The organism is Streptomyces sp. WAC05374 (assembly GCF_004353505.1).
In the GTDB taxonomy this organism is placed as follows: Bacteria; Actinomycetota; Actinomycetes; order Streptomycetales; family Streptomycetaceae; genus Streptomyces.
In genome coordinates this window covers 339783-396751 of record NZ_SMNQ01000001.1, presented here as the reverse complement: position 1 = coordinate 396751, position 56969 = coordinate 339783, and the positions used below count along the sequence as shown (strand labels likewise).

The window sequence follows — 56969 nt, the reverse complement described above, 5'->3', positions numbered from 1 at the left end:
AAGATAACAGGCCCGTGGGACAGGGCTGTTCCGATGTCGTCCCGCTGTGGATAACTCGCCGTCGGGGCGCACCATGTCCGCCGCAGGTGCGGGCGGGCGGGGAGGCCCGGGCCGGCACGTGCCGGCGGTGCGTCAGTGCCCCCGCCCCCGCTGTGCGGACACCGGCTCCACCACCGGGCGCCGCGCGGCCGCCTTCACGTTCGCGTCGCCGAAGGCGAGGCCGGAGCCCGTCAGGCCCACGCGGATGCCGGAGCCCTCCACGCCGACGTGGCGGAGCCGTACGTCCCCGGCGGAGTCGGGCAGCGCGAAGGAGAGCGAGAAGCGGTCGGCGAGCTCCGGGGGCCGGAGCTTCAGCAGGGCGCCGATCAGGGCCGGATCGATCCCGGCCTTCTCCAGGAGCCAGGGGTGGTCGGCCACCAGGTCGACCAGATTCACCCCCATCAACCGCTGGAGGAAGAGCGGTGAACCGGTCAGCCGGCTCAGCTCCTTCTCGCCGCGCAGGGCCTGGTCGATCCGGTCCTGGGGGAGCCCCAGGCGCTCGGCGATGGCGGGCACGGCGAGCAGCGCCTTGATGTCGGCCGCCTCGCGGCTGATCCGGCGGGCGGCCTGCGGGTGCAGCCGCAGACCGGAGCGAGCGGGGTCGTGGCCGGGCCGGTAGGTGAACAGTCCGGCGACGTCCAGGCGCATGTTCTGGACGGTCGTGGACACGGACCGGTCACCGTCCCGCCCGACGTGCGCCTCGGCGCGGAGGCTCACCTCGCGGCCGGCGACCGGCAGGGTGCCGAGGATGTGGATGCCGTCACCGCCGGCCTTGGTGAACCTGACGTGGGACGCGCCCAGTTCACGGTTCAGGTCGTCGAAGGAGAGGAGGACGTCCCCGTCCATCCGGTCCACGACGGCGCCCTGGACCGAGGCGGGGAGGTCACCGACCACGCGTATGTCGGTGGCCGTCGCGTGCACTTCCGCCAGTGACACCTTGTCGGCGGCGACATCGGGGACGGTGACGTCCGCCCGGTGGATGCGCTTGCCCAGAACCTGGGTGAGGAAGGGGAAGCCCGCGATGTCGACCTGGGGCCTGGCGGCGACGCCCAGGGACTGCTGGATCCTGTCCTCCGCCTTCTCCTCCGCGTACGCCACGGCCAGCCGGTCCCCGGCCGTGAGCAGCAGGGCTCCGGTGACGGCCGTGACCGCGAGCTTCACCACGACGGGGACGGCCGCGAAGCGGCTCCTGCCACGATGGTCGGGCGGCGACCACGGCTCCTCGTCGTCGTCCGAGGGGATGCCGAGTCTCTTCGAGCCATGACGCGCGCGGGCCGACGGCTCGCCCGACTCGGGCTCCGGATCGGCCAGTTGCGCCAATTCTTCGTAGGGGTTGCGGGGATGCGTCGCTATGCGTGTGGGGGGTCGCATCGACTCATCCCATCACGCCACCCACCGGTGGACGCAAGTCCGTTCGACCCTGGCCGGGCGAGACGTACGACACGTACGGCACGCGTACGGCACGCGTACGTGTCGTACGTACGGCAGCCACGGCGCCGCCGGTTCCCGGCGTCCGTAGCCGTCAGCCGGTGGCCCCCAGCAACGCCAGCAACTCCCGCTCGCGCCGCGCGCTGAGCCCCGCACGCCTCACCCGGTCCAGGCCCTGCTCCCGCTCCCAGCGCAGGGTGTCCGCCAGCAGTTCGGCCGGCGGCCGGTGACGGAGCCCCGCCGCGCGCGCCGCCGTCCCCTGCCGGGCGCCCCAGCCCTCCCACCCCGCCTCGGCCACCCACATCGGCAGCGACTCCGCGCCCATGTACGCGGCCACGCCGTTCGCGACCAGCCACGCCGAGTCGGCCGCGACCACCCGGCCGGTGTGCCCGCCAAGAGACCGGGACAGACCGATCCAGTCCTCCAACGGAACGACCGGTCCCACGGCGTCGTACGTCCCGACGCGTCCCGTCTCGGCGGCGTCGAGCAGCCAGGCGCTCAGATCCCGTGCGTCGACCACTTGCGTCGGCAGCGTGGGCGCGTCAGGAACCAGCAGCGGCCCCCGCGGGTCCCGTGCTGCGCGGGCCACCCAGTACCCGGAGCGTCCGCTGTGGTCGCCCGGCCCGCCGATCAGCCCGGCGCGCGCGATCAGCAGCCGGTCGCCCACGACGGCGTCCGACGCCCGCTCGCAGGCGACCTTCGCCTCCCCGTACACCGCGCGGTCCGCCTCCGCGCTGTCGAAGGGAGGGAGGAGCTCCGCGGACTCGTCCGCGCCGGGCGTGGCATGGGAGGCGTAGGCGCTGACGGAGGACACGTACGTCCAATGCCCGGCCCTCGCGCCCAGCGCGTGGAGCGCCTCGCGGACGAAGCCGGGCTGCCACGACACCTCGACGACCGCGTCCCACTCGCGGTCGAGCAGCGGCCCGTATGCCGAGGGGCCGCGCCGATCGGCGCCCACCAGCCTCGCGCCCTCCGCGACCCGCCCGCTCTCGCCGCGGGCCAGGCACGTCACCCGGTGGCCGCGGCCCACCGCCTGCCGTGACAACTCCCGCCCCAGCCATGCCGTTCCGCCCAGAACCAGGATCTCCATCCCGCCAACCAAGCACGGTGGACAGCGGCCCTCCAAGGGAATCGGCCGACAGCAGATACGGGAACCCGTGCGGCGTCACGGTGCCGGGGTGGACCGGCTCGGGCGGGGTGACGCCCCGGCCCGGGCCCACCTCACCCGCGTCGCCGCGTGGCGAACCAGGAGGCGAGGAGGAACAGCGGCACGCTGATGCCGATCAGCGTCGCGGCACCGGTCACCGCGCTCGCCAGGAAGGCCCCTCCCAGGTGAGCCACTCCCTGGTAATAGCCGACCACGACCAGCATCAGCAGCACGTAACCACCGATCGCGGTGCCCAGGACCTGGCGGACGAACGCCCGCATGCCGTGCTTGGCGGACACCGGGAGGAGCCGCCGGGCAGGCACCCACCGCCGGGCCGCCGGGCGGCGCCCAAGGATGAGCAGGCCCAGCCCGAGGTAGGCCATGACCGCGAGGTACCCGGCCAGCATGAGCGTGATGTCGAGGGATACGGGAAGCATGCGCGGTGCCCGGATGTGTGGTGGGTCAGGAAGCGTCCCGCAGCAGGAAGTGCCAGCCTCGTACGAAGGTGTGCCAGCCGAACCAGAGCCACAGGGCGAACAGCGCCCACCGGCCCGCGGGATGGCTCATGACCGCCCTGGTCGCATCGCTGAGCGTCGGGAAGGCGTCGCCGGCACGGAGCAGGCCGATGCCCTCCCACGCGAAGATCGCGCCGAACAGGACGGCCCAGACGAGGTAGCCGATGACCGGATGCTCTGCCACTGCGTCTCCCGCTCTCGCCGATACCGGGGCTGTCGTTCCGATCATCGGCCACGGCCCGGCCCGCGCCGCGGACGCGTCCCCGCGTGTCAACCGCCGGAAGACGAGCCCCCCAGCCCCGGCCCCCTCGCCCCGGCCCGTCCGCGGAACGGCGCCCGCCCCGCGCGCCCCGGCCCCCTCGCCGCGGCCCGTCCGCGGAATGGCGCCCGCCCCGCGCGCCCCCGCCCCCTCGCCGCGGGCCCCACGCGCCGCGCGACCCACCCGAGCCGGCTGCCGGGGCCCTACCGTCCCGCGTCGCCGTCCGGGCCGTTGAGCCAGCGGCGCAGCAACCGGCTCACGGCGGGCATCGCCGCGTACGTCATCAGGACGTTGTATATCCCGGCGATGACGGCGCTGGAGAGCACCAGCGGCAGCATGGTCAGGTGCGGCACCAGCACGTAGCCGCCGAGCAGGGTGATCGGGTAGATGGCCAGCGTCGCGCTGATCGCCATCTTCCATCGCGGAGGTGCGGGACGTGTCGACCCGGGCTTGGCGAACCAGGTCTCCATGCCGGTCAGCGTGCGGCGGGCGATCTCCGTGTGACGGTGGCCCTCGCAGTGCGCGAACCACGCCGCCCGCTCCGGTGACTCCTGCCACGCGCCGCAGGCCTCCGCGTCGCGGAAGCGGTGCACGAGGAACCAGGGCGCCCCGTCCCTGGAGGGCCGGAACAGCCCGTAACCGAGGTGGCCCGGGAAGTGGGAGGCGCTGTCGAGGATGCCCTTCGCCCACTGCTCGAAGACGTCCTCGTAGCCGGGCTCCACCTGGCGGGCTATCAGCAGGGTCACCTCACCCGCGTCGGCGGGGACAGTGGCGTGCTCAAGAGTCGGCGCAGTCACTCGTTCTCCTCGTCGTAGCGCCGCGCCCGCGCCCACCTTACGGTGCACTGGCGGTGGCTATCGAAATTCGATAGATTTCCATCGTTGCTCGTGAGAGGGAGGGATGATGGGAAGACTTGCCGTGCTCGCGCTGCGGGCCGTGCTCGTGGTGCTGCTCGCCGGCTCGGTGTTCGTCCAGGCGGTGATGGTGCCGCTGCTGGCCAGGGACCTGGACGGGCTGGACGCGGACTACGCGTACCTGCGTACGCCGCTGCTGGTGATCATGGTGCTGGGTGTTCTGACGGGCCAGGTCGTCATGGTCTGTGTGTGGCGGCTGGTGACGATGGTGCGGCGCGGGACGGTGTTCTCGCATGCCGCCTTCCGTTACGTGGACATCGTGATCGGCGCCTTCGTCGCGGCGGCCCTGGTGGTCTTCGCCCTCGGGACCGTACTGGCGCCCGGCGAGGCCGTCGCGCCGGGCGTGGTGCTGCTGGTGGGCGGAGTCGGAGTGGCGGTCCTGGGCGTCGCGCTCATCGTGCTCGTCCTGCGGATGCTGCTCGCCCAGGCCGTCGCGCGCGACCTCCAGGCGACACGCCTCCAGGCCGAGCTCGACGAGGTGATCTGATGCCGATCGTCGTCGACATCGACGTGATGATGGCCAGACGGAAGATGTCCGTCGGCGAACTCGCGGACCGCGTCGGCATCACGCCCGCCAACCTGGCGGTGCTCAAGAACGGCCGGGCCAAGGCGGTGCGCTTCTCGACACTCGCCGCGCTCTGCGACGTGCTCGACTGCCAGCCCGGAGACCTGCTGCGCTGGGAGGCCGACGACCCGGCGGAATCGGAAGAGGCCGCCGTTCTGCCGTAGGGTCACCCGAATGCCGGAGGGAATCGACGACATCGACTGGGCGGCACTCGCGCACGCGTACGGGCCGGCCGACGACGTGCCCGGCCTGCTGCGCGCGGCGGGGTCGCCCGACGCGCAGGTCCGCGACGAGGCCATGGAGGACCTGGTCTCGTCGCTCTGCCACCAGGGGACGATCTACTCCGCGACGGCCGCGGCCGTGCCGTTCCTCGCCCGGCTCGCCCTGGAGGGCACCGGCGACCGGCTCGGTCTGCTGTGGCTGCTGCACGGCGCCGCCACCGGCACGGGCACGGCACACCGGTCGGTGCGCCGTGCGGTGGCCACGGCACTGCCCGGCCTGCTGGGCCTCGCGGCGGACGAGGACCCGTCCGTCCGGCGCACCATGATATGGATCGTCGCCGCCTGCGAGCACGCCTCCCTCCCGCTGCTGCCCCTGCTGCGGGCACGGCTGGACGCCGAGGAGGACGCCGAGGTGCGGGCCGATCTCGTCACCGCACTGGGGCTCCTCGACGTCTCGCCCCACGCCCGCGAAGCACGCAACCGGCGCCTGCTGGCGGCACCGGAGCCACCCGTACGCAGGGCCGCCGCGACGGACCTGCTGCGCACCGCCCCGCTGCCCCTGCCGGCCGACCTGGTGGAACCGGCGCTCGACGCCGAACAGGCGGCGCCCGCCGACGAGACGCACCACCCCTGGCCCGGTTCCTACCGGCCGCTCACCGACCGGCTGATGGACGACCCGGATGCGGCCCTGCGCGCCGTGGCACGCGGCCTGCCGCTGGCCTGGGAACTCACCGAGACGTGGCGCGACCGCGAGCGGGACGTCCTGCCGTGGCTGGCGGAAGCGGCCACCGACCCGGAGGGTCTGTGCCGTGTGGCGCGGGCGGGCGCCGCGCTGGAGGGCGGCGTACCGGCGCCGTGGCTGCAGCGCCACCTGACGTCCGAGGACCCCGCCGTACGGGTCGCGGCGACCCACGCGGCCGTGCGGCTGCGCGTGCCCGGCGCGCTCGGCCTCGTCCTGCGGCTGATGGACGAGCTGCCGGACGAGGCGGCGACCGTCCGCCTCACCCCGCTCACCGCACCCGGCACGGTCGTGCCCGCCGCGGTGGAGACGTTCGGCACGGCCGCCGAGCCGGTGGCCCGGAGGGTCGCGGCCCGGCCGTGCGCCCCGTGGGCGGACGTGCTGCGGCACTTCCCCGCGCTCGCGGCCGGCCGGGTGGGCGCACTGGTACGCCTCCTGCCCGCCTCGGCCGGAGTGCTGGCCGCGCTGGGGCGGGACGCCGGGGACGTCGCGGTGCGTGCCTTGCGGGCGCGGGCGGGCGCCGGTGATCTGACGTCGGCGGTGGCGCTGGCGCGGGTCACCGGTGACGCGGCGCCCGCCCTGGACGTGGTGCGGGCGCTGCCGGACGCGGTGGCGCGGCGCGAGGCCGCCGTACGGGTGGCGGACGCGCTCGGCCCGGCCGCGGCCGCGCTCCTGCCGATCGTCGAGGAACGGCTGTCCGCGCCCGACCGGGAGAGCAGGGCGGACGCGGCCGCCGCGATCTGGCGCGTCACGGGCCGCACACACGACACGGCGCCGGTGATCGGGGACCAGCTCGCCCGCTGCGGCGACCTGTACGGCCCGCACCTGGGCGCCCTGCGCGCGCTTGCCTCAATGGGCCTGCTCCCGGAGGCGGCACGCCCCGCCGTGGAGCGCGTCGCCTTCTCCCCGCGCCGCGCCGTCTCCGGCTTCCCCTGCGACGCGACGCCCCATCCGGACCTTCAGGCCCGGGCGCTGGCACGGCGGCTGCTGGCGGTGACCGGCTGACGGAACGCCCGGGTTGGGCCCGGGGTCCGCTGCGGGAGCCGCCCGGCGGTCAGAGGGTGGTGAGCAGACGGTCGAGGGGAGCGGGTACGCGGTCGGGGGCGAGGGCCTCCACGAGGACCCGGCCGTAGTGGATCTTGCGCCCCTTCTTCGTACCGAAGAAGCGCCGCAACTGCTGGTGTGCGGGCCGGCCCTGTTGTGCTGGCTGGCGCAGGAAGGTCCGCAGCGGGCGCAATTCGCCTTCCTCCCGGACGAGTTCCTGCACCCGGTTCACGCCCAGCGCGCGGATGAGCTCGTCCTCCAGGTCCGCCGCGCAGACGAAGAACCCGGACTGTTCCGCACCGGCGCGCTCCCAGCCGCGGGCGTAATGGTCGCGCTCCGCCTCGTCGCACAGTCCCGCGAGGCGCAGGCCCAGGCCGGACGGCCCGAGGAGGTGGGCGAACCTCCCGACGCTCATCGCGCCGCCCATCGGCAGGACGCAGATGCCCTCGGCCGCCAGGTCCCGGCCGCGTCGACCGGCCAGCGCGTCGACCGCTGCCGCGTCGCTCAGCCCCTCCAGCAGGACGACCGCCCGGACCGGCAGGCGGGCGGCCAGCTCGCGCGCCTCGTCGCCGGGGCCGCCGGCCGCCCACGCGGTGACCGCGTCCCGGAACGCCTCCATGTCAGTCATGCGCCGAGTCTGAGCCCCCGCCGGTCACCGCGCCACGTGTTTTCCGCCGGTACCCCAATGCCGTTGCGGGGCATGCACGTTCATCCGAGGACGAGCGGCAGTACGGCGTCCAGCGCGCCGAGTCGGGCCCGCTCCTCATCGGTGGGCGCGCGCCGACCGGTGCCGACCAGCAGCGCGTCCGTGTCGGAGAACGAGGCGGGGAAGGCCGTGCCGGCGATCTTCTCCAGCATCTCGCGGGACCGTGCGAGCCCCTCCGCGGGAGGCTGCGCCGCGTGCGGGAGGTGGGCGACCAGGTCGAGGTGGTGCAGGGTCCACTCCAGAACGTACGCCGAGAGGTAGTCGCGCACGGTCAGGACCTGGTCGCGCGTGCCCACCCGGCGGGCCGGATCGGCGAGTTCGGCGGCGCGCCCGGCGGCGGAGCCGACGTCGTCCAGGTGGAAGGTGAGCAGCCACGGCTCCTGGTACGCGGCGGCCAGCCGGACGGTCAGCGCGTCGAGCGGATCGTCACCTGTCGGCGGGGTGCCGGTGACCTCCCAATAGGTCACCGCATCGCGGGTCGGCTCCCCGTCGGCGGGGGTCGCGAGGGTGATCAGGACGTCCTGGGCGTCGATGACCAGGTGGCACACGAGATCCCGCACGAGCCAGCCGGTGCAGCCGGACGGCCGCGCGAAGTCCGCGTCCGGGAGTTCGGCGACCGCCGTGCGCAACGCCGTCCACGAGCGTGAGAAGAGAAGCACATCGGCACGGTAGTGCGGTGTCACTTCGGCGAACAAGCGGGCGCGGACGGCATGCACCGGCTCCCCGTCTGCCCGTCCGCCACGGTACGTCGCCATCGGCGGCGTCCATGGGGGCAGGCGTCGACCCGTTGACCGTTCACTGGCCGGCATGGGACCGGGGCTCACCCCGTACGGCGGGTCCGGGTCAGAGCGAGCCACCCCAGCACCGAGCCGGCCAGCCCCGTCATCATGGCGACGACACCACCGCCCAGCCCGTTGCCCGTACCAAGTCCGCCCTCGGCGGTGGCCACCACCAGCCCGCCCAGGGCCGCGCCGGTCAGCCCGGCCACTACGGCCGTCAGCGCCCTGCTCCGCCCGGAACCGATACGCGGGCGACCGGTGGAGCGGGCCAGAGCCAGGCCACCGGCGGCCACGCCGACGAGCCCCACCAACGCGGCCACGAGGGCCGTGAGCCGCCCGGCGCCCATGGCGTACACATCGGCGGCGGCGACCTGGAACGGGGCGGGCGCGGCAGCCGGCGCGGCTGCGAACAGAACTCGTACGGACATGGAGTGCTCCTTCTTCACAAGCGGGACGTCACCTGCGACGGGACGTCAGCCGAGCATGCGCCCCGCACCCGCCCCCGGTCGTCCCCCGGCCGCGGACGATCCGTGCTGCCGCCGATGCCGCACCCACCTGCCGCGCACGGCGCGGGAGTGCGCGGACCTACCGCGCCCGCGGTAGCCGGCCGATCATCCCCTCGCAGGAGTCGCCCGCGCGGAGACCCGGCTAGGGTGCGCGCATGGGCGGGGAACGGATCGGTGCGGGGGACTGGGCGATCGCGGCCGGTGTGGCGGTGATCCTGCTGGTCACCGGGTTGTCGGGGGAGCGTTCCGCCGCGGCTTTCGAGGTGGTCGGCCATGTGCTGCTGGTGGCCGGTGGACTGGCGCTGGCCGTGCGCCGCCGTGCCCCGGTCGCCGTGCTGGCCGTCACCGCGCTGTGCGCGGTGGGGTACCAGGCGGCGGGCTTCGACGTGCCCGTGGTCGCCTTCCTGTTCGCGGTGTACGCGGCCGTACGGGCGGGGCACCGCACCGCCACGGTGGTGGCAGGCGTGGCCATGCTGGCGGCGCTACCGGTCGCGGCCCTCGTATCAGGGCTGCACGACACGGGGGAGGCGTTCGCACGGGCCCGGGGCGCCCTCGAACTGGCCTGGCTCGTCGCGGCCGCCGCCGCGGGCGAGGCGCTGCGGCAGGCCGAGCGGCGGGCCGACGAGGCCGAGCGCACCCGGGAGGAGACCGCGCGGCGCCGTGCGGACGAGGAGCGGCTCCGCATCGCCCGGGAGCTGCACGATTCCCTCACCCACCAGATCTCGATCATCAAGGTGCAGGCCGAGGTCGCCGTTCACGTGGCCCGCAAGCGTGGCGAACAGGTGCCGGAGGCCCTGCTGGCGATCCAGGAGGCCGGCCGTGAGGCCACCCGGGAGCTGCGGGCCACCCTGGAGGCGTTGCGCGACGACGACACGGCACCGCCGCGTGGCCTCGACCACCTCGCGGAACTGGTGGAACGCGCCCGCGGCATCGGCCTCGACACCACCCTGACGATCGAGGGCCGGCGGCCCGACGTCCCGGCCGCCGTGGACCGGACCGTCTACCGGATCGTGCAGGAGTCGCTCACCAACGTCGCCCGCCACGCGGACGCCGCCACGGCGACCGTCCGGATCGACTGCCGTCCGGACGCCCTCGCGATACGCGTCGACGACGACGGCAGAGCCACACCGGACGCCACCCCGTCGCCGGGCCACGGGCTGCTCGGCATGCGCCAACGCGTCACCGCCCTCGGCGGCCGGCTGCACGCCGGGCCGCGCGACGGCGGCGGCTTCACCGTCCGGGCCGAACTCCCCGTGGAGCAGGCGTCATGATCAGGGTCCTGCTGGTCGACGACCAGCCACTCCTCCGCAGCGCCTTCCGCGCGCTCCTCGACCTCGAGGACGACATCGAGGTGGTGGCCGAGGCGGCCGACGGCGAGGAGGGCGTCGCCCTGGCCCGGCAGCACCTCCCCGACATCGCCCTGATCGACATCCAGATGCCGGTCGTCGACGGCATCGAGGCGACCAGGCGCATCGCCGCCGACCCCGCGCTGGCAGGGGTGCACGTCGTCATCCTGACCAACTACGGCCTGGACGCGTACGTCTTCGACGCCCTGCGCGCCGGGGCAGCGGGGTTCCTCGTCAAGGACATCCTGCCGGAGGACTTCCTGCACGCCGTACGCGTCGCCGCACGCGGTGACGCCCTGCTCGCGCCCTCCATCACCCGCAAGCTCATCGACAGGTACGTCACCCGGCCACCCGCCATCGCCAACGGCACCGGCGTGCGGCTGGACGAGCTGACCAACCGCGAGCGCGAAGCCGTCACCCTGGTCGCTCAGGGCATGTCCAACGACCAGATCGCCGACCGCATGGTGATCACACCCATGACCGCGAAGACCCACATCAACCGGGCCATGACCAAGCTCCACGCACGTGACCGCGCCCAGCTCGTCGTCCTCGCCTACGAATCCGGCCTGGTCGCCCCGCGTGGCCTCTGACGGCCCGCGGGGCGAAGGTCCGACGGACGTGGAATCAGCGGCAGGCGGAGTCGGCGGAGGCGAGTGTCCGGTGGAGGCGGTGGAGGCGAGTGTCCGGCGGAGGCGGAGGCGGCGGAGGCGAAGGTCCGGCGGAGGCGGAGTCAGCGGACGACGTGGGGGCGTGCCACGTTGTCCGGGTGGAGAATCTCGCGAAGCCGCTGTTCCGTCAGCAGGCCACGCTCCAGCACCAGTTCCTGCACACTGCGGCCGCTGCGCAGGGCCTCCTGGGCGACGGCGGTGGCCTGCTCATAGCCGATGTGCGGGTTCAGGGCGGTCACCAGGCCGATGGAGTGGGCGACGAGGTGCGCGAGGTGCTCGCGGTTGGCGGTGATGCCGGTGACGCAGCGCTCGGCGAGGGTGAGGCAGCCCGCCCGCAGATGGGTCAGGCTCTTCAGGAGGCTGTGCGCGATCAGCGGTTCGAAGGCGTTGAGCTGGAGCTGGCCCGCCTCGGCCGCCATGGTCACCGCCATGTCGTTGCCGATCACCTCGAACGCGATCTGGTTCACGACCTCGGGAACCACCGGGTTCACCTTGCCGGGCATGATGCTCGAACCGGCCTGCACGGGCGGCAGGTTGATCTCCGCGAAGCCTGCGCGCGGCCCGCAGGACAGCAGGCGCAGGTCGTTGCAGGTCTTGGAGAGCTTGACGGCGATCCGCTTCAGGACGCCCGACAACTGCACGAACGCACCGGCGTCCTGGGTGGCCTCGACCAGGTCGTCGGCGACGGTCAGCGGCAGGCCGGTGATCTCCCGCAGGTGGCGTGAGGCGAGCGCGGCGTACTCGGGGTGGGCGTTCAGACCCGTGCCGATGGCCGTGCCGCCGAGGTTGATCTCGCGGATCAGCGCGCACGCCTCGGCGAGCCGCTTGCGGTCCTCCTCCAGCATGATCGCGTACGTGGCGAACTCCTGGCCGAGCGTCATCGGCACGGCGTCCTGGAGCTGGGTGCGTCCCATCTTCAGCACGTCGGCGAACTCCTCCGCCTTGGCGGCGAACGCGGTCCGCAGCACCTCCATGGCGTCCAGCAGCCGCCGGGCGGTGAAGTCCAGGGCGATCTTGACGGCCGTCGGGTAGACGTCGTTGGTGCTCTGGCCCGCGTTGACGTCCTCCAGCGGGTGCAGCCGGCCGTACTCGCCCCGGGCGTGGCCGAGCAGCTCCAGGGCCCTGTTGGCGACGACCTCGTTGGCGTTCATGTTGGTCGAGGTCCCCGCGCCGCCCTGGATGACGTCCACGACGAACGCGTCGTGCAGCTTGCCCGCGCGGATCTCCTCGCAGGCGGCGACGATCGCGTCCGCCTTGCGGGGCTCGAGGAGCCCGAGGTCGCGGTTGGCGAGCGCGGCGGCCTGCTTGACGCAGGCGAGGGCGGTGACGAGTTCGGGGTACGCGCTGATGGGGGTGCCCGTGATGGGGAAGTTCTCGACGGCGCGCAGGGTGTGGACGCCGTAGTACGCGTCGGCGGGTACGTCGCGGTCGCCGAGCAGATCGTGCTCGACGCGGAACGCGGGGAGGGAAACGGGCGCGGGGTCGGCGGCCGGGGCGGGCGTGCTGGGCATGGCGGCGGTACGGCTTCCTGTCGGCGGGCGGGAGGGGAGCGGGCGGGGGGTGGCGGCGTAAGGGTGGGGCCGATCTGGGGGCGGCGGCGTACCCGGGGTGGGGTTCAGGCTGGCCGGGTCGCCGGCGGCGTGCCCGAGTGGAGGGGTGCGGGTGGGGGAGCGGCGCGTGCTGGGGGGGGGTGGGGCTCAGACCCGGGCCGGCTCGGCGGGTACGGGCTCGCCCAGGGCGTGGCGCAGTGTCCGTACGCGTTCGGCGGCGTCGGTCGTCGCGAGTGCCGCGGCCAGGACGGCGATGCGGGCCTGTCCGGCGCGCAGGGTCCCGGTGGGCACGGCGCCCGCGGCGACGAGGTCGACGCCGCCGCCGTGGGTGTAGATCTGGGCGACGGGCCCGGAGTGGACCCGGGTGGTCAGGGCGACCAGGACGCCCCGGGCGGTGGCGGCCGCGACGGCGGAGGCGACCTCGGGGGTGGCGTTGCCGGCGCCGGTGGCGACCAGGACGACACCTTGCGCGCCGGCCTCGACGGCGGCGTTCAGCAGCAGCGGGTCGCCGTCGGCGTGGTGCATCACCATGTCGACGCGGGGCGGGACGTCCGGCACACCGGGGAGCGGAAGCGCGGCCGGGCGCTCCGGGTGGCGCAGCACGGAGACCTTGCCGAAGCCGATGTTGCCGATGCGCGGGCCGGACGGGTCGGCGAAGGCGTCGGCGTCGACGGTGTGAGCCTTGACCGTGCCACGCGCGGCGTACACCTTGCCGTCGAAGGCCACCAGCACGCCGAGGCCGCGCGTGCGTGCGGCGGTGAGCAGCGCGTCGTGGAGGTTGCGCGGCCCGTCGCCGTCCTCCGCGTCCAGCGGGAGCTGCGCGCCGGTGAAGACGACGGGGCGGGGGTCGTCGTGGTACAGGTCGACGAGGAACGCCGACTCCTCCAGGGTGTCCGTGCCGTGCGTGACGACGATGCCGTCCACATCCGGGTCGGCCAGTACCTCGTGCACCGTGCGGAGCAGGGTGAGCTGGTGCGCGGTGGTCAGGCGCGGGCTGTTCACGCTGAACAGGTCCACCACCTCGATGGTGATCCCGGCGGGGACGGCGGCGGTCGCCATGACCTCCTGTCCGTCCGCGTCGGCGGCGAAGCCGGACCCCTGCCAGCGGCTGGCTATCGTGCCGCCGGTGCTGATGACGACGATCCGTCCCACGGTGCCCTGCCCTCTTCCACTCACCGAACCATATGTTCGAGCGCAATGATAGGAGAGTCGGTGCGCAATGTGATTGCCTCTTTGACCGCACAATACGGTCATGGGTGGTGGATAATTGCGCCATGGACGAGATTGATCGCGCCATCTTGCGCGAGCTCCAGGACGATGGCCGGCTGAGCAACCAGGAACTGGCGGCGCGCGTGGGCCTGACCCCCTCGCCCTGCATGCGGCGTGTGCGGCAACTGGAGCAGGACGGGGTCATCCAGGGCTACCGCGCCGTCATCGACCCCGACGCGGTGGACCGGGGCTTCGAGGTGCTGGTGTCCATCGAGGTCAAGCGCGACCGCGAGGCGATCGAGGCGTTCGAGGAGGCGTTGCAGGACATCCCTGACGTCATCGAGGCGTACCGCCTCTTCGGCAGCCCGGGCTGCCTGCTGCGCATCGCGGTCGCGGACCTGGCCGCCTACGAACGGCTGTGGATCGAGAAGCTGACGGCCCTGACCGGCGTCACGGAGGTGAACTCCCAGATCATCATGAAGCGAGTGAAGGAACCACGAGGCCTGCCCGTCAGCGGCTGATGTCCCTCCGGGCGTCCGTCCGGCTTCCCGGGCGCACGGCCGTCCGGCTTCCGGGGCGTCCGGCTCCCCGGGCGTCCGTCCGGCTTCCCGGGCGCACGGCCGGCTCGGCCGTCCTGCCTCCCCCGTCCGGCGCCGTCCCGCCCCGTGGTGGGGCCGGCGTACCGGGTGGGCCCCCGCGCGACGGCCCATGGCGCCTGGCTACGCTGCCCCCCATGGGATACGCATTCACGTTCGAGCAGCCCGCCTCTGACGGCTCGTTCGGCCTGAACAACTGGCAGATGGGCTTCGTACGCGAAGCCATGCGCGAAGCCGGCGCGGCGGCCGGGCAGGGCCTCGGGCAGGCGTTGCGGGCGCCGGGGCTGGAGCCGACGGACCGGACGGTGGCCATGGACAAGTTCCTCTCGAACTCCAACTGGCACGTCAGCGCGGCGGAGGCCGAGTTCATCGCCGCACGCCTGCGCCTGGCCATCAACGAGCACGTGGTCTCCGACCTGCTGTCCTTCTTCGACGACGCGCCCGAGGAAGCCGCCCAGTGGGTGAGCGACTTCGCCGACTTCAACGAGCGGTCGGTCGCCCACGACGGCTACCGGGTGAGGTAGCCGGAGAGCGCGAGGCGCCGCGGTGTCAGCCGGCCGCGCGCCCTTCCGTGCGCGGCTCTACGGGGGTGAGGGTGCCGAGCCGGTCCTCGACCGCCTGCGCCGCGTCCAGGCACAGGTCCTCGCGGAACGCCCGGCCGATGATCTGCACCCCGCAGGGCAGTCCGTCGGCCAGCCCGGTCGGCACGGCGACGGCCGGGACGCCGACGAAGCTGGTCACCGTGCACAGGCGCATCGCCGACGCCACCCGCTCCCGGCCCGCCCGGTCCCGTGACTCCAGCCCCGGCTCGACCGGCGGCTCGGTGAACACCGGGCCGAGCACCAGCGGGTACGCGTCCAGGAACATCGCCCACGAGCGGCGGATGTTCAGCCACGTACCCATGAGCGTCATGAACGCGTCCGCGCTCACGGGAGGGGTCCGCTCCATCGCCGCCTCGATGTACCGGTCCCCGCCCTCACCGAGGAGGCCGCGCACCACCGGCCAGTTGGGGGCGAACTCGGTCACGACCATCCGGCCGTACGTCTCCAGCGCCTCGTCCAGCCTCGGTACGTCCGCGACCTCCCGTACGTCGTACCCGGCGTCCTCCAGCGCGGCGGCCGCGCTCTCGACGGAGGCGCGCACGGAAGGATGGACGCCGTGGCCGCCGGGGTCGGTCACCACCGCGACCTTCACCGGCCCGGCGACCGGCGGCCCGTGGAGGGGCACCGGAAGTGCCCGGGGGTCGCGCGGATCGGTCCCGGCCAGTGTCTCGTACGCCAGCCTCAGGTCGCCGACGTGCCGGGCCAGCGGGCCGTCGGTGACCAGCATCTGCGTGGCCGGGCCGGGGTCGTCCGCGCCGAGGACGCGGTGGTCGGCGGGGAAGCGGCCGGTGGACGGCTTCAGCGCCGTCACGCCGCAGAACTGCGCGGGGATGCGCACGGAACCACCGGAATCGTTGCCGAGCCCGAGCGGCACCATGCCCGTGGCCACGGCCGCCCCGTCACCCCCGCTGGTGCCGCCCGGGGTCCGGTCGCGGTCCCAGGGGTTGGCCGTGTCGCCGAAGAGTTCGCTGCGCGTGTGCATCCCGGCGAGGACCAGGGTGGGCATGTTGCTGTGACCGATGGGGATGGCTCCGGCGGCGCGCAGCCGGGCCACCGGCGGGGCGTCCTCGGCCGCCACCAGGTCACGGAAGCGCGGTGTGCCGAGCGTGGTCGCCACGCCCTTGACGGCGGTGGTCTCCTTCACCGTGAAGGGCACGCCAGCGAGCGGCCCGAGCTCCTCACCCGCCGCGCGGCCGCGGTCCGTCCGCGCCGCGGCCTCGCGGGCCGCGTCCGCCATCAGTTGCGTGACGGCGTTGACGTGCGGATTGACCTCCGCGATGCGTTCCAGATGGCTGTCGACCAGTTCGGCCGTAGATACGCTCCCGGTCCGCACCGCCCGCGCCTGCGCCGAGGCCGACAGCTTCCACAAGGCGTCCCGCATGACGTACACCCGTCCCCTTCGTTCCCGAACCCTTTTTCCGATGCGCTTGCATCGGAACCGTAACGCACGAATCGATGCGCACGCATCGAATAAAGTGGGGCGACGGAGCGGAGCACCGGTCACGGTGGGAAGGAGGGGGCCGACATGCCCCGGCGGATCGACCACGAAGGCAGGAGCCGTCTCATCGCCGAGGCCGTCTGCCGCCTCGCCGACGAGCACGGGCTCGAGGGCGTGACGCTGCGCGACGTGGCCGCGCGTGCGGGGGTGTCCATGGGGGCGGTGCAGCGCTGCTTCCGCACCAAGGAGGAGATGCTCCTGTTCACCCTCGGGCAGATCGGCGACCGCATCCAGGAGCGCCTGCGGGCCCGGCGGCTGGAGAGCCCCGCGCAGTCCGCCATGACGGTGCTGGGGCACGCGGCCACCGAGATCGCACTCCTCCAGGAGGAGCACCGCGCCGAGGCACGGGTGTGGCTCGCCTTCCTCGCCCAGGCCGCCGTGAGCACACCGCTCGCGAAGACCCTGAAGGCCAACTACGCGGCTCTGGAGGAGACGTTCGTCCGCCTGCTCTCCGAGGCCGTCGGCACCACCGGTCGCGCCACCGCCGCACGCGACCCCCGGCGTGAGGCCCGCACCCTCCTCGCGCTCACGGACGGCCTCACCGCCCACGTCCTCATCGGTCACCTCACGCCCCAGGAGGCCCAGGACGTACTGCACGCCCACCTGGCCGGCCTCTGGGGCGCTCCGGGCGACCCCGCACCCTGAAAACCAGTGGGGAAAGTCCGGTCGCCGCTCTACCCTCGCCCCCCGTGACCGAAAGAGCCTTCTCAGGCGTACGCAGTCCCCGCGGCCTCGCCCCGCGTCCGGACCCGGCCGCTCCCAGAGCCGTCCCACCGGCCGCCGTCGCCGCTCCGACCGGCCGGGCCGGCCGTCGTCCGCGTACCGGCCACGCGCACGGGCGAGCCGTACCCCGCCGCCGTGCCGGAGCCCGGCGCGGCCTCACGGGCCGACGCTCCCGTGGCGCACCGATGACCGCACCGATGACCGCACCGGCCGCCCGTGCCGAGCGCGACCCGCGCGCGACCCGTGCCGAGTGTGACGGTCAGCAGCGCGACCCGCGCGAAAGGGGCACGGGCGAGTGAGGCAGCCACTGGACCCCGGCACCGCGCGGCGCCGCTTCGCCGCCGTCACGTTCCTCTTCTGGCTGCCCGTGGGCCTCTACATACCGTCGCAGGTCCTGCTCCTGACGGAACGGGGCATGACCCTCGCGGTCGTGGCCGGGCTCTTCGCCGTCCACTCCGTGACCGCCTCCGTCATGGAACTGCCGACCGGGGGCCTGGCCGACGTCGTCGGCCGCCGCGCCGTCCTCGCCGCGTCGGGTGTGCTGAACCTGTGCGCCCTCACCGTGATGGCGCTCGGCACCACCGTGTGGGCACTCGCCCTCGCCATGTTCCTGATGGGCACCGGCCGTGCCCTGTCCAGCGGCCCGGCCGAAGCCTGGTACGTCGACACCGTCCAGGCGCACTCCGGCGCCGAGGCCGACCTGCGTACCGGCCTGGCCCGTGGCGGTACCGCCTGTGCCGTCGCGCTCGCCGTGGGGACGCTCGTCGGCGGTGCCCTGCCGCTCCTCCTGGGCCCGGGCCGGGACGCGGGAGCCCTGCTGGCCCGTGCCACCGACGGGCTCGTGCTCCCGCTGTCGGTGCCCGCGCTCCTCGGCGCGGCCGTCGGTGTCGCTTACGTCGCCTACGTGCTCGGTGCCCTGCCGGAACCGCCCCGGCCGCCCGCCACCCTGCGCGGGGTCCTGCGGGGCGTCCCCGCCACCGTCGCGGGCGGTGTGCGCCTGGGCGTACGGGAGGCGTCGGTCCGCCGCGTCGTACTGACCGCCGCCGCGGTCGGCGCGGCGCTCGCCACCATCGAGCTCCTCACGCCCGGGCGGGCCGCCCGGCTCACCGGCGCGCCGGAGTCCGGAGCGGTGCTCTACGCGGCTCTCGCCTGCACGGGTTTCGTGTGCACGGCACTCGGCAGCCACGGCGCACCACTGGCCGCGCGGCTGACGGGCAGCAGCGAGAGGGCGGCTCTGGCGAGCCTCGCCGTGAGCGCGGCCGGACTGCTGCTGCTGGGCGTGACGGCCGCCTGGGGCGGCCCGGCGCCGGCCGCCCTGGCCGCGGGCGGCTACGCCCTCGTCTATGTGGGCCTGGGCGCCGCCGGTCCGAACGAGAACGACGTCCTTCACCGCCGGGTCGACGGCACGGTCCGGGCCACCGCCCTGTCCGTGCAGTCCCTGGCGCTCCAGTCGGCCGGAGCCCTGGCCGGCCTGCTCGCCGGCTCCCTGCCCGCCGGACCACTGCCGTGGCTGCTGGGGGCTGCGCTCCTGCTGGCCGGCGCGCTGCTGTGGGCCCGGCGCGCGACCCCCGCGCCCGAACCACCGGCGGACGGGGCGGAACAACCGCCCGCACCGGGCGGGCCCGTCCACGCCGCCGTCCCTCCGCCCTGACGCAGCCCTGCCGCGCCACAGGCGTTCCCCGAACGCACCGGGCCCGGGACGCGGGGTTCCGGGCGCACACGAGCAGGCGGCCGGTCGACCGCTGTTTCGTGTCGGGCCTCGTCGGGGAACACCACACCCGCCCGCGATCCGGTGCGGACAGCCAGTGCCCGATCAGGCCCGCGCGCCGCCGGCCACCGCCGTGGTGGCGGTGGCCTCGCGGTGTGAACGGCGAGTGTACGAACGCCCGGACCGCGCCGGAAGGCACTCTTCGGTCGCGGTCGGCACCGGGACTACGGTGCCGAGCCGCCCGCCGAGCGCAGCGATTCCAGGGCCTTGTCGAGCCGGGCGCGGCGGCCCTCGGGCGTGACGGCCTGGAGCAGCGGCAGGATCAGCAGGTACCGGCCCGTCCGGTCGAGCAGCTCGAACGCGCGCCCGGCCTCGGGGTCCGCCTCCAGCGCCGCGGCGAGGTCGGGCGGAACGGTGGCCGTGCGCTGCGACTCGTAGGCGGCCGCCCAACGGCCGTCCGCCTGGGCCTTGCGGACCTCCGCCAGACCCGGCTCGCGCATCCGGCCGGCGGCGGTGAGCGCCTCGACCTTCTCCACGTTCACCTGCGACCACAGGCTGCGGGGCCGGCGCGGCACGTACTTCTGGAGGTAGTACTCCGCGTCGAGGGACCGTCGCTGGCCCGAGATCCAGCCGTAGCACAGCCCGATGTCGACCAGCTCGTCGGAGGTGACCGACGGGATGCCGGAGTTCTTCTTGGCCACCTTGATCCACACGCCCTCCTCGCGGGTGTGGTGCTCGGCCAGCCAGCTCTCGAAGGCATCGCCGTCCGCGCAGGCGATGACCTCCACTCCGTCGATGTCGTCCAGGCGGTCATTCATGCGCCTCAAATTAGCGCCACAGCCTCATCTGCCCCGCTGTGTTGCCAGAGTGATTGACCGTCAGTGATGTGGGCGGGTGGGGCGGGAGTGCCGTACCGAGGCGTGGGCGACGCGGCTCAGGCGTCGTCCCCGAGGCCCAGGTCCCGGCGCATGTCCCGCCGCATCACCCACAGGTGGTCCCACAGGGTCGCCATGCCCTGGCGGGCGGTCGCGATGTCGTCGCCCGCTTCAGGTGTGCCGCCGTCGAGGCGCTTCAGCATCCTGTACACCTGCCCCAGCGACTTGCCCACCCGGTCGGCCGCGACCATGACGGAGGCGGAGAGCAGCATCTGGGCGTCCGCGTGCACCGACCGGTGGGCGCGCCGCGCCTGATACAGCTCGGCCCGCAGGTCGTCGGTCACGCGGCCGGCTTCCACCGCGTAGCTGAAGTTGTCCAGCACGGTCACGTAGTCCAGGGCTGCCGCGTTGAGTCCGGCGTAGCACGCGCGACGGGCCTCCAGCCCGGCCTCGTGGGCGGCGCGGTCCAGTTCCCGCGTCCGCTGCTCGTCGGCCTTCTCCACCTCGCGCAGCCGCACGCGGTTGGCGCTGAGCTGGGTGAGCAGCGCGGACGCGAGGGTTCCCCCGATGCCCACCACTGCCACGACGACCTCGGTGATCGACCCACTCATGTGTCCCCCGGCCGATCGGCTTGCTCGCAATGTACGCGGCGACGGGGGCGGCGTACGAGGGCTTCGCCGGACCAAGCGTTCTCAGCCGAAAGCACCGCATCGCGACCCCGGAACGCGTATCCGCCGCCGCGCCGGGCACCCCATGATTTTCAGCCAGGAAGAGGGGATTCCCGAGCGTCCTTCCTGGTTCACGGGAACGATTTCCACTCAGCCGCCGGAATGATCTTTTCCCACTTCCCGACGCCACGCATCGCGTGGTCACCGGTGTCCCACCACTGGGATTCGGCCACGCCGCTCGGGCCCTTGTAGGACGTGTTGGCGCGTGATTAGGATCCCGCTCGTTTCGTTTCCCCCACACTTTCTGCACAGTTTCGCCAAATGGGTGAGGTGCTCCGTGGAACGGCCCGCGTCATCCGCACCACCGTCCCACCCCCGCCCGGGGACACGCGACTTCAGGCTCCTGTGGTGGGCCAGCACCGTCGACGGGCTCGGCTCGCAGGCATCGGGAGCCGTACTGCCGCTGCTCCTCCTCGGCCTCGGGCACTCGCCCCAGGTCGTCGGTGCGATCGCGGGCGTCTCCACCGCCCTGGGGCTGCTCCTCGGGCCGCTCGTCGCCGTGCCCGCCGACCGGGGCGCGCGCAGGCGTGTGATGCTCGGTTCCGCCACCGTCTCCGCCCTCGCCATGGGCGGCGTGACCCTCGCCCTGACGGCCGGCGACCCGCCGCTGGCCCTGATCCTGGCCGCCGTCCTCACCGAACGCACCGCCACCGCCTGCTTCGAGGCGGCCGCACGGGGAACCGTCGCCCTCGTCTGCCCGGGCCCCGCGCAACCGAGGGCGGTCGCACGGCTGACGGCCGGCGACCAGGGGGCGCTCGTCGTCGGGCCCGCGCTCGGCGGCGCCCTCTACCAGGCCGCGCGGGCGCTGCCCTTCCTCGCCGACGCCCTCTCCTACGCCGTCAGCGCGCTGTGTATACGGGCGATGCGGGCGGACCTCACCGCTCCGGCGCCCCACAAGCGGGACGCGGCGCGGGGACGCGAGGGGACGGCCGGGCTGCGGATGGTGCGGTCCTCCCCGCTGCTGCGCCTGGTCCTCGTCTGGAGCGGGACCGTGAACCTCGTCGTCGTGGCGCTCTATTTCACGGCCGTCTTCGCCCTCCAGCGCGCCGGCCACGGCGGCGCCGTGCTCGGGGCCGTCCTCGCCGCCTCGGGAGCCGCCGGTCTGGCCGGCGCGCTGGCCGCGCCCCGGGTGGCGAAACGTTTCGGCGCCCCGCGGGTCGTGACCGGTGTGACGTGGCTGCTCGTCCCCCTCACCGCCGCCCTCGCCACGGCCACCGGAGCGTGGGCGTACGGGGTGCTGTTCAGCGCGGTGTGCCTGCTGATGCCGCTCGCCTCCGTCGTGCTCCAGGCACGGGCCCTCCAGGCCACGGCACCCGCCGTGCAGGCGCGTACCGGCGCGGTGCTGGCCACGGCGACGACCGGCGCGGCCGCCCTCGCCCCCGTACTGGCCGGGGTCCTCGCCGACGGCCTCTCCACCGCCGCGCCCGCCTGGGCGTGCGGTGCGGCGCTGGTCCTGCTCGCGGCGCACACCTCACGGCGGCCGGTGCGCGGTGCCCTCACGGCGGAGGCGGCCGCATGACCGGCGGCTACCAGGTCTACCGGGCCGCCCTTCCGGAGGTGTGCGCCGCCGACCCGGCCCGGATGGTCTTCACCGCCGACGCCGACGGCCGCTGCGAGGTGTTCACCTGGGACGCCGGCGCCCGCCGCGCCCGGCAGGTCACCCGGCGGCCCGGGGGCACCGTGCACGGGGCCATCGACCGTGACGCGCACGTGTGGTGGTTCGACGAGGACCCCAACGGCTACGGGCACTGGCGGTTCCAGCCCTTCACCGGCGGTACCGACCGCCCCGGCCTGACCGGCGTCCCGCTCGGTCTCCCGCGCGGCCTCGCGGTGAGCGACCACGGAACGGTCGCCGTCGCCCTCGGCGACGGCAGCACCACCGCCGTCCACGTCGGCCCCCGCGGCGGCACCGCCCGGCAGGTCGCCCGCGCCGACGGCCACGCCACGCTCACCGGCATCACGCCCGGCGGCCGGCTGCTCGCCCTCGGTGCGGCCGATGCCGTCACCGTCCTCACCGGCGACGGCGGCGTACGGGCCGTCCTGCCCCGCGACGGCGACTTCGGCCGGCTCTGGTCCCTGGGCTTCGCCCCCGCCGGGCACGACGAGGAACTCCTCCTCGTCCGTGAACGCGACGACCACTACGTCCTGATGACCTGGCGGCCCGCCACCGGGCCCGTCACCCACGACTGGTGCGCCTTCGACACCGAGGTCACCGCCCGCTGGGACGCCGACGGCCGCCGCGTACTGGTCCGCCAGGACCGCCACGGCCGCTCCACCCTCCACCGCGCCGACCTCACCGCCCGTACGCTCACGACCGTCCCCACCCCGGCGGGCACCGTCCTGGACGCCGCGACCCGGCCCGGGGGAGACCTGCACTACCTGTGGACGGCCACGGGCCGGCCACCCACGGCGTGTTCCACCCGGGGCACCGCGCTGCCACCGCTGCCCACCCTGGCCCACCCCGTCCCCGGCACCCACCACGACCTGTGGACCCCCGGCCCCGACGGGCCCGTGCACACGCTGCTCAGCCTCCCGGACACACGGCACTTACCCGAGCACACTGCCCCCGGGCCCCACCCCCACCCCGGCCCCCCCCCCCCCCAACCCCCCCCCCCCCCCCCCCGCCCCCCCCGCCCCCCCCCCCCCCCCCCCCCCCCCCCCCCCCCCCCCCCCCCCCCCCCCCCCCCCAGCCCCCCCCAGCCACCGCCACCCGTGGTGTTCCTCGTGCACGGCGGGCCCGCCGACCACGACCGGGACGCCTACGACGGCGTCGTCCACTCCCTCCTCGCCTCCGGATTCGCCGTCGCCCGCGTCAACTACCGTGGCTCCACCGGGTACGGGCCGCGCTGGCGGCGCGCGTACAGCGGGGGCGTCGGGCTCACCCAGGTCGAGGACCTGGCCGCCGTCCGGGCCGACCTGGTCGCCCGCCGGCTGGTGCGCCCCGACGCGGTGGGTCTGTGGGGCACGTCCTGGGGCGGGTACCTCGTCCTGCTCGCCCTCGGCACCCGCCCCGACCTGTGGCAGGCCGGGGTCGCCGTCAAGCCGGTCGCCGACTGCGCCGCCGCCCACCGCACGACCACCCCGGCCCTCCGCGCCCTGGACGAACGGCTCTTCGGCGGCACGCCCGCCCAGGTCCCCGAGCGGTACGCGCGCAGCTCACCGATCCGGTACGCCGCCGCCGTACGGGCCCCGCTGCTGGTGGCCGCCGCCACCCACGACGCCAAGTGCCCGCCCGGTCAGGTCCGGGGCTACCTCGCCGCGCTGCGCGCCGCAGGTGTCCCGCACGAGGCCATGTGGCTCGACTCCGGTCACGACGGCTACGACGGCGGCGACCACGTCGCCGTCCTGCGCCGTGCCGTGGTCTTCCTCGACCGGGAACTGCGCGGCCCCGCGCGCCGCCACCCCAAGACGCCCCGCTCCGCCCGGAGCGGGGAGCACCACACCGCCGAACGCACCACGGAGAGGAGAAGGTCCCATGCAGAAGGACATCATCCACAACGACCCGCTCGCGGGTGACGAGGAGAACCGCAAGCCGGGCATCGGCATCACCGTCACCGTCCCGTTCCGCAACGCCGAGGAAGCGGAAGAGGACTGACCCCCGCCGGCCGGCCCGGCGGTGCACCGCCGGGCCGGCCGGTCCCACCCCCGAGGACCCGAGGAGCCGACATGCGTGTCCTGCTGGTCAACATGCCCTGGTCGCCCATCGACCTTCCCTCCCTGGCACTGGGAATACTCAAACGCAGCGTGGACGAGCGTGTGCCCGGCGCCGAGGCGGAGGTCCTGCACGCCAACCTCGCCTTCACCGACTGGATCACCGAGCGCACCGGATTCACCGGTGACGACTACGAGTACTACGCCCTGTCGTCCTACTTCCTGGGCTGCGGCGACTGGGTGTTCTCCTCCGCCCTCTACGACGACCCGCACTGGCGCGAGGAGGAGTTCACCGCGGTGATGCGCGGCAAGCTCACCAAGTCGCGCATGGCCATGACGCGGGCGCTGCACCAGGCGGTGCCGGAGTTCGTCGACGAGATCGCCCGCCACGTCGTGGAGTACGCCCCCGACGTCGTCGGGTTCACCTCCACCTTCCAGCAGAACACCGCGGCGCTCGCCGCCGCCCGCCGGGTCAAGCAACTCGCCCCGCACATCGTCACCGTCATGGGCGGCGCCAACTGCGACGGTGCCCAGGGCGCGGCCGTGCACCGCAACTTCCGCTTCGTCGACCACGTCGTGCGCGGCGAGGGCGAGGCCGCCTTCCCGCAGTTGCTCACCGCCCTCGCGGACGGCTCCGACCTCGCCGGTGTGCCCGGCCTGTGCCACCGAGGCCCCGACGGGGAGAGCCGTGTGAACCCCATGGCCACCCGGCCCCTGCCGCCTGCCGCGATCCTGCCACCCGACTACAGCGGCTACTTCGAGCGCCTCGCGGCCTCCGCCGCCCGCCACTGGGTCGAGCCCAAACTCGTCGTCGAGGGCGCCCGCGGCTGCTGGTGGGGCGAGAAGCACCACTGCACCTTCTGCGGCCTCAACGGCTCCTTCATGGAGTTCCGGTCCAAGAGCCCGGACACCTTCTACGAGGAGATCATGGAACTGGCCCGCCGCCACCGGGTCCTCGACATGTACGTGGTCGACAACATCCTCGACATGGGCTACCTCACCACCGTGCTGCCCCGGATCATCGACAGCGAGTACGACCTGCGGCTCCACATCGAGATCAAGGCCAACATGCGCCGCGCCCAGCTCCGTACGCTCGCCGAAGCGGGAATGATCTACGTCCAGCCCGGCATCGAATCACTCAACCACCAGGTGCTGGACCTGATGGACAAGGGCGTCAGCGGCTGCCAGAACGTCCGGATGCTCCGCGACGGCGCCGAGACCGGGCTCTCCGTCGCCTGGAACTACCTCCACGGCTTCCCCGGCGAGACCGCCGCCGACTACGACCCGGTGATCGCCCAGATCCCCGCGCTGGAACACCTCGACCCGCCGGTGGACCTCTCCGCCCGCATCGCCATCGAGCGCTTCAGCCCCTACTTCGAGCGTCCCGAGCTCGGCTTCACGGGACTGCGGCCCGAGGAGCACTACCGCTTCACCTACGACCTGCCGGAGGAGGAGCTGTACGACCTCGCCTATGTCTTCGAGGCACCCGACCGGGGCATCGGCGAGCCCACCGTCACCGCGCTCAACGACGTGCTGGCCGCCTGGAAGAAGCACCACACCGACGCCCGGCTCACCCACGCCGACCTGGGGGACCGCATCGTCCTGGTCTCCCGCCGCCGTGCCTTCGACTGGCGGACCCTGGAGCTCACGGACCCCCTCGAACTGGCCGTGTTCCGCCTCCTCGACCAGCCGCACACCCCCGCCGCCCTCGCCCGCAAGGCCACGGCGAAGGCGTCCGCGGCGGACTCCTCGCCCGCCGTCGAGGAGGCCGGTGTCCAGCGGCTCCTCGACTCGTGGCTCGCCCTCGGGCTGGTCTTCACCGACGGCGGACAGTACGTCCACATCGCCCCGGCGGCAGTCAACGAGGACCTGCTGCGCCTGGACTACATGCGCCACGCGTACGCGGAGGCGGCCACGCCCGCCGAGCCCGTCCACGTATGACCGCGTCCCGAGGAGGACCAGCCCCCATGACCACCGGCACAAGCACCAGCACCGGCACCAGCACCGGCACCGCCCCCGGCCCGGCCACCGTCCTCGCCTGGCGCGACTACGACCCCGCCGCCTGCGAGCTGCCCGGCATGTTCCTGGGCGAACTGGCCACGCCCGGCCCCCTGCCGGGCGCGGGCGACCGGCTGTGGCACCTCGGCGCCCGCCGCGTACGGCTGCCCGGAACCGTCGACCTCTCGGCCGGTACGGACCCCGCGCGGGCGGCCGCGACCGTGAACGCACTGAGCCTGGTGCGGGACCTCACCGCCCGTGCCGTCCTCGTCGAGTGGGACCTCCGGCTCGGCCCGGCGGCGGCCGGGGACGACTGGCAGGTCCTCAGCCACCTCCAGCCGCCCCGGCGCATCGAGGGCCCCGCCGGCTCCGACGAGGCGCTCACCGCCTGGCGGCGCGGCCACTACCTGTGCAAGTGCCTGTGGCGCAAGGGCCCCGGCTTCGTCCAGATCCGGGACCGCCGCTGGGGCGAGCTGCGCCGCTTCACCGCCGACGAACCGGAGTACGAGGCGGCCATCGAGCGCCTGGCGTACGGGGCGCCGGCACCGTCCGTGCCGAGCGCCGTGCTCGACGACTTCCGCGGCGAGCGGCTCGTGCTCGACGTGGGACCGCTCGCCTGGTGGGTGCCGTACCGGATCAGCCGCTGGCTCCAGGAGTCCATGGCGATCTGACGCCCCAGCCGCCGGCCCCGGCGGCCTCGGTGTCCGCGGTGTCCCGAGCCTGGTGGTGACAACACCAGGCCCGGGACACACTCCCACGCCACGCCGGACCCTGCCAGGGTCACTGCCATGACCCAGCGCACCACTCTGATCACCGGCGCCACCCAGGGCATGGGCCGCGCCCTGGCACTCGACCTGGCCGCGCGCGGAGGCACCGTCCTCCTGCACGGCCGCGACCGCACACGGCTTGAGGCGGTGGCCGCCGAGGCACGGGCCGCCGGCCCCGCCACCACCGTCCGCACGTACCTCGCCGACCTGTCCGACCTGGACCAGGTGCACGCCATGGCCGACCGCGTCCGCGCGGCGGAGCCGTACCTCGACGGCCTGATCAACAACGCGGTGGCGGGCGGCGGCGAGGAACCACTGAAGCGGGAACTGAGCCGCCAGGGCCACGAACTCCGCTTCGCCGTGAACCACCTCGCCCCCTACGCCCTCACCCGCGACCTGCTGCCCCTGCTCACGGCCTCGGCCCCCGCCCGCGTCGTCAACGTCGCCTCGATCGGCCAGGAGGCCGTCGACTTCGACGACGTCATGCTGGAGCGGGACTACGAGGGTCTGCGCGCGTACTGCCGGAGCAAGCTGGCCATGATCATGGCCACCTTCGAACTGGCCGCCGAGCTGCGGGGCACCGGGGTGACCGTGAACACCCTCCACCCCGCCCACCTGATGGACACGGACGGCGTCCGCGCGTACGGACTCACGCCCCTCACCACCACGGACGAGGGCGTCCGGCCGACCGTCCGTCTGCTTCTCGACCCGGACCTGGCCACCACCACGGGCCGCTACTTCGACCAGTTCACCGACGTACGGGCCCACGACCAGGCCTACGACCCCGAAGCCCGCGCCCGCCTCATGGAACTGACGCACCGTCTGGTCGCCTAGGCGACCCCGCCCGCCACCCCCGCTCCGCCGCCGAAGGACGCATCACCGGCCGGTACCGCACGCATGGCCGGCGTCACCGTCGCCACCCGGCAGGGGGAGGCCCTGCTCATCGCCACCCACGACCCGGCGGCGTTCCTGGACGCCATGCGCCGGGCGACCGCCGTCTCCTCGTCGGCGCCCGGCACGGGGATGTCAGCCGGGCTGCGGACCGCGCGGGTGGAGGGGGACCGGGAGGCGGTCGAGGCTGATGCCGAAGAGGTCGCGGTAGGCGGCCAGGACCTCCGCGTCCGTGCCGAGGGTGTCCTCGGCGCGCTCGCCGTCCCGGGTGGTGATCAGCGTACGGTCGCGGAGGGTGACACGCCCGGTGGCGGTGAGCCGGGAGCAGACCGGCCCCCGCGTGAAGGGCGAGGCGGGGGACGTCCGGTGCCACCAGGCGCCGGTGACGAAGTCGGCGAGGGCGCGGGGGCGCCGCGCGAGCCGGAGCTGCGGCTTGCCGTCCCGCAGGACGTCCAGGTCGCCGAAGGCGTCCTCGCCGCCCCCGCCGCCATCGGCGTCCTGGACGCGGAACACCCCCGCCGGGTCCTTCTGGTCGTCCCGGTCGTCGAGGGAGAGGGGGTGGTGCGCATGGTCGCCGAAGCCGACGTCCGCCAGCCAGCGGCTGCCGTCCTCCGCCTCCACCTGGAGGGCGAGGTGGTCGTACGGGATGCCCGGCACGCCGTCGGAGCCGTACACGCGGCCCTCCAGCAGCCGGACCCGGAAGCCCAGGGTGCGCAGGAGCAGCGCGAAGCCGCCGTTGAGTTCGTAGCAGAAGCCGCCCCGGCGCCGGTCCAGGAGCTTGCCGAGGATCGCCCCCGTGTCCAGCGGGACGTCCTCGCCGAGATGGATCGACAGGTTCTCGAAGGGCACCGTGCGCAGGTGCCCGAGCTGGAGGTCCCGCAGGTCGCCGGCCGTGGCGGCGGCGGGGTGCCGCGCTTCGATCCGGTCCAGGTACGCGGCGAGACGGGCGGGCGGGAGAGGCTCCAGGTCGTCCATGGCTCCAGTCTGACCGACGCCCCGCCGCCGGGGCCACCGGCTCCGGCCCCGCCGCGGACCGTACCCGCGTCACGAAAACCCCGGGCCACCGCCCGCGAACCCCCCGTAGCATCCTCGGATGCCGGACATCGAGACGCTGATCCCCTCGGCCGGGCAGGCCGACACCGACGCCCTTGGCGAGCTCGACCCGCGGGAGCTCGCCCGCTACGTCGCCGAGCCGTCGCACCCGTGGTGGCGGCGGCGGCCCTGCGCCCTGGCGCTCGCCGGGCGCGTACCCGAGGCGTGGGCCGGCGCGCTGCTCGACCGGGTCCGCGACACCGGCGACGTGGGCGAGGTGCGGCGGGCGCTGCTGGACGTCGTCGGTGACCGCCCGGAGCTGCTGCCCTGGCTGCGCCACGAGGACCGCCGCCACGAGAGCGGGTACGGCATGCCGGACGCGGTGCTCAGGACGCGCGGCCTGATCGGCGACCTCACGGCGGCCCGGGAGCTGGCCACGCTCGCGGCCGATCCGTGGCAGCACAGCCGTCAGGCCGGCGAGACGGCACTGGACGCGCTGGTGGAGCGGCACGGAGCCGGGGCCGTCCTGGCGCGACTGGGGGAGGAGCGGCCCGAGGACCGGCTCTTCCGGCTGCGGACGCGGGCCCGTGCCGGGCAGGACGTGACGTACGCGCTCGCCGACCCGGACCGGATGGTGGCCCACCGCGCCCACACGCTGGCCGACGACGCCGGCCGCCTCCGCTCGTACCTCACCGAGGCGCCCACCACCGAGGCCCGGTTGTGGGCCGTCCACGCACTGCACCGGCTCACCGAGGACCTCGACGAGACACGCGCGCTCTACAGGGAACTGGGTCGCCCGCGCGTCGAAGTCCCCGGCCTGGACGAGGAAATGCGCACGGCGATCCTCCACGAGTACGCCCCCTGGAGCCAGCCGCTCACCGACCCGCGCTGGCTCGTCGAGGCCCTGTGTGCCGCACCGCCCGCCCGACAGGACGTGGACGGCCGGCTGCACCGCGCCATGGACGCGCTCACCACCGCGGGCCTCGCCCCGAAGCCGCCCGTCCCGTGCGGTGCCCACCACGGGCAGGGCGACGGGACGTACCACGTCATCGAGTGCGGCGACGGCGAGGTCTGGATCAGCACCCTGGGCCGGTTCGCGTCCGCCCCCGACGGCGGCGAGGCGGCACGCCCGCCTCTTGAGGCCGCGGGCCTCCGCTGGATCGACGGGGAGACGGAGGCCATCCCGGTCACCGGCCTGCACGTCTACTTCTTCGGCCGTCGCGCCCCGCTCTCCGCCGGCGCCCTGCTGTTCCACTGGCAGGACTAGGCGCCGTCCGTCCGCCCACTGGTCTCGGCCGCGCTCTCACCGGGGTCACCGGGAAAGGGCGCGGGCGGGGGCAGGGTGGTGAAGGTCAGGCCGGAGAAGTCCCTGCCCTGGACGACCGGCCCGTTCTGGGTACCGCCGCTGATGGTGTTCGTCACCGCCCCGTCCCCGGTGCGCACCAGTGCGGCCCGCTCCTGCCAGGCCGCGAGACGGGTACGGAAGTCCTCGTCCACCGCGGCCCGCACCGCGAGGGCCGTGCTCAGCGACTGCGCCCGGCCCTGATCACCCGGATCTTCCCCCACCCTCCCTGCCGTGCGCCACCACAGGCTCGCATGCAGCGACGGACCGAGAGGGGTGGACGGTTCCCGCGCGAGCCGCACATCCGCCGCGAGTTAGACTCCTCGCGCTTGACGGCGCGAGTCAGAGGGGGCGGCGTGGCAGGTGACGGGGGCAGCAGAGCGCGGCGCGTCGACTTCGGCACCACCATGGTGTTCGGCGCGGTGTACGCCAGTGCGTTGTTCCTTCTGGTGACGGGCTTCGCCGGGGAGCCGGGCGGATGCGGGGGGCGCTTCCGGGACGCGTGCGCGGGTGGGACGTACGGGCGCCTCGGCGTCGGCTTCGGGCTCATCGTGGTGGTGGCACCGCTGCTGCACAAGGTCGTGCCGAGTGTTCCGTTCGAGCAGGGTGTCGGCCGGGCGGCCGCCGTGGCGGCGCTGCTCATGGGCGCGGTGGTGGGTGTCGCCCTGGCCGTGGTGGCACCGCGCCTGGCGGGGTGAGGCGTCCTTCGGCGCGTACGCCGGCGACGGCACCGAGCGGCACGGCAACGGACGTCACGTACCCGTACGCGACGGACTGCCGTGACCTCGCACCCCGTCGCGCACCCGGGCACGGCGGGCGCGGAGGGGCAGGGGGAGGCGGTCCAGCGACGGGCGCGGCCAGGGCCTCGGCTCCGGCTTCCAGTCGGACAGCGCCTGCCTGCCGCACCGGCGCCACACCGACGGGGAGATCCGCACCCGCTGACCGCCGGTGGTGATCAGCGTGTTCACGGGCGCCAGCGGGTCACCGGCCATCGTCTTGGCCAGCAGTACGGCGGCGGCCAGCGGCAGCAGGGCCGCCGCGAGGGCCGCGCCGGTGGTGGTGACGTGCCGCAGGTGCGGGCGCCGGGGTGCGTCGGAGATCATGGACCTCATTCCAGCAGCGCCCCCGGCGGGCCGCATGGGGCGGCGTACTCAGCCCGCCGCCCCACGTACTCAGGCGAGGACCCCTATTCGACCTGGATGCCGATGAGGCAGGTGTCGTCGTCCGTGTCCGACTTGCTGTGGGTGAGCAGACCGTCGAGCCGCTGCTCCAGGCTGGTGGTGGGGATGCGGGCGTTGGTCAGCAGTTGGGCCAGGGAGTCCTGCACCGACTCGTCACGCCGCTCGACCAGCCCGTCGGTGTACATCAGGAGCGTGTCACCGGGGGACATCTGCAACTCCTCCTCCTCGTAGGAGGCGTCCGACAGGGCACCGAGGAGGATGCCACCGACCGTGCGCAGCGTGGACGCCTTCTCGTCCCGGATCAGTACGGGCGGCAGATGGCCGGCCCGTGCCCAGCGCAAGGTGCCCTTGTGCGGGTCGAAGAGCCCGCAGACGGCTGTCGCGGTGACGTGCTCGGTCAGGTGGTGGGCCACGATGTTCAGCCAGGACAGGAGCTGGCCCGGCCCCGCACCGGTGACGGCCAGGCCCCGCATGGCGTTGCGCAGCACCACCATGCTGGTCGCGGCCTCTATGCCGTGACCGGCCACGTCCCCCACGCACAGCATGACCTGCTTGGAGGGAAGGACCACGGCGTCGTACCAGTCACCGCCCACCATCGACTCCGACTCGGCGGGCCGGTAGCGCACGGCGATCCGCAGTCCGGGGCTGTCCAGCGGCGGTTGGGTCGGCGGCATGATCGCGTGCTGCAACTGGAGCGTCAGACGGTTGCGTTCGGCGGCCTGCTGCTCGGTGTGGGCGAGCTGGTCACGCGTGGCCGCCAGGGCCACCTCGGTCCAGTGCTGGGCGGAGATGTCCTGGTAGGCGCCCCGCACGGCCAGCAGCCTGCCGTCGGCGTCCAGGACGGGCTCGGCGATCACCCGGACGTGCCGGGTGATCCGGTCGGGGCGGAGCAGGCGGAAGGCGGCCGAGGCCGGCCGCCGGTGGTACAGCACGGCGCGCAGGAAACGGCCGATGCCGACGGCGTCGTCCGGGTGCGCGTGGGCGGCCAGCTCCTCGAGGGGCACGGGCGGCATGCCCTGCGGACGCCCGTAGAGGTCGAACAACTGGTCGTTCCACATGATCTGGCCGGTGACGATGTTCTCCTCGAACCCGCCGATCCTGCCCAGGCGCTGGGCGTGCTGGAGCAGGTTCGCCAGACGCGCCGTGTCGTCCTCGACGCGCCAGATGAGCAGTACGCACCGGCCGTGGCGGCTGACGCTGATGTCGGCCACGGCATCGAGGGGAACCTGGTCGACCAGCGCCGTCAGGGTCATCCGCCGGGCACGGTACGGCTCGCCGGTGGCGTAGACGCGCTCGACGCTCTCGAACAGCTCGCTGCTGCCGACGACCATCGGATACGCCTCCAGCAGCAGCGCCCCGCTGACGGCGTTGCGCGGGCGCCCGGCCGGGTCGACGAAACGGCTGTTGACGTGGTGGATACGGAAGTCGGCGAGCTCACCGTCGGGGCCGAGGAACGGGGTGAGGACCAGCGCCGGGTCGTGCAGGCCCTCCGTCAGGTCCACCAGCTCGGACACGTCCGGGGTGGTCGTCCAGGCGTCCCCGGACGTCACCGCCGCGGCGGACGGGTGACCCTCCAGGGTGTGCGCGCACAGCTCGGCCAGCGCGTCGATCTGCCGCTCGATCTGCGGGGGTTGCGGCTCCAGCACGCCCGGCCAGCAGATCTCCAGGATGCCGTGCACGCGGCCACCGGTGCCCGCGGGGACGGCGATCCGCCCGCCGTCCGCGTTGTGCGCGCCGCCGATGGACGGCAGCCCCGACGCGGACAGGGAAGGAACCCGTACGGTCTGCCGCCGGCTCAGTGCCTGGCGCGCCAGCGTGGACACGCCCGGTGGCACGTACCGCCAGCGGCCGGCCTCGTCGGCGGGGAACCCGGCGTGCCCGGCCAGGGTCAGCGAGGCGTCGGAGCCCGCCGTCCACACGGCGAGGGCGCTGGCACCCAACGGCGCCAGGGCGTGCTCCAGCAGCGACTCGGCGACCGCCTGGGTGTCCCCGGCCGCCAGGGCGGCACTCTCGGCGGTGCGCAGCCGCACACCGATGGAGGCCGCGTCGTGCGCGCCGGCCGGCGCCTGACCGCTCGTCCGCCGGACGAAGGTGGTGGCGACGTCGGTGACGTGGTCCTGGGCGGCCTGGTTGACGATGTCCGCCGCCAGTTCCAGCGGGGCGACGCCCGCCTCCTCGGCCAGCTCCGCGAGCTGCCGGGCGGCCATGGCGGGACCGCACTGGAGCCGCTCGATGAGCACGCCCTTCGCCAGTTCGATCAGGGCGCGGCCGTCGGCCGCCGCCTGGGCCGCCCGGATCTCCGCGCGCAGCCGCTCCACCGTCGCGGCCAGCCTGCCCACACTTGAGTCCGTCTGCCCGGACGACACCCGCGCCACCGGGGCGAGCGCCTCGGCGTCGTCCCCCGTGGCCTGTGCGGGCACCACCGCTGCCCACTCCGCCGCCCCGTGGTCCGCCGGGGCGTCCGGCCCGTCCGGGGCGGTGGAGTGGGGCCGCGGTCCGGTCGGTTCGGGCGCCGGCATGTGGCCCTCCTGGTGTCCAAGATGCTCAGAAGTGCTCACTGTGCCGCTGAACTCCTTGGTCGGTACGGTGCGGTGGTCGTCGTGCGGGTGCCGCGGGGCCCGGCCGGGCCCCGCGGGGACTCATGACTGGGCGGGGATCCAGCGACCGATGCAGGCGATCAGGTCGTTGGCGTCCACCGGCTTGGTGACGTAATCGCTCGCTCCCGAGGCGAGGCTCTTCTCCCGGTCGCCGGGCATGGCCTTCGCCGTCACCGCGATGATGGGCAGTTGGGCGTGGGCGGGGTCCTGCCGGATCGCGGAGGTCGCGGCGTAGCCGTCCATCTCGGGCATCATCACGTCCATCAGGATCAGGTCGATCTCGGGGTGCTCACGCAGCGCCTCGATGCCCTTGCGGCCGTTCTCGGCGTGCAGGACCTCGATGCCGTGCATCTCCAGGATGCCGCTGATGGCGAAGAGGTTGCGCGCGTCGTCGTCCACCACCAGAACGGTACGGCCCGCGAGGGTGCTGTCGACGGCGTGCGAGGACGGCTGGCGTGTCTCCTCGGCCCGTACCAGCGGCAGCACGTCCCCCGGCTCCTCCGCCGACAGGTGCAGCGCGATCCGCTCGCGCAGCTCGTCGAGGCTGGAGATCAGCTCCAGCGGCCGGGCGTGCGAGCGGGCCTGGAGCTCCTCCTCCTGGGTCCGCTCCAGACGGCGGCTGTTGTGCGCCAGGACCGGCACCGTCATCGCGGCCGTGTCGCCGTCCATGGCGTCCAGGAACTGCAGGGCCGCGCCCTCGGGCATGTCCAGCTCCAGCACGACGCAGTGGAACGGCCCGGCGGCCAGGCTCTCGGCGGCTTCCTGCGCGCCCACGGCGGTGATGACCTCGACGTCCGCCATGTGCTTGGGCAGGTCCCCGCCGGCCAGGTCGGCCACCGCGCTCTCGGCCACCAGCGACAGCAGGCCCCGGCTGCGTTCCTCGACGACCAGCAGCCGCCGCTTCTGCCGCGGCACGGCCTGCGTACGGGGGGTCGCGCCGCTCTTGGGGCGCTCGGCGGTTCCGCTCGCGGCGGTCCACGCCGCCTCCGTGCCGCCCGAACCGCCCTGCCAGTCGGTCCGCGTCACCGGCAGGTACAGCGTGAACGTGCTGCCCCGTCCCAGCGTGCTCTCGGCGGTCACCGCGCCGCCCAGCAGGTGGGCGATCTCCCGGCTGATGGACAGCCCCAGACCGGTGCCGCCGTACCTGCGGCTGGTGGTGCCGTCGGCCTGCTGGAAGGCCCCGAAGATCGCCTCCAGGTGCTGCTCGGGGATGCCGATGCCGGTGTCCTTCACATGGAAGGCCACCACCGGCACGCCCCGGTGCACCGAGGGCGGCAGCTCGTTCTCCGCGGCCATCTCGATGCGCAGCTCGACGCTGCCCCGCTCGGTGAACTTGACCGCGTTGGACAGCAGGTTGCGCAGCACCTGCCGCAGGCGCGAGTCGTCGGTCAGCAGATCGGTCGCCACCCCGGGGGCGGTGGTGATGGTGAAGTCGAGGTTCTTCTGGGTGGTCATGGGCCGGAAGGTGGCCTCGACGTAGTCGAGGAGCTGCCGCAGCGCGACCACTTCCGGATTGATGTCCATCTTGCCGGCCTCGACCTTGGACAGGTCGAGGATGTCGTTGATGAGCTGGAGCAGGTCCGACCCGGCCGAGTGGATGATGCCCGCGTACTCCACCTGCTTGGGGGTGAGGTTGCGGGTGGGGTTCTGCGCCAGGAGCTGCGCGAGGATCAGCAGGCTGTTCAGCGGGGTGCGCAGCTCGTGGCTCATGTTGGCCAGGAACTCCGACTTGTACTTCGAGGCGAGGGAGAGCTGCTGGGCCCGCGCCTCCAGTTCCTGCCGGGCCTGCTCGATCTCCAGGTTCTTGGTCTCGATGTCGCGGTTCTGCGCCGCCAGCAGCGCGGCCTTGTCCTCCAGCTCGGCGTTGGAGCGCTGCAGCTCGTCCTGCTGCACCTGGAGTTCCTCGGAACGCGCCTGGAGCTCGGCCGTCAGCCGCTGGGACTCCTGGAGGAGCTCATCGGTACGGGCGTTGGCGACGATCGTGTTCACGTTGACGCCCAGCATTTCCATGAGCTGCTCGAGGAAATCGCGGTGGACGGCGGTGAACGGCGTGAACGACGCGAGTTCGATGACGCCGAGGACCTGGTCCTCGACGACGATCGGCAGGACGACCAGGCTGACCGGGGTGGCCTGCCCCAGGCCGGAGGAGATGCTGACGTAGTCGCCGGGCAGGTGGTCGACGGCGATCGTCCGCCGGCTGCGCGCGGCCTGCCCGACCAGGGACTCGCCCAGCTTGAAGCGGGCGTGGCCGGTGAAGTCCGCCGGACGGCCGTAGGAGCCGACCAGGATCAGCTCGGTGCCGTCCGCGGCCTCGTCGGCCAGGTAGAACGCTCCGTACTGGGCCGACACGAGCGGGGTCAGTTCGTCCATCACCAGCTCCGCGACCACGGAGAGGTCCCGGTGGCCCTGCATGAGGCTGGAGATGCGCGCGAGGTTGGACTTGAGCCAGTCCTGCTCCTGGTTGGCCAGGGTCGTCTCGCGCAGCGACTCCACCATGGAGTTGATGTTGTCCTTGAGTTCGGCGACCTCGCCGGAGGCGTCGACGGTGATGGAACGGGTCAGATCGCCCTCGGCCACCGCGCTGGCGACCTCGGCGATGGCCCGCACCTGGCGGGTGAGGTTGCCGGCCAGCTCGTTGACGTTCTCGGTCAGGCGCTTCCAGGTGCCCGACACGCCCTCGACCTCGGCCTGGCCGCCCAGGCGGCCCTCACTGCCCACCTCGCGGGCCACGCGGGTCACCTCGGCGGCGAACGAGGAGAGCTGGTCGACCATCGTGTTGATGGTGGTCTTCAGCTCCAGGATCTCGCCGCGGGCGTCCACGTCGATCTTCTTCGACAGGTCACCGTTGGCGACGGCGGTGGTGACGAGGGCGATGTTGCGCACCTGGTTGGTCAGGTTGTTCGCCATCGAGTTGACGTTGTCGGTCAGGTCCTTCCAGGTGCCCGCCACGTTGGGCACCCGCGCCTGGCCGCCGAGCATGCCCTCCGTACCCACCTCACGGGCCACACGCGTGACCTCGTCGGCGAAGGCGGAGAGCGTGTCGACCATGGTGTTGATCACCCCGGCGAGGGCCGCGACCTCACCCTTCGCCTCCACCGTGATCTTCTGCGAGAGGTCGCCCCTGGCCACCGCGGTCGCCACCTGGGCGATGGAACGCACCTGGCCGGTCAGGTTGGAGGCCATGACGTTGACGTTGTCGGTCAGGTCCTTCCACGTGCCCGACACACCCCGGACGGTCGCCTGACCACCGAGGTTGCCCTCCGTGCCGACCTCGCGGGCGACGCGGGTGACCTCGTCGGCGAAGGCGGAGAGCTGGTCGACCATCGTGTTGATGGTGTTCTTCAGCTCCAGGATCTCCCCGCGAGCCGTGACCGTGATCTTCTGCGAGAGGTCGCCCTGCGCCACCGCCGTCGCGACCTGCGCGATGGAACGCACCTGTGCCGTGAGGTTCCCGGCCATGAAGTTCACGGAGTCGGTCAGGTCCCGCCAGGTCCCGGAGACCCCCTTGACGTCGGCCTGCCCGCCGAGGATGCCCTCGGTGCCCACCTCACGGGCCATGCGGGTCACCTCGTCGGCGAACGACGAGAGCTGGTCCACCATGGTGTTGATGGTGTTCTTCAGCTCCAGAATCTCGCCGCGCGCGTTCACGGTGATCTTCTGCGACAGGTCGCCCTTGGCGACCGCCGTGGTGACCTGCGCGATGTTGCGGACCTGGTCGGTCAGGTTGCCCGCCATGAAGTTCACGGAGTCGGTCAGGTCCCGCCAGACGCCACCGACGCCCGGCACCTCGGCCTGGCCGCCGAGCTGGCCCTCGCTGCCGACCTCCCGTGCGACACGCGTCACCTCGTCGGCGAACGCCGAGAGCTGGTCGACCATCGTGTTGACGGTCTCCTTCAGCTCCAGGATCTCGCCGCGCGCGTCCACGTCGATCTTCTGCGACAGGTCGCCCTTGGCCACCGCGGTCGCCACCTGCGCGATGTCGCGCACCTGGGTCGTCAGGTTGCCCGCCATGGCGTTCACCGAGTCGGTGAGGTCCGCCCACGTGCCGGACACACCGGGCACCACCGCCTGCCCGCCGAGGGTGCCCTCGGTGCCGACCTCCCGTGCCACACGTGTCACCTCGGAGGTGAAAAGGGACAACTGGTCGACCATGCCGTTGAAGACCGTGGCGATCTCACCGATCAGCCCGTCTTCCTCATGGGGCAGCCGGGTGCCGAAATCGCCGTCGCGCACCGCCGTGAGGCCGGCGAGCAACTGCCGAAGCTCCGTCTCACCGACCTCGCCTCCCCCGCTGGAGGGCCGCGAACGCGGCACGGCACGCGGACCTTCGACCGTCGTCTCAGCCATGACCAACCTCTTCCTCAGATGCCACGACGAAAAGACCGGATAAAGGCACGCGCCACCGTCCCGGAGGCACCACGCCTATTTCCACTCTTGGGATTGCCTTATGACAAATACGCCGCAGGCTAACTGACGAGGCATGAGAAGGGCAATCGGGGCGAGATTCAGGGAAGGTTCCGGCCACTCGGCCAGAAATCGGTCAGGAGCGGTCGTGCGCCGGAGCCCGGAAACGGGCACCGGCGCCGCCTCGGCGCACCGGCGGCCCCCTCCCGCGCAGGCGCCGCCCCGGCGCGCCGGGACCGCGGCGGCCCCCCACCCCCAGGGGGCCCCGCCGCCCGGCCGGCGCGGGGACTACGCCCGCGTGTCCACCACACCGCGCAGCTTGCCGCTCGTCGGACTGCGGTCCAGCGACGAGCCGTCCACCGCCTCGACCGACAGGTCGAGCAGCCGCTCCTCCACGGCCGCCCGCAGCTCCGGATAACCGTCCAGGAAGACCTCCCGCAGCCGCTCCGGGTCCGGCGCGCCCGCCCGCTCCACCCGGACGGTGAGCCGCTCACGGGCGTCCTGGCCGGCGAGCACGACCTGGAGCTCGCCGCGGTAGCCGCCCCGCTCCTCCGCGAGGGACACGAAACGGCCGTGATGGAGGGAGTACGTGGCGACCCGCATGACGTCGCCCAGCCTGCCCATCAGCTCGAAACGCGGCGCGTGGCTCCCGCACGGGCAGCGCCCGGGGACCGCGCGGCCGAGGTCACCGATGACGTAACGGCCGAGGTCCTGGCCGCGCCGCTCATGCGTGCTGAAGACCAGGCGGCCCGTCCCGCCGGGCGGCACCGGCCGGTCGGAGTCCAGCGCCAGAATTTCCATCGTGTGCAGGTCGGCGTGGAGGTGGTGCACCCCGCCGGTGCTCTCGGCGCACTGGTAGCCGAGCGGGCCGAGGTCGGTGCTGCCGTACGTCAGGGAGCGGACGACCTCGACGCCGAAGCCCTCCTCTAGCGTGCGCCGCTGCTCGCGGGTGAAGTGCTCGCCACCGTAGAAGATCTTCCGGATGCCGCCGTAGGCGCGCAGCGGACCGGCCTGGTCGTGCAGGAGCTGCCACAGGTACGACGGCATCCCGAAGAGGGTGTCCGCCCCGTGGGTGATGAGCGCCTCGGCCGTCGCCCGGTGGTCGGGGCCGGCCGCCAGCGGCAACTGCACGCCGCCGAGCCGCTCGAGGATGGAGAAGAAGCTGAGGAAACTGCCGTACATGCCGCCGCAGTAGAACAGGTTCGCCGTGCGGTCGCGCACCGGGTCGTAGCCCGCGGCGAGCAGGCCCCGGGCGGCTGCGCGCATCTGCGTGTCGTAGTCGTCGTAGCTGAACAGCGACAGGGCGGGCGCGCCCGTGGTGCCGCCGCTGCGGAAGTACAGCTCGGCGTCGGCCCGCGCGACCGTGCGGTGGCGTTCCTGGACCTCCTCCTTGCCCACCAGGGGGCCGGCGGGCGGCGGCAGGACGACCGGCCGGGCCAGGTCGTCCAGGCAGGCGACGGTGGCGAACCGGTCACCGGCGTGCACCGCCACGCGGCGGCTGTAGCGCTGGAGCGCGTACACGCCGTCGTGCGGCTCGCCGGAGTAGCTGTCGTGCATGGAGCCGACGGGTGTGACGCGCGTGACACCGGCGGCCAGGGCGACGCGTGACAGCTCCGCGACGTCGGTACGGCTGCCCGCGAGGCCGACGGTCTGGAGGTAGCGCCGCATGGGGCGCAGCGTGCCCACCACCCGCTCGCGCGGCAGCGGCTTGACCCACAGGCTGCGGTGCAGCGGGGACGCGGTCAGCGCCGGACGGGTGTCGGCCATGACCCGCCACGAGCCGTCGGGGGCGGCGAACACCCGGGTCAGACCGAGGTGTTCCTCCAGTCGCGCGAGCAGCTCGGTGGTGGTCACCTCCGCCTCCTCGGCGCGGTCCGGCGCCCCGTCGGCGGCGGCGGGCCCGCGCGCCGCCAGGACGTCCGCGAAACGCTCCGCGAACGCGAACACCTCCGCCTCGTCCTCGGTGTCCAGGTACACCACCTGCGGGCTGGCGCACGCCTGCTGCTCGAAGAGGCACACGTCATCCGCCAGGGCGTCGAGCGTCGCCGCCTCGCCCCAGGCGTCGCGCGTCAGGTACGCGAACGAGATGCGGTGCCCCCACTCCACCAGGCGGCACCCCGGCGGCACATGGGTGGCGACGCCCTCCACCGCGCTCTCGCCGCCCCACACGGCGACCGCGTCGGCCTGCGCGCACATCAGGCGCAGCCACTCCTGGCGCGCCGACGGGAAGCGCAGCACGATCACGCGTGCCGCGACGGCACCACTCGGGTCCAGGGCGGCCAGCTCGGCCAGCAGGTGCTGCGCGAGCAGGGTGTCGGAGCCACTGGTCTTGAGGATGTTGACGTTGCCGGCGAGCAGGCCTTCGACGACGCTCAGCGGGGCGACCGTGGCGGCGTTGCCCGGCGCGATGTGCGCGACCAGGCCGACGGGCGCCCACGCCTCGTACACGGTCTCGCGGGCGTCCGGCCGGTTCAGCCGCTGCGGGGCGGTGTCACCCAGCTCGCGGCGCAGCTTGCGCGTGAGCTCACGGCGGCCGAGCAGGGCCCCGAGCTCGGCGAGCAGCGACGGGTCCTCGCCCTCGGGCAGATGGCGCGCGAGCCGGGCGCGCACCGGGTGGGCGGGGTCGAGCAGGGCCGTCGACAGGGCGTCGCAGGCGGCCAGCAGGGTGTGCGTCTCCAGCGGAGTGCCGAGCGCGTCCTGGACCGCTCCCGCGAGCCCGGCCAGGCGCCGCCCGGCCTCCTCGTCCCCGACGAAGGCGCCCTGCCAGTAGTGGTGTTCGCCGGTGCTGTGCGGCTGCACGGTCGTCACGACATTCCCTTCATCAGTTCCGCCGCGGCCACCGCGCAGCTTCGGTTGCGGCTCACCCCGGCACGGCCGTGGACGGTGAACCAGTCGGTGCCCAGCCCGCATCCGCAGGCGTCGCCGGGGTGCACCGAGGCGAGGTCGCCCATGACCACGCTCTGCGCCGGTACGGAGGTGATGTACGGCGACACCAGGTGCAGGAAGCCGGTCTCGCCGTACGGCAGCGGCTCCAGCGTCCGCGTGGAGCGGGCACCGACGCGCGACCAGACCGGGGCGTGCAGCCGGTGGTGGTCGCACTCCACGTACGGGACGCAGTGCTCGACCGAGCCGAACGTGTCACGCACCCGCTCGCCCGGGATGCCGAGCTGCTCGGTGACGCGGGCGTACAGCTCCTCCTTGCCGATGCGCCGGTCGGCGTGGCCCTTCCAGCCGCCGCCCAGCACCACGAGCGAGCCCTCGGGCAGGCGCAGCGGCGGCAGCCCCATGGCCCGCATCCGCTCCAGGGTGAAGAAGAGGAAGGCGGGGAAGCCCAGGATGCGCACGGGCGCGTCGTCCCGCTCGAAGCGCCGCAGCGCCGCGACGCACCCGAAGGGGTCGAACTCGTGACTCCCGCCGCCCGTGTCGCGCAGCGCGTACGCGACGCCGCGCGCCGGCGCGAAGTCGCACAGGTAGTTGTCCGTGAAGGCGGTGCCGAGGTCGAGCGCGGGCGCCGGCTCGTAGCTGTAGAGGAGGTAGTTGACCTCCTGCTCCGGGGTGATCCAGCCGTTGCGTTCGAAGATCCGGGCCACCATGCGCTGCGCCGAGCGGATGGTCCACCGGTCGAAGAACATCTGCGACTTCTGGCCCGTGGTGCCCGAGGACGTCAGGCGCAGCTCGACCTCGTCCCGCGGGATGGACACCACCTCGTGGCGCTTGAAGAAGTTGGCGTGCACCAGTGGCGTGCGGTACGGGTGGGCCGGCGGCGTCGCCTCGTACAGCGAGCGGAAGAACGGGGAGCGTTCGGTGTGCCAGGCGTTGATCTCCGCCATGGCCGCGGCGAACAGCTCGTCCTCGGCGGGCCCGCGGGTGTACGGGTCGGCCAGGTCGCACAGGCGCTGCACGTGCGGCAGCGCGGCGGGGTCGGGGACGCCGACCGGGGCGAGATGGGGATTCATGGGGCAACCTCGAAAGTGGGCAGGTACGTCGACGCCCAGGCCGACAGGTAACAGTCCAGGTAGGGCTGGAGGGGCGGCTCGACCGCGACGCCGCGGAAGTCGATCCGCTCGCTGGACCGGGACAGGACGACGAAGTCGTGGAAGCCGTCCCCGTCCCGCCGCATGGCCGGGTAGAGCGCGCCGGCCACGAACCCCTGGGCCAGGAACGCCGAGAGCGCCTCGTGGTGCGCCAGCGGCACCAGCGCCTCGACGTAGCCCGCGCCCGCCCTGGTGAGCGCCCGGGTGACGGGCTCCAGACAGGCGGCCGCGGCGGCCGGATCGGGGTGGGCGGCGATGAGCGAGCCGTACCCGCCGGCGCGGTTGAGGCAGGCGTACACCTCGAAGCGCCCGTCCTCCGGGGTGAGCAGCACATTGGGCGTGTGCAGCGGGTAGAACCAGCCGCCCGCGTCCGGGAACCGCTCCCGGAAGCGCCTGCGTACGAAGGCGGGGGCCTCGATCATCTCCAGGGGCCCGGTCGCGCCGCACCCGGGCGCGGGGGCCGGTGCCACGGCCCGGGTGCCGTCGTACGTCACGCCCAGGGCGCGCTCGACGGTCCGCAGGAGGGGGAGCAGGGGGGCGGGCACCTCCGGCACGGGGTGGCGCCGCTCCAGTACACCCGGCCGGTGACGCGCGTAGAGCGCGAGGCTCTCGCGGTTGCTCAAGTCCACGGCGTTGGGCAGGACGCCCAACGGGCGGAAGCCGTTGCGTGCGACGACGCGCTGGGGACCGGCGCCGACGGTGCGGACCGTGGCGTACACCGAGTCCAGCCGTCCGGCGTCCAGCGTCCCGGCGCACAGTGCCTCGGTCAGGCGGGCGGCGAGCCCCCCGGACCGGTGGTCGGGGTGCACGGCGAGCCCTTCCAGGCGGCCGATCCGGCTGCCCGGCTCGCTGCGGACGGCCGCCGACCCCGCCAGGGCGCCGGTGCCGGGGCAGCGGGCGACGAGCCACAGCGTGTGCGGATCGTCGACGAACCGGGCCATGGTGGCCGGGTCGGTGCCCAGCGCGACGGGGTAGTGGGGCCCGTAGACGGCGTAGTAGAGCTGGCGCAGCTCGGCGATGTCCGCGGCCCGGGCGGGCGTGATGGGGGCGTTCACCGTGCACCTCCGGCAGTTGCGGGCCGCGGGGCGCTGCGCCCCGTGAGCAGGGCCAGGGCACACGCGGCGGGCACCAGGCCGGCGGCCTGCACCAGGCACAGCGTCTGCGCCGGCAGGTGGTCCCCGGCGAACCCGAACAGCAGCGAGCCCACCGGGAACGTCGCCCCCAGCACGGCCTGCATCACGGCGAAGAAGCCGGGCTTGTCGGCCGTGGGCACCAACCGCTGGAACAGGGCCACGAACCGGACCCCCACGACGCCCACGCACCACCCCGCCACGGCCAGGCAGCCGGCGAACACCGGGCGGGCCGCGAACAGCCCCGGCAGCGCCAGGGCGACGGCCATCAGCCCCAGGCACAGCGCGCCCGTCACGGTGGGCCGCCCCGGGACCCGCGCGCCGGTGAACGAGCCGACCAGCGTGCCGATGCCCAGCGAGGCCTCCAGCAACGCCACCGTCCCCCCGCCCCCGGCCAGCACGGACCGGGTGTACAGCGGGATGACGACGAAGACGGCCGTGGTGAAGAGGTTGGCCGCGGTGAAGCAGAGCAGGATGCGCCGGACGTAGGGCAGTTCGCCCAGGATGCGGCGCAACGTGCGCGGGGCGGCCGGTCCGCCGTCCGCCGTCGTGGTGTGCTCGTTCGGCGTACGGCCGTCTCCCGGCGCGGCGGGGGACGCGGCCCGGAAGCGTACGCCGGTGATGAGCAGCGCGGCCGTGACGTAGGCGGTCGCGCAGCCCGCCGCGAGTCCGGCCACCCCGGCCCGGTCGACGATCAGCGCGCCGAGCAGCGCACCGCCGAGACCGGCCAGGGACTGCGTGGACAGCTCGAAGCCGGTGGCCGCCTCGATGTCCTCGTCGTCGACGAGTTCGGGCACGGAGGTCGTCAGGCAGGGGTCGAAGAAGGCCTGGCAGGCCGCCAGGGCCAGGGCGGCGGCGTAGGCGGCCGGCAGCGGCAGGTCGCCCGACCAGGCCCACGCCGCCAGGGCCGCCGCGGCGGCGCCCGCCACCCCTGCGGCGGCGCGCAGGACGGAACGGTGGGCGATCCGGGCCACGGCACGGGCCACGACCGGCGCGAGGGCGACGGCGGGCAGTGTGCTGACGGCCATGAGGACCCCGGAGGCCAGGCCCTGCCCGCCCTCGACGGCGTAGGCGACGAGCCACCAGGAGACACCCACCTGGAACATGCGCACGGCGGCCTGTGTCAGGACCTGCCCGAGCCACACGGCGCCGAACGCACGGTTCCGCAGCACGAGCGGCAGCCGCCGCTCCCGGGCCGGGGGAGTGGTCCGGCCCCTGGCGCCGTCCGCGCTCGTGGCACGGGGGGCGCTCGGGGCACTGGGGGCGGTCATGCCGTCGGCCTCTCGTCGAGTACGCGGACGAGCTTGCCCGTACGCGGGTTGGCGGCGAGGTCGCGGTGGCGCGCCCACTGCACGGCGAGCGGGTGCACGAAGCCGGCGCGGACACTGTCGGGGTAGAGCGGCCGGGCGTTCTCCAGCGCCGAGACGACGGCCTTCGCGAGCGGCTCCAGACCGGCCGGGTCGTCGTCCCCCGGCGCGGTGGCCAGCCGGAGGATCAGCCCGTCGCGGCCGTCCCAGCGGCGTACGACCAGTTGCATGCCGACGACGCGGCCGGTGGTGTCGGCCCCGGAGACGGCGTCCTGGGCGTCCTGCGCGTAGAGGGACACCGGCCCCACCCGGACGCCCTCCTCGGCGCGCCCGAGGATGCGGAAGTGACCGGCCGCCGGGTCCGTCCACTCGGCGCGGTCGCCCGCCGGGTAGCGGATGATGGGCATGAGGCGGCGGAAGAGGCTGGTGACGACGACCCGCCCGGGGCGCCCCGGCTCGGCGATCGGCTCGTCCGTGGCGTCGTCGAGGATCTCGACCACCGAGTGCGGCGTGAACGCGCGGTGTACGCGCGGATCGGCACCCGGCACGGGACGGCCGAGCAGGCCGGCGTCGACACTGGCGTAACCGACCGAACGCGCCTCGGCGTTCGGGAACGCGGCGGCCAGCAGGCGCCGCTGGTCGGCGAAGAGCGCCTCCCCGCCGAACAGGATCAGCTCCACGGCGTCCGGCCGGGTCCCGGTGGCGACCACGTGGTCGGCCAGCCGGCACAGCGTGGTCGGCGTACCGGCCACGACCTGGGCGGAGAAGTCGCGCAGCGTGGGCACCGTCGACTCCAGCGGTGCGGCGCCGCCGATCGGCAGCCGGACGTTGTCGACGGGGCAGTGGGCGAGCGCATCGAGGATGAACAGGAAGCTCGCGTACAGCTCGCCCGCGTAGAACAGGTCCGCGACACGGTGTCCCGGCCGCAGCCCGGCGTCCACCAGCCCGTGGCCGAAGGCGGTGACGAACGTGCGCCACTCGTCGCGGGTGTAGACGGAGAACTTGGGTGCGCCGGTGGTCCCGCCGGTCTTGTACACCGTCGCCTCACTGAGGGGACCGGTCAGGACACGGTTGTCCCGCACGGTGTTGGCCGACCAGAACGCCTGCTGGTCGACGACCGGCAGGTCGGTGAGGCGGTCGGCGTCCGGCGGCAGGGACGCGTAAAGATCGCGGTAGAAGGGTGAGTTGTGACGGGCGAACCGTATGAGGTCCGGTAGCTGATGGGCGGACATGCGGCCTTTGCCTAGGTGAATGGAACAGGGTGGGAGTCACCGCGGCGTGGCGAGACCACGAACTCGCCGCCTGCGGGATCGAACGGTCTGCGGGGGAGACCCCCGAGCCCCCCGCCCCTGAAGCGCGCCGGAAACTGACGCGCAGTCATGATAATGGATCATTCGTGTGTCCATCGCAAAATTGACCGCATTTATTTCGCTATGCCTGGCCGAAAACGACACTTCTTGCGGTGTGTGGCGGTGTGTGCCGTGCTGCGTCCATCGGCCGCCACAATGGGGGGAGTTGGCCCGGAAGGTCGGCCGGCGTGCGTCGGTGTACGGGCAGGTGACCGAACATCAGAGCGCGGGCGAGGGGCCCGGCGCGGTGTGGTGGGTCATGCGGCGGGGCCCGGCGCGGTGGAACGCCGTGAGGTGTCCCGTCGGGTGATGGCCTCGGCCACCTCGTCGACGGCGGTACGGATCATGGCGCCGTACGGGCCGTCGGGGAGGGCGGGGGCGTGCCGGCGGGCCGCCTCGATGTGCTCGGCGGCGGCGCGGAAGGAGCCGAGCCGGCGGTGGTCGTCGGCGAGGTTGAGGTGGAGGGACGGATGGAACCCCGCGACACGGAGGCCGGCGTGATGTTCCTGGGCGCGCTGCTCGGTGAGTGCGTCGGCCGCGTCCAGGGCCCGCAGGTCCCAGGTCAGGGCCTCGGCCGGGTCTTCGCAGAGGTCGGCCAGGTGGTGCGCGAGCGTGCAGCGGTGCAGGGGGTCGCCGGTGACCCCGATCGTGGCCCAGAGGTCCAGGAGCTCGCGCCGGGCGGAGGCGGAGCGGCCGGCATGGCCCTCGGCGACGGCCTGCCCGATCGCCTCCATGGTCGGGTCGGGTCGGGGTGGGCGGGAGCGGGGTGGGCGGCGGTGGGGTGAGCGGGGCCGGCGTCGGTGGGATTGGGGTCGGTGGGATTGGGGTCGGTGGGAGTGGCGGCCATGGGGGTGGCGGTCATGGGGGGCGGTCATGGGAATCCTTCGCGGTCGGCTCACTCGGAGCGTTGGTCCTGGACGGGCATGGCGAGGGTGGTGAGGTCCCCGCGGTCGGCAGTGCCGGTCGTCCCGTTCGCCCAGCCGCAGCCACATTCCGTGCGGCGTCGCCTCCAGGCGCACCAGCGGGCTGCGGCGGACCTCCGGGACCGCTGCCCGCAGGTCGTCCCCCTCGATGGTGGCGGCCCAGCAGGTGGTCCCGGGCCCACCGGTCGCCAGGGTCCGGGTGGAGAGCCGGTAGCGGTCGGTGGCGGTCAGGGTGACCGCTTCCGGGGTTGCCTCGACGCGCAGGCCGCCGAGCGCCGGCATCCCCGGCTCGCGCGCTGTGGCGGTCAGGACCTGCTCGACCGCGTCGGCCAGTACGGGGCCCTTCAGCGTGGTGACCGGCACGGCGGGCGCTCGGGTGAGCGAGGCCTTGACGGTCATGGCCGGCCGCTGGGCCGCCGCCGCCTCCCCGAGCACCTTGGCGACGTGCTCGTCGATCAGCCGGGACGCGTCGTCGGGGCCGGCGTCGAGCACCGCTTCGACCGTGGTGAGGGGCATGGCCGCCTCGCGGAGCCGGCGCAGTGTGACGGCCCGCGGCACCTGGTGCGCGCCGTAGTAGCGGTAACCCGAGAACGGGTCGACCTCGGCGGGGCGCAGCAGCCCGCAATCGGCGTGGAAACGCAGCGCGCTGGGCGTCAGGCCGCTGCGCCGGGCGAAGTCCCCGATCGGCATCAGTTCGGCGTGTGGCACCCCGGCATCATCGAGCTTCAGCCAGGTCGAAGGTCAACACCGGCCACAGCCCACCGCCCCGCCGGCCTGTGACCCGCCGCCCCACCCGCCAAGGCCACCGCCCCCGTGGTCGCCGGTTCAAATGTCACCCGGTCAATTACCTCAATTTCGTTGAACATCCCTGAACTGACGTCAGGTGCGTGCCCCAGGTATCGCGATGGGTCGTTCGAGCGCAATTGCAGCCATGCATATGCCGGAGAATGCGCCTAGCATAAAAGCATGGAAACTGAAGGTAAATACTACACAGTCAAGACGGGTGACACTCTGTACGCGATCGCGCGGACCTTCGGCACCACGGTCGAGCAGCTACAGGCGTGGAACAACATCCCGAACCCGAACATCATCAAGATCGGCCAACGGCTGATCGTCAGCCAGGAAGCACCGCAGCCCGGCGCGCAGTTCGTCCCCTTCCCGGGAGCTGCCTGGTTCAAGACTCAACCGAACAGCCCCATCATCGCCATGATGGGAGCCCGTCTGATCGAGGAGAGGTGCTCGGCATACGGCCCGGGCGGCCCCTCGGCCCAGTGGAACCAGCAGCACCGCGACTCCTATGCCATGTGGCAGCGCAAGCTCGGATTCAGGGGCGCGGACGCCGACGGCTGGCCGGGGGAGAAGTCCTGGACCAAGCTCCGGGTTCCCTACCAGGTATTCGCCTAGGGCGGTCACCGCCCGGTGCGGAGAGGAGACCACACACACGCCCGGAGGGGCCGCCGCACGGAGCCGCCGGGTGAAGCGGACATCGAAGCAACACACAGTGCCTCCCGTGGGGTTGTGTCCGGGTGGGGCCGCTCCGCGGGAGGTCCATCAGCACCCCGCCCCGGCAGGCGGATGGCACCGCCGTCCCCGGGGAGGCGGTGACCGGCCCCGTCGTGCGACCGGCCCGCCGTCACCTGCCGAGCAGCGGGCACAGCCCGGGAACAGACCGGAGGCCGGACATGGCAGTGACGGTTAGCGAGGGCGCGGAACGGCTCATGCAGGCCGAGGCCGCGGCCGAGCGGTATCAACGGACGAGCGCCGAGCGTCAGGACGTCGAGCGGCAGTTGGACGCGGGGGTGAAGTTCCCCGACTCACCGGAGGCCATCGCGGTACGCGCCGCACGGCTGCTCGATCGCCAGGCGGTGCCCGCCGCTGCGGCGGTGGAGAGCATCCGCGACGAGCACCTGACCGCGCCCGCCGCCTACGAACGCATCCTCGGCCTGTCGAAGGAGTTGCAGGCATGGAGCTTCCTCCCGCGCGGGGCACGGGCGGCGCGCACGGTCGCCCGGATCTCCGCCCGGGAGAACGGCCGCGAGCTGCCCATCGGCACCGGCTTCCTGGTTTCGCCGCGCCTGCTGATGACCAACCACCACGTCCTGCCCGACGCGGCGTCCACGCAGCAGTGCCTCGTCGAGTTCGACGCCCAGGTCACCGTCGACAACACCCCCGGGGCCTCGATCCGGCTGGAGCTCGACCCCGGCACGTTCTTCGTCGCGAACGAGCGGCTGGACTTCGCCCTGGTGCTGGTCCGCTCCGCCGACGGTGTGCCGCCGGGGGAGGTGTTCGGGTGGAACAGGCTCAGCGTCCAGCTCGGCAAGCTGGTCATCGGTGAGCCGGTGAACGTCATCGGCCATCCCATGGGCCGCCTCAAGGAGGTCGCGGTCCGCGACAACGCCCTCCAGGTCCGCATGGACGACTTCCTGCACTACAAGACCGACACGGAGCCCGGAAACTCCGGCTCGCCGGTCTTCAACGACCAGTGGGAAGTGGTCGCCCTGCACCACAGCGGGGTGCCGGACAAGGACGAGCGGGGCCGCACCCTGCGCAAGGACGGCAAGGTGTGGCAGCCCGGCGACGGCGACGACGCCATCGCCTGGGTCGCGAACGAAGGCGTACGCATCAGCTCCATCCTCACTCACCTCGCCGGGCTGCCGCTCGACCCGGCCGGACGCGCCCTGCTGGCCGAGATGGGGCCGGACTCTGGCCTCCAGGAAGCCGGCGCCCCACCGCGGACGGCCCCCCTGCCACCCGCCGACGCCACCGGAACCCCGCCCGCGGCCACCACCGGAACCCCGCCCGTGGCCACCACCGGAACCCCGCCCGTGGCCCCCGGTCCCACGCGGGAGTCCACCGGCACCCGTGTCGGCCTCCGCGCCGGCCCGACCGCGTTCGGCGGCACCCGCCACCTCGTGTTCGTCCACGGCAGGAGCCAGCAGGGCAAGGACGTCGAGATGCTCCGCCGGGACTGGTCCGCAGGACTCAACCACGGGCTCACCCGCGCCGGAATGGCACCGATCGACCCGGGGGACACCTGGTTCCCGTACTACGGCGACACGCTCATCGGCGCGGTCGAGCGGAACGAGTCGGTTCCCCGCCCGGCCACCGCGACACGGACGGCCACGGCCGGCATGGCGGCGGAGGCGTGCGCACCGGCGGGCCCGGCCAGAGGCACCTATGAGCGGCTCATCGCCGAGGCGGCGGCGAACGCCCACATGCCGCCGGACGGCGCCACGGCGAACGAGGCGTTCGGGGGCTCGCTCGTCGGGGCGCTGCAACGGCAACTGAGCTGGCTGGCCGCGAAGACCGACCTGGACGAGTGGGTCATCGCCACGATCCTCCGTGACGTCGCCGCCTACCTCGACGACCAGGAGGTCCGTGAAGCGGTGCTGAACGAAGTGCTCCGCTCGGTGCCCACGTCCGGCGAGCTCGTCCTCGTGACGCACAGCCTCGGCACCGTCGTCGGCATGGATCTCCTGACGCGCCTCGGCCCGGACGTGAACATGGCCCTGCTGGTCACCGCCGGCAGCCCCCTCGGGCTGGACACCGTCCAGAGCCGGCTCCTCGTCGGCGGCCCCAAACTCCCGGACGGCCAGTTCCCGTGGGTCAACGTCTGGTGCCCGAACGACGCCGTGGCGATCGGATGCCCCCTCGGTGACACGTGGCAGAGTGAGCTGACCGACATGGCCGTCACCAACGCCCGGGACCGGGCGCACGACATCGAGGAGTACCTGCTCCACCCGGAGGTCGCCGCAAGGATCGGGACGGTCCTCGGGGCGGCGTGACACCGGTGCCGGCGCCCGGCCCGGACATCCGGGCCGGGCGCCGGCACGCGCACCGGCTCAGGGCCTCTCGGCCGGGACACGGGTGGGGATGGTCGGGAGCACCACGTGCCGGCTCACCGACGGCAGGACGCGGCCGGAGGCCGCGATCTCGAACAGATCCGGAAGTACGTAGTCCTCGGCGGCGTCGAGATCGACCGCGTACCCGAGGTCACCCAGGCTCGCCGCCGTCAGCCGGCTCAGCGGGTTGTCGCGGCCCTCGATGTTCGGCGACATCAGCTCGTTGACGAAGACGCTCTCCCGCCAGTGACCGCCCGCACTGCCGGAGCCGCCCTCGTTGGCCACCGGCACCGGGGTGGGCCCCCTGTCCTTGAGCCTGCCGAACTCCTCCATGGCACCCGGCCCGACGAAGGTCGGGTCGGTTCCCGGGAAGTCCTTGAGGAGCCCGAAGTCCGTCCAGACGGTGCCGATTCCCAGCACGTGCCCCATCTCGTGCGTGATGACGTCGAGCAGTGTCCCCTCACCTTCCATCGCGGCCAGGTCGGCACTGTCGAACCTCATGATGCCCGTCACGGGAAGCCCGGCTCCGCTGGACGCCTCACTGCTGCGCAGCCGGGTGGGTCCGGCCTCCCCGAGGGTGTTGGGATTGTTGTTGACGCCGTCGATCGGGACGCCCTCGGCGTCTATCAGGAGGTCGTCGACCACCACCTCACCGGAGAAGTCGCGAATGATCGCGGTTTCCAGGTCTCCCACCATGACGCGCGCCCAACGGTCGGCGGCCTCCGCGAAGACGCTCTTCTGGCTGTTCGTCAGTCCTCGGACGAACCGCACCTCTATCTGGAACGGGGATGTGGTCTCGGCGAGCTCAGCGGCACGGCCACTGTCCGCCACAGCCCGGTACGTTTCGAATGCGTAAGGGGTCAGCCTGCCCATGGTCACCACTTCCGTCGCGTGCAGCCCAATTGGCCCCCTCTTCAACGGTATGCCTATTCAGGTCGGCAGGCCATGCCCTCAAGTGCTGTTGAGAATTCTCCCGTTGAACTTTCTCTTATTCAATTCGGTGGCCGGGTGCCGTACGCTGGAAGGACACGAGCAAGTCGACATGGAAAGCGCACAATCGCCCGACACCTTCGGGGCCATGGACCAACAGCACAGGTGGCACCCAGGGAAGCGGCTGTTCCCCTCCGCAGACAGGACCGGCAGTCAGGACCAACAGCCCGGCCGGCAGGCACCTGCCCACACCCGCGAGGGCGCCACCGGGGGAGAAGCGCGGTCGTCGCCCCGAACTCTCTGAAGGACCATGTGAGACAGGAGTTCGCCATGGCCGTCGACATCTGCAACCACACCAATGCCCGCCCCACGATCAAAATCGGCTCCTCGGGAGTCGGTGTGCAACAGGCACAGTGTTACCTCAACAATTCCCTGACGGGTGAGGGACTCGTCGTCGACGGAATCTTCGGCCCCCTCACGGACGCCGCGGTGCGCAGGTTCCAGGGGTGCGCGGACATCACGGTCGACGGCCTCTGCGGAGCGCAGACCTGGTCCCATCTGACGTTCTGGGCCAACAGCCCGGACTTCGTCTGCTGAAACATCCGTCCGGCACTGGTGGACCCATGGCTGACAGACCCGGACTCCGCGACCGCCGGAGGCGCAGCGCGCACGAGAAGGGCCTGTGGGAGCTCCGGGAGAGCCTCACCTCGCGCATCAGCGAACTCGAAGCGCTGCTCCGCGCCAAGACCGGGCGCGGCGAGCTGCCGGTGGAGGCCCAAGCGCTGGCGGACCAGGCGTTCAAGGAACTCGAGGAAGCCAGGAGCACCCTCCGCCACGACCACCGCCGGCGCATCCCGGCCGCACATCTGGCCGTGGCCCAGACGCGCTTCGACGTGGCGCACAACCTCATGCTCAGGATCGCCTCCCTGGACGAGGTCACCGCCATGATGCCCGGGCTGGTGGCCTACATCCGGGAGCACCTCCCCGTGAGCGACGAACGGAGGGTGCAGGTCGAGGAGATCGCCCTGGCCATCCGCAGCGGCTCCGCCCTCCATGAGGTACAGCGGGAGGTGGTCGTCGACGCGGTGGCCGTCGCCCGCCATTCCCATCTCCGCGAGAACCTCCGGGTCCGCAGCTTCACGTACGTCGTCTACGGCATGTCCGTCGCGCTCTCCGTCATCGTCGTCGTCCTGGGCGTCCTGGGTGCCATGGCCCCCGAAACCGTGCCCCTCTGTTTCCGGCCGGAGAAGATCGGAGTCGTCTGCCCCACGGAGAGCGACATGTCCGAGGGCAGCCGGGACCCCGACGGCGACATCGACGACCTCTACGCCACGGTCGCCTCCAGTTGGGACTACCCGGTCGTCCTCTTCATCGGAATCGTGGCGGCCGCCGTCGCCGCCGCCACATCCCTGCGGCGGATCAAAGGCACGTCCACCCCCTACAACGTCCCCGTGGCGCTCGCCCTGCTGAAACTGCCCACCGGTGCGCTCACCGCCGTACTGGGACTGCTGCTCATGCGCGGCGAGTTCGTCCCCGGGCTGCAAGCCCTCGACTCCTCGGCCCAGATCGTCGCCTGGGCCGTCATCTTCGGATACTCCCAGCAGTTGTTCACCAAACTCGTCGACAACCAGGCCCAGTCCGTCCTGAACTCCGTGGGAGGGCCGCACAGCACCCCCGGCAAGCCCACGCGCGACCCCCAGACGCCCGCCGCCTGAAACTCCCTGGCCGTCACGCCCGCACTGCCGGTACCGTCGGGGCCCCAGGCCGGCCGTACCAGCGGTCGCCGCGTACGGAGAGCGACACCCGTGACCAGCCGACGATCGACGACGACCCTGTGGCGGCCCACCGGCCCCGAGGAACTGCGGCTGGTCCAGGAGCTGGACTGGCGCGCCTGGCCGCCCCGGCTGCCGGAGCAGCCCATCTTCTATCCGGTCCTCAACGAGGACTACGCCGTCAGGATCGCCCGGGACTGGAACGTCAAGCACTCCGGCGCCGGTTACGTCACCCGGTTCGAGGTCGAGTCCGACTTCCTGCGCCGTTACCCGGTCCAGCAGGCAGGGGGACGGACGATCCTCGAGCTGTGGGTGCCCGCTGAGGAGCTCGACGACTTCAACGCGCACATCGTCGGCCGCATCCAGGTGGTCCACGAGTTCCACTGAGAGGGCGTACGGCGGTGACGTCACCCCCGGCTGCGGCGCGCAGCGGCGGGCGGCCGGGCCTCAGGCGGGCTCGTCCGGCAGGGCGCGCCGGACCAGGTGGCGGACCCGCTCGTCCAGCAGCCGTGCCCCGTCCCCGTTGATCGTGGCGAGCGCGACCATGCTCGTCACGATCACGTCGCACAACTCCTGCTCCACGTCCTGCCACGTGTGGGAGGCGCCCTTGCGCGGGTTGGCCCCGAGCGCCCCGTGCAGGGCCTCGGCGACCTCCCCGTACTCCTCGCCGATCTTGAGGACGCGCAGCAGCCGTACGTCTCCGGCCGTCGCCGGGGCGGCCTTCGCGTCCAGCCATTGCCGCAGCCGCTCCACGCCGTCCCACACGCTCCGGTCCATCCCGCCGTCCTCCCTGCCGTGCCCGACCCGCCCTGCCCGCCCTGCCGTGCCCGCCCTGCCCGCCGGGCCGGGGCGCCCTCCCGGACGCTGTCCACGAACCGGGCCGCGTACACCGGGGCGACGCCACCAGGTGCCCCGCCCCCCGGAAGGGCGCCACCGGGTGGCCACGCCCCGGGAGGGCGGCGCCACCCGCCCGGGCGCACGCCGCAGGTGAGCGCGGCCTCGCTGTGGTGGGCTGGGACCGGCGAGCCCGACCCGGTCACGGCCCGCCCTCATACGCGGCCGTCCCCGACACGCGGAGCCGGAGCAGAAGGAGTACACACCCCATGTCGATGATCACCGACCCGACGTCCCTGGACGGCCAGGCCCCCTCATCGATGGAGGTCGAACTCGAGGACATCGCCGCGCGGCAGGAGCTGGCCCAGCTCCAGGAGATGACCGCGGCCGCGGAGCTCGAGGGCGGCGAGCAGGCCGTACAGCTCCAGGCGCGAGTGGCCCAGCTCGAGGCGCACGCCGCGCTCAGGGCCACGGCCCATCCGGTCAAGCGCCTGGTGCGCGGCCGCTACCGCAGCGCCGGTACCGGAACCCAGCTCGAACTGCGCGTCGACGTGGACGGTGTCCGGCCCACCATGCGGCTGAGCGGCGACTTCTTCCAGAACAGCGGAGCCACCTCCACCTACGCCGGCTCCTTCGTCGTCGAGGCCCCGGTCATCACCCAGTCACCCGGCACGGTCACCCTTGAGGGGAAGGGCAGGTTCAGCTTCCCCATCGGCTCCCGGCACGTACGGGTGACCATTCCCCGCGGCACGGCGCTCCAGCCCCGGCCGGGCATCGCCACCGTGCAGTTCTCCACCGCGCAGGGCGCACCGCCCAGCGCCACCCACCTCTGCTCCTTCGTGTCACCGCACCTGCGCAGCGTGCAGCTCGAACAGGACTCCGTCGCGGGGACCGTGCCCTTCGTCTCGTACGACACCGGTTCGCTGCCCCGGCCGCCCTCCAGCCCGCCGCGCACCCTCACTGTGCCCAAGGCGTTCGAGGAGGCCGGCATCGAGGTCCAGGTGGCGGGGACGCCGAACGTCATCGACTTCGACGCGGCCGGCGCGGACGCGAGATGGGACCCCTCCGAACTGCACAACGCGATGGTGAACCACTTCAGCCTCTGGGAGGACGCCCCGCTCTGGCGGGTCTGGATGCTCGTGGCCACCGCCTTCGTACGGAGGGACACGCGCGGCATCATGTTCGACGGCGGCGGAACGTTCCAGCGGCAGGGCGCCGCGGTCTTCCACGACGTGATCAAGGGAACCGACCCCGCCAGCCGGCGGGCCCAGCTCCGCACCTACGTCCACGAGCTGGGCCACGCCTTCAACCTGCTGCACTCCTGGGACAAGAACATCGCCACCCCGCCGCAGCCCCTCGGACCCAACGGCGGCCTGGGCGACCTGTCCTGGATGAACTACGTGGGCCGGTACCAGCCCCCGCCCCCGGCACCCGGCGGCGAGGCCGCCTACTGGGCGGCGTTCCCGTTCCAGTTCACCGACAACGAGCTGATCCACCTCAGACACGGCTTCTACCGCGACGTGGCCATGGGCGGGAACCCCTTCACGACCGGCGCCGCCGAGATCGACGCCGACCTGTTCGGCGACCCGGTGGTCAACCACTCGGGCCTCGCCCTGGACATCCGGTCGCCCGGCGCCTTCCGGTACGGGCAGCCGGTCGTCGTGGAGCTCAAGCTGTCCACCACCGACATCAACGGGCGCTCCACACACGGCCACCTCGACCCCGAGGAGGGCTTCGTCACCATCGCCATCCGCACCCCCGCCGGCGACACCCGGATCTACCGGCCGCCGATGACGCGCTGCGTGGACCACTCGGAGGCACTCCGCCTCGACGGCGAGCGGCCCGCGCTCTACAGGAGCACGTACATCGGCTACGGCCAGGAGGGCCTGTACTTCCAGCAGCCGGGCCGCTACCGACTGCGCGCGCAGTACGTCGCCGCCGACGGCTCCCGCGTGCTCTCCCCGGTGCACCACATCACCGTCCGCTCGCCGCACAGCGACGAGGACGAGCACGTGGCCGAGCTGATGATGGGCGACGAGCAGGGCATGCTCTTCTACCTCCTCGGCTCCCACAGCGACGCGCTGCGACCGGGCCGCGACGCGCTGGAGGAGGTGCTCGAGCGCTATCCCGACCACCCCCTCGCCGTCTACCCGAGGCTGGTCAAGGGCGCGAACGCCTCCCGGGACTTCAAGTACCTGCCGGCGGACCGCAAGCCCTACGTCAAGGAAGCCGCCCCCGAGGAGAGCATCGACCAGCTCGGCAAGGTCGTCGACGCCACCGTGGAGAACCGGGGCGTGGACAACCTCACCCTGGGCTGGGTGATGAAGCGCCGGGCGCTGATGGAGGCCAGGACGGGCCGCGTCGAGCAGGCCCGGCGGACGGTGGACGACATGGTGAGCATCCTCAGCGGGAGGACGCGCAAACCCGCTGTCCGCCGCGACATCGAGGCGCGGGCCCAACGCCTGCGGGACACCCTGTCCGGCGACCACCGGTACGGGCCCTGAGCCCGGCGGCACGCACCCCCCACGTCGCGCCGTGGCGGCCGGCCCTCACCGCCAGCCGAAGCGGCGGTCCACCACGGCCGCGAACTCCTCCAGGGTCAGTACCGTGTCGCCGTTCT

49 protein-coding genes (1 of these 49 only partly in view) are annotated in these 56969 nt (G+C 73.3%); 22 read left to right on the top strand and 27 right to left on the bottom strand.

The genetic code is table 11. The features are described from left to right. Positions 1 to 132 precede the first annotated feature (132 nt). The 5 genes from E2B92_RS01865 to E2B92_RS01845 form a co-directional block, all read right to left on the bottom strand. On the bottom strand, positions 133 to 1410 hold the full coding sequence (locus tag E2B92_RS01865) for an LmeA family phospholipid-binding protein (RefSeq protein WP_126885477.1): 1278 nt from the start codon (positions 1408 to 1410) through the stop codon (positions 133 to 135). Positions 1411 to 1561: 151 nt separating this feature from the next. Beyond that, complete coding sequence (locus E2B92_RS01860; RefSeq protein WP_133087361.1) at positions 1562 to 2557, bottom strand: oxidoreductase; 996 nt, start codon at positions 2555 to 2557, stop codon at positions 1562 to 1564. A gap of 131 nt (positions 2558 to 2688) precedes the next feature. Further along, positions 2689 to 3051 (bottom strand): DUF6256 family protein, encoded by a 363-nt coding sequence (locus E2B92_RS01855; RefSeq protein WP_126889613.1) that lies wholly within the window; start codon positions 3049 to 3051, stop codon positions 2689 to 2691. 25 nt (positions 3052 to 3076) lie between these two features. Beyond that, positions 3077 to 3313: a DUF6186 family protein gene (locus tag E2B92_RS01850; RefSeq protein WP_126889614.1), complete on the bottom strand. Its 237-nt coding sequence runs from the start codon at positions 3311 to 3313 to the stop codon at positions 3077 to 3079. Positions 3314 to 3591: 278 nt separating this feature from the next. Next, on the bottom strand, positions 3592 to 4185 hold the full coding sequence (locus E2B92_RS01845; protein WP_126887329.1) for an antibiotic biosynthesis monooxygenase: 594 nt from the start codon (positions 4183 to 4185) through the stop codon (positions 3592 to 3594). A 106-nt stretch (positions 4186 to 4291) separates the two neighbouring features. On the opposite strand from E2B92_RS01845, the gene E2B92_RS01840 reads away from it, so the two are divergent. The 3 genes from E2B92_RS01840 to E2B92_RS01830 are packed head-to-tail and all read left to right on the top strand — an operon-like array spanning position 4292 to position 6832. Next, on the top strand, positions 4292 to 4789 hold the full coding sequence (locus tag E2B92_RS01840; RefSeq protein ID WP_126887345.1) for a DUF2975 domain-containing protein: 498 nt from the start codon (positions 4292 to 4294) through the stop codon (positions 4787 to 4789). Then, positions 4789 to 5031 carry a helix-turn-helix domain-containing protein gene (locus E2B92_RS01835; RefSeq protein ID WP_126887330.1) on the top strand — a complete coding sequence of 81 codons (243 nt, stop codon included), beginning with the start codon at positions 4789 to 4791 and terminating at the stop codon, positions 5029 to 5031. The genes E2B92_RS01840 and E2B92_RS01835 overlap by 1 nt, the downstream gene beginning before the upstream one ends. 10 nt (positions 5032 to 5041) lie before the next feature. Next, positions 5042 to 6832: a hypothetical protein gene (locus tag E2B92_RS01830; protein WP_126887331.1), complete on the top strand. Its 1791-nt coding sequence runs from the start codon at positions 5042 to 5044 to the stop codon at positions 6830 to 6832. A 49-nt stretch (positions 6833 to 6881) separates the two neighbouring features. Here E2B92_RS01830 and E2B92_RS01825 read toward each other — a convergent pair whose 3' ends face one another. From E2B92_RS01825 to E2B92_RS01815, 3 genes are all read right to left on the bottom strand, one after another. Continuing rightward, positions 6882 to 7499: a TOPRIM nucleotidyl transferase/hydrolase domain-containing protein gene (locus E2B92_RS01825; RefSeq protein WP_126887332.1), complete on the bottom strand. Its 618-nt coding sequence runs from the start codon at positions 7497 to 7499 to the stop codon at positions 6882 to 6884. 80 nt (positions 7500 to 7579) lie between these two features. Further along, positions 7580 to 8236 (bottom strand): maleylpyruvate isomerase N-terminal domain-containing protein, encoded by a 657-nt coding sequence (locus E2B92_RS01820; protein WP_126887333.1) that lies wholly within the window; start codon positions 8234 to 8236, stop codon positions 7580 to 7582. 161 nt (positions 8237 to 8397) lie between these two features. Further along, a complete protein-coding gene (locus E2B92_RS01815; RefSeq protein ID WP_126887334.1) occupies positions 8398 to 8784 on the bottom strand; it encodes a DUF6223 family protein in 387 nt (128 codons plus the stop codon). A gap of 233 nt (positions 8785 to 9017) precedes the next feature. On the opposite strand from E2B92_RS01815, the gene E2B92_RS01810 reads away from it, so the two are divergent. Next, on the top strand, positions 9018 to 10133 hold the full coding sequence (locus E2B92_RS01810) for a sensor histidine kinase (protein ID WP_126887335.1): 1116 nt from the start codon (positions 9018 to 9020) through the stop codon (positions 10131 to 10133). Then, positions 10130 to 10798, top strand: a complete 669-nt coding sequence (locus E2B92_RS01805; RefSeq protein ID WP_126887336.1) for a response regulator — start codon at positions 10130 to 10132, stop codon at positions 10796 to 10798. Before E2B92_RS01810 ends, E2B92_RS01805 begins: the two co-directional genes overlap by 4 nt. A gap of 140 nt (positions 10799 to 10938) precedes the next feature. On the opposite strand, the gene aspA is transcribed toward E2B92_RS01805, so the two are convergent. Further along, the gene (gene aspA, locus E2B92_RS01800; protein WP_133087360.1) at positions 10939 to 12387 is read right to left on the bottom strand and encodes an aspartate ammonia-lyase; all 1449 of its coding nucleotides are present in this window, start codon (positions 12385 to 12387) and stop codon (positions 10939 to 10941) included. A 186-nt stretch (positions 12388 to 12573) separates the two neighbouring features. Further along, positions 12574 to 13578, bottom strand: a complete 1005-nt coding sequence (locus E2B92_RS01795) for an asparaginase (protein WP_133087359.1) — start codon at positions 13576 to 13578, stop codon at positions 12574 to 12576. A 122-nt stretch (positions 13579 to 13700) separates the two neighbouring features. On the opposite strand from E2B92_RS01795, the gene E2B92_RS01790 reads away from it, so the two are divergent. Then, the gene (locus E2B92_RS01790; RefSeq protein WP_126887338.1) at positions 13701 to 14156 is read left to right on the top strand and encodes an Lrp/AsnC family transcriptional regulator; all 456 of its coding nucleotides are present in this window, start codon (positions 13701 to 13703) and stop codon (positions 14154 to 14156) included. Positions 14157 to 14368: 212 nt separating this feature from the next. Then, positions 14369 to 14755: a hypothetical protein gene (locus E2B92_RS01785; RefSeq protein WP_126887339.1), complete on the top strand. Its 387-nt coding sequence runs from the start codon at positions 14369 to 14371 to the stop codon at positions 14753 to 14755. Positions 14756 to 14780: 25 nt separating this feature from the next. Here E2B92_RS01785 and E2B92_RS01780 read toward each other — a convergent pair whose 3' ends face one another. Further along, on the bottom strand, positions 14781 to 16214 hold the full coding sequence (locus E2B92_RS01780) for an amidase (protein ID WP_126887340.1): 1434 nt from the start codon (positions 16212 to 16214) through the stop codon (positions 14781 to 14783). 144 nt (positions 16215 to 16358) lie between these two features. Here E2B92_RS01780 and E2B92_RS01775 point away from each other — a divergent pair, with 144 nt between their 5' ends. Beyond that, on the top strand, positions 16359 to 16976 hold the full coding sequence (locus E2B92_RS01775) for a TetR/AcrR family transcriptional regulator (RefSeq protein ID WP_126887341.1): 618 nt from the start codon (positions 16359 to 16361) through the stop codon (positions 16974 to 16976). Positions 16977 to 17349: 373 nt separating this feature from the next. Continuing rightward, positions 17350 to 18705 carry an MFS transporter gene (locus E2B92_RS01770; protein WP_235023640.1) on the top strand — a complete coding sequence of 452 codons (1356 nt, stop codon included), beginning with the start codon at positions 17350 to 17352 and terminating at the stop codon, positions 18703 to 18705. Positions 18706 to 18986: 281 nt separating this feature from the next. On the opposite strand, the gene E2B92_RS01765 is transcribed toward E2B92_RS01770, so the two are convergent. Together E2B92_RS01765 and E2B92_RS01760 are read right to left on the bottom strand one after the other, a co-directional pair. Continuing rightward, positions 18987 to 19580, bottom strand: a complete 594-nt coding sequence (locus E2B92_RS01765) for a YdeI/OmpD-associated family protein (protein ID WP_126887342.1) — start codon at positions 19578 to 19580, stop codon at positions 18987 to 18989. Positions 19581 to 19696: 116 nt separating this feature from the next. Beyond that, positions 19697 to 20248, bottom strand: a complete 552-nt coding sequence (locus E2B92_RS01760; RefSeq protein ID WP_126887343.1) for a hypothetical protein — start codon at positions 20246 to 20248, stop codon at positions 19697 to 19699. A 394-nt stretch (positions 20249 to 20642) separates the two neighbouring features. Between E2B92_RS01760 and E2B92_RS01755 the strand changes: the two genes are divergently transcribed. The 5 genes from E2B92_RS01755 to E2B92_RS01735 all read left to right on the top strand — a co-directional run bounded on the left by E2B92_RS01755 (position 20643) and on the right by E2B92_RS01735 (position 27615). After that, positions 20643 to 21884 (top strand): MFS transporter, encoded by a 1242-nt coding sequence (locus E2B92_RS01755; RefSeq protein WP_126887344.1) that lies wholly within the window; start codon positions 20643 to 20645, stop codon positions 21882 to 21884. Further along, the gene (locus E2B92_RS01750) at positions 21881 to 23881 is read left to right on the top strand and encodes a S9 family peptidase (protein ID WP_133087358.1); all 2001 of its coding nucleotides are present in this window, start codon (positions 21881 to 21883) and stop codon (positions 23879 to 23881) included. The genes E2B92_RS01755 and E2B92_RS01750 overlap by 4 nt, the downstream gene beginning before the upstream one ends. A 150-nt stretch (positions 23882 to 24031) precedes the next feature. Then, positions 24032 to 25957, top strand: coding sequence for a RiPP maturation radical SAM C-methyltransferase (locus tag E2B92_RS01745; protein WP_126889419.1), 1926 nt, complete (start codon positions 24032 to 24034; stop codon positions 25955 to 25957). Positions 25958 to 25983: 26 nt separating this feature from the next. Beyond that, positions 25984 to 26685, top strand: a complete 702-nt coding sequence (locus E2B92_RS01740) for a DUF5825 family protein (protein ID WP_126889420.1) — start codon at positions 25984 to 25986, stop codon at positions 26683 to 26685. A 117-nt stretch (positions 26686 to 26802) separates the two neighbouring features. Beyond that, positions 26803 to 27615 (top strand): SDR family NAD(P)-dependent oxidoreductase, encoded by an 813-nt coding sequence (locus E2B92_RS01735; RefSeq protein WP_126889421.1) that lies wholly within the window; start codon positions 26803 to 26805, stop codon positions 27613 to 27615. Positions 27616 to 27807: 192 nt separating this feature from the next. Here E2B92_RS01735 and E2B92_RS01730 read toward each other — a convergent pair whose 3' ends face one another. Beyond that, positions 27808 to 28647, bottom strand: a complete 840-nt coding sequence (locus tag E2B92_RS01730) for an arylamine N-acetyltransferase family protein (protein WP_185923739.1) — start codon at positions 28645 to 28647, stop codon at positions 27808 to 27810. Positions 28648 to 28765: 118 nt separating this feature from the next. Here E2B92_RS01730 and E2B92_RS01725 point away from each other — a divergent pair, with 118 nt between their 5' ends. Then, entirely contained in the window at positions 28766 to 29971 is a 1206-nt protein-coding gene (locus E2B92_RS01725; RefSeq protein WP_126888558.1) for a hypothetical protein, read from the top strand. Here the strand turns inward: E2B92_RS01725 and E2B92_RS01720 are convergent. Then, complete coding sequence (locus tag E2B92_RS01720) at positions 29968 to 30270, bottom strand: hypothetical protein (RefSeq protein ID WP_126888557.1); 303 nt, start codon at positions 30268 to 30270, stop codon at positions 29968 to 29970. The genes E2B92_RS01725 and E2B92_RS01720 overlap by 4 nt on opposite strands. Before the next feature lie 132 nt (positions 30271 to 30402). Here E2B92_RS01720 and E2B92_RS01715 point away from each other — a divergent pair, with 132 nt between their 5' ends. After that, entirely contained in the window at positions 30403 to 30744 is a 342-nt protein-coding gene (locus E2B92_RS01715; protein ID WP_126888556.1) for a hypothetical protein, read from the top strand. A gap of 54 nt (positions 30745 to 30798) precedes the next feature. Here E2B92_RS01715 and E2B92_RS01710 read toward each other — a convergent pair whose 3' ends face one another. The 9 genes from E2B92_RS01710 to E2B92_RS34065 all read right to left on the bottom strand — a co-directional run bounded on the left by E2B92_RS01710 (position 30799) and on the right by E2B92_RS34065 (position 47661). Continuing rightward, a complete protein-coding gene (locus E2B92_RS01710; RefSeq protein WP_126888555.1) occupies positions 30799 to 31149 on the bottom strand; it encodes a hypothetical protein in 351 nt (116 codons plus the stop codon). Between the two features lie 83 nt (positions 31150 to 31232). Next, positions 31233 to 33746 (bottom strand): SpoIIE family protein phosphatase, encoded by a 2514-nt coding sequence (locus E2B92_RS01705; protein WP_126888554.1) that lies wholly within the window; start codon positions 33744 to 33746, stop codon positions 31233 to 31235. Positions 33747 to 33866: 120 nt separating this feature from the next. Then, positions 33867 to 38171, bottom strand: coding sequence for a HAMP domain-containing protein (locus tag E2B92_RS01700; RefSeq protein ID WP_126888553.1), 4305 nt, complete (start codon positions 38169 to 38171; stop codon positions 33867 to 33869). A 345-nt stretch (positions 38172 to 38516) separates the two neighbouring features. Next, entirely contained in the window at positions 38517 to 41036 is a 2520-nt protein-coding gene (locus tag E2B92_RS01695; protein ID WP_235023639.1) for an acyl-CoA reductase, read from the bottom strand. Beyond that, positions 41033 to 42184 (bottom strand): LuxE/PaaK family acyltransferase, encoded by a 1152-nt coding sequence (locus E2B92_RS01690; RefSeq protein ID WP_126888947.1) that lies wholly within the window; start codon positions 42182 to 42184, stop codon positions 41033 to 41035. Before E2B92_RS01690 ends, E2B92_RS01695 begins: the two co-directional genes overlap by 4 nt. Beyond that, positions 42181 to 43317, bottom strand: a complete 1137-nt coding sequence (locus tag E2B92_RS01685) for a GNAT family N-acetyltransferase (RefSeq protein ID WP_126888946.1) — start codon at positions 43315 to 43317, stop codon at positions 42181 to 42183. Before E2B92_RS01685 ends, E2B92_RS01690 begins: the two co-directional genes overlap by 4 nt. Beyond that, positions 43314 to 44663 carry an MFS transporter gene (locus E2B92_RS01680; RefSeq protein WP_126888945.1) on the bottom strand — a complete coding sequence of 450 codons (1350 nt, stop codon included), beginning with the start codon at positions 44661 to 44663 and terminating at the stop codon, positions 43314 to 43316. The genes E2B92_RS01685 and E2B92_RS01680 overlap by 4 nt, the downstream gene beginning before the upstream one ends. Then, entirely contained in the window at positions 44660 to 45931 is a 1272-nt protein-coding gene (locus tag E2B92_RS01675; RefSeq protein ID WP_126888944.1) for a phenylacetate--CoA ligase family protein, read from the bottom strand. The genes E2B92_RS01680 and E2B92_RS01675 overlap by 4 nt, the downstream gene beginning before the upstream one ends. Positions 45932 to 46305: 374 nt before the next feature. Then, positions 46306 to 47661: a MerR family transcriptional regulator gene (locus E2B92_RS34065; protein ID WP_443070234.1), complete on the bottom strand. Its 1356-nt coding sequence runs from the start codon at positions 47659 to 47661 to the stop codon at positions 46306 to 46308. Positions 47662 to 47937: 276 nt separating this feature from the next. Between E2B92_RS34065 and E2B92_RS32850 the strand changes: the two genes are divergently transcribed. Next, the gene (locus E2B92_RS32850; protein WP_235023638.1) at positions 47938 to 48375 is read left to right on the top strand and encodes a peptidoglycan-binding protein; all 438 of its coding nucleotides are present in this window, start codon (positions 47938 to 47940) and stop codon (positions 48373 to 48375) included. A gap of 278 nt (positions 48376 to 48653) precedes the next feature. Then, the gene (locus tag E2B92_RS01660; protein ID WP_133087356.1) at positions 48654 to 50756 is read left to right on the top strand and encodes a trypsin-like serine peptidase; all 2103 of its coding nucleotides are present in this window, start codon (positions 48654 to 48656) and stop codon (positions 50754 to 50756) included. 57 nt (positions 50757 to 50813) lie between these two features. Here the strand turns inward: E2B92_RS01660 and E2B92_RS01655 are convergent, their stop codons facing one another. After that, positions 50814 to 51644, bottom strand: coding sequence for a leishmanolysin-related zinc metalloendopeptidase (locus E2B92_RS01655; protein ID WP_235023637.1), 831 nt, complete (start codon positions 51642 to 51644; stop codon positions 50814 to 50816). A 429-nt stretch (positions 51645 to 52073) separates the two neighbouring features. Between E2B92_RS01655 and E2B92_RS32585 the strand changes: the two genes are divergently transcribed. From E2B92_RS32585 to E2B92_RS01640, 3 genes are all read left to right on the top strand, one after another. Then, positions 52074 to 52340: a peptidoglycan-binding domain-containing protein gene (locus E2B92_RS32585; protein ID WP_160159726.1), complete on the top strand. Its 267-nt coding sequence runs from the start codon at positions 52074 to 52076 to the stop codon at positions 52338 to 52340. Positions 52341 to 52366: 26 nt separating this feature from the next. Then, a complete protein-coding gene (locus E2B92_RS01645) occupies positions 52367 to 53458 on the top strand; it encodes a hypothetical protein (protein ID WP_126889069.1) in 1092 nt (363 codons plus the stop codon). Between the two features lie 90 nt (positions 53459 to 53548). Continuing rightward, complete coding sequence (locus E2B92_RS01640; RefSeq protein WP_126889070.1) at positions 53549 to 53902, top strand: hypothetical protein; 354 nt, start codon at positions 53549 to 53551, stop codon at positions 53900 to 53902. Between the two features lie 60 nt (positions 53903 to 53962). Here the strand turns inward: E2B92_RS01640 and E2B92_RS01635 are convergent, their stop codons facing one another. Beyond that, positions 53963 to 54292: a MazG-like family protein gene (locus E2B92_RS01635; protein WP_126889071.1), complete on the bottom strand. Its 330-nt coding sequence runs from the start codon at positions 54290 to 54292 to the stop codon at positions 53963 to 53965. Between the two features lie 326 nt (positions 54293 to 54618). Here E2B92_RS01635 and E2B92_RS01630 point away from each other — a divergent pair, with 326 nt between their 5' ends. Further along, entirely contained in the window at positions 54619 to 56853 is a 2235-nt protein-coding gene (locus E2B92_RS01630; protein ID WP_126889348.1) for a hypothetical protein, read from the top strand. 45 nt (positions 56854 to 56898) lie between these two features. Here the strand turns inward: E2B92_RS01630 and E2B92_RS01625 are convergent, their stop codons facing one another. Further along, positions 56899 to 56969, bottom strand: partial view of an EF-hand domain-containing protein gene (locus E2B92_RS01625; protein ID WP_126889347.1) — the end only. Its footprint extends 187 nt past the window's final position; 71 of the gene's 258 nt are visible here — the last part of the coding sequence; its start codon lies off the right edge, out of view — the gene reads right to left on this strand; it ends in the stop codon at positions 56899 to 56901.

Excerpts from the sequence above, each read along its gene's own strand:
- E2B92_RS01780 (WP_126887340.1), bottom strand. The coding sequence starts at position 16,214 with ATGCGGGACGCCTTGTGGAAGCTGTCGGCCTCGGCGCAGGCGCGGGCG.
- E2B92_RS01860 (WP_133087361.1), bottom strand. The coding sequence starts at position 2,557 with ATGGAGATCCTGGTTCTGGGCGGAACGGCATGGCTGGGGCGGGAGTTG.
- E2B92_RS01705 (WP_126888554.1), bottom strand. The coding sequence starts at position 33,746 with ATGCCGGCGCCCGAACCGACCGGACCGCGGCCCCACTCCACCGCCCCG.
- E2B92_RS01710 (WP_126888555.1), bottom strand. The coding sequence starts at position 31,149 with ATGATCTCCGACGCACCCCGGCGCCCGCACCTGCGGCACGTCACCACC.
- E2B92_RS01645 (WP_126889069.1), top strand. The coding sequence starts at position 52,367 with ATGGCTGACAGACCCGGACTCCGCGACCGCCGGAGGCGCAGCGCGCAC.
- E2B92_RS01765 (WP_126887342.1), bottom strand. The coding sequence starts at position 19,580 with ATGAATGACCGCCTGGACGACATCGACGGAGTGGAGGTCATCGCCTGC.
- E2B92_RS01725 (WP_126888558.1), top strand. The coding sequence starts at position 28,766 with ATGCCGGACATCGAGACGCTGATCCCCTCGGCCGGGCAGGCCGACACC.
- E2B92_RS01830 (WP_126887331.1), top strand. The coding sequence starts at position 5,042 with ATGCCGGAGGGAATCGACGACATCGACTGGGCGGCACTCGCGCACGCG.
- E2B92_RS01635 (WP_126889071.1), bottom strand. The coding sequence starts at position 54,292 with ATGGACCGGAGCGTGTGGGACGGCGTGGAGCGGCTGCGGCAATGGCTG.
- E2B92_RS34065 (WP_443070234.1), bottom strand. The coding sequence starts at position 47,661 with ATGCCGATCGGGGACTTCGCCCGGCGCAGCGGCCTGACGCCCAGCGCG.
- E2B92_RS32585 (WP_160159726.1), top strand. The coding sequence starts at position 52,074 with ATGGCCGTCGACATCTGCAACCACACCAATGCCCGCCCCACGATCAAA.
- E2B92_RS01690 (WP_126888947.1), bottom strand. The coding sequence starts at position 42,184 with ATGAATCCCCATCTCGCCCCGGTCGGCGTCCCCGACCCCGCCGCGCTG.
- aspA (WP_133087360.1), bottom strand. The coding sequence starts at position 12,387 with ATGCCCAGCACGCCCGCCCCGGCCGCCGACCCCGCGCCCGTTTCCCTC.
- E2B92_RS01825 (WP_126887332.1), bottom strand. The coding sequence starts at position 7,499 with ATGACTGACATGGAGGCGTTCCGGGACGCGGTCACCGCGTGGGCGGCC.
- E2B92_RS01675 (WP_126888944.1), bottom strand. The coding sequence starts at position 45,931 with ATGTCCGCCCATCAGCTACCGGACCTCATACGGTTCGCCCGTCACAAC.
- E2B92_RS01785 (WP_126887339.1), top strand. The coding sequence starts at position 14,369 with ATGGGATACGCATTCACGTTCGAGCAGCCCGCCTCTGACGGCTCGTTC.
- E2B92_RS01775 (WP_126887341.1), top strand. The coding sequence starts at position 16,359 with ATGCCCCGGCGGATCGACCACGAAGGCAGGAGCCGTCTCATCGCCGAG.
- E2B92_RS01835 (WP_126887330.1), top strand. The coding sequence starts at position 4,789 with ATGCCGATCGTCGTCGACATCGACGTGATGATGGCCAGACGGAAGATG.
- E2B92_RS01815 (WP_126887334.1), bottom strand. The coding sequence starts at position 8,784 with ATGTCCGTACGAGTTCTGTTCGCAGCCGCGCCGGCTGCCGCGCCCGCC.
- E2B92_RS01660 (WP_133087356.1), top strand. The coding sequence starts at position 48,654 with ATGGCAGTGACGGTTAGCGAGGGCGCGGAACGGCTCATGCAGGCCGAG.
- E2B92_RS01855 (WP_126889613.1), bottom strand. The coding sequence starts at position 3,051 with ATGCTTCCCGTATCCCTCGACATCACGCTCATGCTGGCCGGGTACCTC.
- E2B92_RS01790 (WP_126887338.1), top strand. The coding sequence starts at position 13,701 with ATGGACGAGATTGATCGCGCCATCTTGCGCGAGCTCCAGGACGATGGC.
- E2B92_RS01680 (WP_126888945.1), bottom strand. The coding sequence starts at position 44,663 with ATGACCGCCCCCAGTGCCCCGAGCGCCCCCCGTGCCACGAGCGCGGAC.
- E2B92_RS01730 (WP_185923739.1), bottom strand. The coding sequence starts at position 28,647 with ATGGACGACCTGGAGCCTCTCCCGCCCGCCCGTCTCGCCGCGTACCTG.
- E2B92_RS01630 (WP_126889348.1), top strand. The coding sequence starts at position 54,619 with ATGTCGATGATCACCGACCCGACGTCCCTGGACGGCCAGGCCCCCTCA.
- E2B92_RS01700 (WP_126888553.1), bottom strand. The coding sequence starts at position 38,171 with ATGGCTGAGACGACGGTCGAAGGTCCGCGTGCCGTGCCGCGTTCGCGG.
- E2B92_RS01805 (WP_126887336.1), top strand. The coding sequence starts at position 10,130 with ATGATCAGGGTCCTGCTGGTCGACGACCAGCCACTCCTCCGCAGCGCC.
- E2B92_RS01750 (WP_133087358.1), top strand. The coding sequence starts at position 21,881 with ATGACCGGCGGCTACCAGGTCTACCGGGCCGCCCTTCCGGAGGTGTGC.
- E2B92_RS01740 (WP_126889420.1), top strand. The coding sequence starts at position 25,984 with ATGACCACCGGCACAAGCACCAGCACCGGCACCAGCACCGGCACCGCC.
- E2B92_RS01745 (WP_126889419.1), top strand. The coding sequence starts at position 24,032 with ATGCGTGTCCTGCTGGTCAACATGCCCTGGTCGCCCATCGACCTTCCC.
- E2B92_RS32850 (WP_235023638.1), top strand. The coding sequence starts at position 47,938 with ATGGAAACTGAAGGTAAATACTACACAGTCAAGACGGGTGACACTCTG.
- E2B92_RS01810 (WP_126887335.1), top strand. The coding sequence starts at position 9,018 with ATGGGCGGGGAACGGATCGGTGCGGGGGACTGGGCGATCGCGGCCGGT.
- E2B92_RS01840 (WP_126887345.1), top strand. The coding sequence starts at position 4,292 with ATGGGAAGACTTGCCGTGCTCGCGCTGCGGGCCGTGCTCGTGGTGCTG.
- E2B92_RS01735 (WP_126889421.1), top strand. The coding sequence starts at position 26,803 with ATGACCCAGCGCACCACTCTGATCACCGGCGCCACCCAGGGCATGGGC.
- E2B92_RS01865 (WP_126885477.1), bottom strand. The coding sequence starts at position 1,410 with ATGCGACCCCCCACACGCATAGCGACGCATCCCCGCAACCCCTACGAA.
- E2B92_RS01760 (WP_126887343.1), bottom strand. The coding sequence starts at position 20,248 with ATGAGTGGGTCGATCACCGAGGTCGTCGTGGCAGTGGTGGGCATCGGG.